The organism is Alphaproteobacteria bacterium, from assembly GCA_026400645.1.
In the GTDB taxonomy this organism is placed as follows: domain Bacteria; phylum Pseudomonadota; class Alphaproteobacteria; order Paracaedibacterales; family CAIULA01; genus JAPLOP01.
Window position 1 is genome coordinate 1 of record JAPLOP010000027.1, and the last position, 57671, is coordinate 57671.

The 57671-nt window shown below is 45.7% G+C and carries 55 protein-coding genes (1 of these 55 running past the window's edge); 28 read left to right on the top strand and 27 right to left on the bottom strand.

Going from position 1 to position 57671, the window contains the following annotated elements; translation table 11 throughout:
• The 7 genes from NTX76_04160 to putA form a co-directional block, all read left to right on the top strand.
• On the top strand, positions 1–349 hold a 349-nt coding region (locus tag NTX76_04160; protein MCX7338455.1), incomplete at its 5' end, for an ATP-binding cassette domain-containing protein.
• The gene (locus NTX76_04165; GenBank protein MCX7338456.1) at positions 276–1013 is read left to right on the top strand and encodes an ATP-binding cassette domain-containing protein; all 738 of its coding nucleotides are present in this window, start codon (positions 276–278) and stop codon (positions 1011–1013) included. The genes NTX76_04160 and NTX76_04165, both read left to right, overlap by 74 nt.
• The gene (locus NTX76_04170; GenBank protein ID MCX7338457.1) at positions 1004–1648 is read left to right on the top strand and encodes an ABC transporter permease; all 645 of its coding nucleotides are present in this window, start codon (positions 1004–1006) and stop codon (positions 1646–1648) included. The genes NTX76_04165 and NTX76_04170 overlap by 10 nt, the downstream gene beginning before the upstream one ends.
• 9 nt (positions 1649–1657) lie before the next feature.
• A complete protein-coding gene (locus NTX76_04175) occupies positions 1658–2077 on the top strand; it encodes a flagellar FliJ family protein (GenBank protein MCX7338458.1) in 420 nt (139 codons plus the stop codon).
• A gap of 92 nt (positions 2078–2169) precedes the next feature.
• Positions 2170–2589 carry a hypothetical protein gene (locus tag NTX76_04180; GenBank protein ID MCX7338459.1) on the top strand — a complete coding sequence of 140 codons (420 nt, stop codon included), beginning with the start codon at positions 2170–2172 and terminating at the stop codon, positions 2587–2589.
• Positions 2590–2699: 110 nt separating this feature from the next.
• Entirely contained in the window at positions 2700–4493 is a 1794-nt protein-coding gene (locus NTX76_04185) for a hypothetical protein (GenBank protein ID MCX7338460.1), read from the top strand.
• Positions 4494–4675: 182 nt separating this feature from the next.
• The gene (gene putA / locus NTX76_04190) at positions 4676–7741 is read left to right on the top strand and encodes a bifunctional proline dehydrogenase/L-glutamate gamma-semialdehyde dehydrogenase PutA (GenBank protein ID MCX7338461.1); all 3066 of its coding nucleotides are present in this window, start codon (positions 4676–4678) and stop codon (positions 7739–7741) included.
• 133 nt (positions 7742–7874) lie between these two features.
• On the opposite strand, the gene radC is transcribed toward putA, so the two are convergent.
• From radC to tssB, 11 genes are all read right to left on the bottom strand, one after another.
• Positions 7875–8555 carry a DNA repair protein RadC gene (gene radC, locus NTX76_04195; protein MCX7338462.1) on the bottom strand — a complete coding sequence of 227 codons (681 nt, stop codon included), beginning with the start codon at positions 8553–8555 and terminating at the stop codon, positions 7875–7877.
• Between the two features lie 3 nt (positions 8556–8558).
• Positions 8559–10256, bottom strand: a complete 1698-nt coding sequence (gene recN / locus NTX76_04200; protein ID MCX7338463.1) for a DNA repair protein RecN — start codon at positions 10254–10256, stop codon at positions 8559–8561.
• 15 nt (positions 10257–10271) lie between these two features.
• On the bottom strand, positions 10272–11066 hold the full coding sequence (locus NTX76_04205) for an outer membrane protein assembly factor BamD (protein ID MCX7338464.1): 795 nt from the start codon (positions 11064–11066) through the stop codon (positions 10272–10274).
• A gap of 80 nt (positions 11067–11146) precedes the next feature.
• Positions 11147–12526, bottom strand: a complete 1380-nt coding sequence (locus NTX76_04210; GenBank protein ID MCX7338465.1) for a glycogen/starch synthase — start codon at positions 12524–12526, stop codon at positions 11147–11149.
• Between the two features lie 24 nt (positions 12527–12550).
• Positions 12551–13753 carry a sugar phosphate nucleotidyltransferase gene (locus NTX76_04215; protein MCX7338466.1) on the bottom strand — a complete coding sequence of 401 codons (1203 nt, stop codon included), beginning with the start codon at positions 13751–13753 and terminating at the stop codon, positions 12551–12553.
• Positions 13746–15944, bottom strand: coding sequence for a 1,4-alpha-glucan branching protein GlgB (gene glgB / locus NTX76_04220; protein ID MCX7338467.1), 2199 nt, complete (start codon positions 15942–15944; stop codon positions 13746–13748). Before glgB ends, NTX76_04215 begins: the two co-directional genes overlap by 8 nt.
• A 179-nt stretch (positions 15945–16123) precedes the next feature.
• Positions 16124–18202 (bottom strand): glycogen debranching protein GlgX, encoded by a 2079-nt coding sequence (gene glgX, locus NTX76_04225; protein ID MCX7338468.1) that lies wholly within the window; start codon positions 18200–18202, stop codon positions 16124–16126.
• Positions 18196–18717 carry a type VI secretion system baseplate subunit TssE gene (gene tssE, locus NTX76_04230; GenBank protein MCX7338469.1) on the bottom strand — a complete coding sequence of 174 codons (522 nt, stop codon included), beginning with the start codon at positions 18715–18717 and terminating at the stop codon, positions 18196–18198. The genes glgX and tssE overlap by 7 nt, the downstream gene beginning before the upstream one ends.
• 9 nt (positions 18718–18726) lie before the next feature.
• Positions 18727–19275: a hypothetical protein gene (locus NTX76_04235; protein MCX7338470.1), complete on the bottom strand. Its 549-nt coding sequence runs from the start codon at positions 19273–19275 to the stop codon at positions 18727–18729.
• Between the two features lie 21 nt (positions 19276–19296).
• Positions 19297–20760, bottom strand: coding sequence for a type VI secretion system contractile sheath large subunit (gene tssC, locus NTX76_04240; GenBank protein MCX7338471.1), 1464 nt, complete (start codon positions 20758–20760; stop codon positions 19297–19299).
• 30 nt (positions 20761–20790) lie between these two features.
• On the bottom strand, positions 20791–21336 hold the full coding sequence (gene tssB / locus NTX76_04245) for a type VI secretion system contractile sheath small subunit (protein ID MCX7338472.1): 546 nt from the start codon (positions 21334–21336) through the stop codon (positions 20791–20793).
• Positions 21337–21516: 180 nt separating this feature from the next.
• On the opposite strand from tssB, the gene truA reads away from it, so the two are divergent.
• From truA to dapF, 5 genes are all read left to right on the top strand, one after another.
• Positions 21517–22305 (top strand): tRNA pseudouridine(38-40) synthase TruA, encoded by a 789-nt coding sequence (gene truA / locus NTX76_04250; protein ID MCX7338473.1) that lies wholly within the window; start codon positions 21517–21519, stop codon positions 22303–22305.
• Positions 22302–22892: a TlpA disulfide reductase family protein gene (locus NTX76_04255; protein MCX7338474.1), complete on the top strand. Its 591-nt coding sequence runs from the start codon at positions 22302–22304 to the stop codon at positions 22890–22892. The genes truA and NTX76_04255 overlap by 4 nt, the downstream gene beginning before the upstream one ends.
• A gap of 37 nt (positions 22893–22929) precedes the next feature.
• A complete protein-coding gene (locus tag NTX76_04260; protein MCX7338475.1) occupies positions 22930–23475 on the top strand; it encodes a cytochrome b in 546 nt (181 codons plus the stop codon).
• A 227-nt stretch (positions 23476–23702) separates the two neighbouring features.
• Positions 23703–24233: a DUF177 domain-containing protein gene (locus NTX76_04265; GenBank protein MCX7338476.1), complete on the top strand. Its 531-nt coding sequence runs from the start codon at positions 23703–23705 to the stop codon at positions 24231–24233.
• The gene (gene dapF / locus NTX76_04270; GenBank protein ID MCX7338477.1) at positions 24230–25042 is read left to right on the top strand and encodes a diaminopimelate epimerase; all 813 of its coding nucleotides are present in this window, start codon (positions 24230–24232) and stop codon (positions 25040–25042) included. Before NTX76_04265 ends, dapF begins: the two co-directional genes overlap by 4 nt.
• A gap of 135 nt (positions 25043–25177) precedes the next feature.
• Here the strand turns inward: dapF and murB are convergent, their stop codons facing one another.
• Together murB and NTX76_04280 are read right to left on the bottom strand one after the other, a co-directional pair.
• The gene (murB, locus tag NTX76_04275; GenBank protein ID MCX7338478.1) at positions 25178–26080 is read right to left on the bottom strand and encodes a UDP-N-acetylmuramate dehydrogenase; all 903 of its coding nucleotides are present in this window, start codon (positions 26078–26080) and stop codon (positions 25178–25180) included.
• Complete coding sequence (locus tag NTX76_04280) at positions 26077–26838, bottom strand: uracil-DNA glycosylase (protein MCX7338479.1); 762 nt, start codon at positions 26836–26838, stop codon at positions 26077–26079. Before NTX76_04280 ends, murB begins: the two co-directional genes overlap by 4 nt.
• A gap of 45 nt (positions 26839–26883) precedes the next feature.
• Here NTX76_04280 and NTX76_04285 point away from each other — a divergent pair, with 45 nt between their 5' ends.
• Both NTX76_04285 and NTX76_04290 read left to right on the top strand, forming a co-directional pair.
• Positions 26884–27102, top strand: coding sequence for a ribbon-helix-helix domain-containing protein (locus NTX76_04285; protein MCX7338480.1), 219 nt, complete (start codon positions 26884–26886; stop codon positions 27100–27102).
• Between the two features lie 247 nt (positions 27103–27349).
• Positions 27350–28555 carry an ATP-binding protein gene (locus NTX76_04290; protein MCX7338481.1) on the top strand — a complete coding sequence of 402 codons (1206 nt, stop codon included), beginning with the start codon at positions 27350–27352 and terminating at the stop codon, positions 28553–28555.
• A gap of 12 nt (positions 28556–28567) precedes the next feature.
• Here the strand turns inward: NTX76_04290 and NTX76_04295 are convergent, their stop codons facing one another.
• Positions 28568–29377, bottom strand: a complete 810-nt coding sequence (locus NTX76_04295; GenBank protein ID MCX7338482.1) for a DotU family type IV/VI secretion system protein — start codon at positions 29375–29377, stop codon at positions 28568–28570.
• Positions 29378–29382: 5 nt separating this feature from the next.
• Entirely contained in the window at positions 29383–30726 is a 1344-nt protein-coding gene (gene tssK / locus NTX76_04300; protein MCX7338483.1) for a type VI secretion system baseplate subunit TssK, read from the bottom strand.
• On the opposite strand from tssK, the gene NTX76_04305 reads away from it, so the two are divergent.
• Positions 30719–30916: a hypothetical protein gene (locus tag NTX76_04305; protein ID MCX7338484.1), complete on the top strand. Its 198-nt coding sequence runs from the start codon at positions 30719–30721 to the stop codon at positions 30914–30916. The two genes, tssK and NTX76_04305, sit on opposite strands and share 8 nt — an antisense overlap.
• Before the next feature lie 133 nt (positions 30917–31049).
• Positions 31050–31811: an enoyl-CoA hydratase-related protein gene (locus NTX76_04310; GenBank protein MCX7338485.1), complete on the top strand. Its 762-nt coding sequence runs from the start codon at positions 31050–31052 to the stop codon at positions 31809–31811.
• A 23-nt stretch (positions 31812–31834) separates the two neighbouring features.
• Here the strand turns inward: NTX76_04310 and NTX76_04315 are convergent, their stop codons facing one another.
• On the bottom strand, positions 31835–32524 hold the full coding sequence (locus NTX76_04315) for an aquaporin (protein ID MCX7338486.1): 690 nt from the start codon (positions 32522–32524) through the stop codon (positions 31835–31837).
• A gap of 154 nt (positions 32525–32678) precedes the next feature.
• Between NTX76_04315 and NTX76_04320 the strand changes: the two genes are divergently transcribed.
• The 4 genes from NTX76_04320 (at position 32679) to lpxI (ending at position 36364) form a co-directional block, all read left to right on the top strand.
• On the top strand, positions 32679–33116 hold the full coding sequence (locus NTX76_04320) for a hypothetical protein (protein MCX7338487.1): 438 nt from the start codon (positions 32679–32681) through the stop codon (positions 33114–33116).
• An 84-nt stretch (positions 33117–33200) separates the two neighbouring features.
• Positions 33201–34466 carry a histidine--tRNA ligase gene (gene hisS / locus NTX76_04325; protein ID MCX7338488.1) on the top strand — a complete coding sequence of 422 codons (1266 nt, stop codon included), beginning with the start codon at positions 33201–33203 and terminating at the stop codon, positions 34464–34466.
• A gap of 9 nt (positions 34467–34475) precedes the next feature.
• Positions 34476–35555 (top strand): peptide chain release factor 1, encoded by a 1080-nt coding sequence (prfA, locus tag NTX76_04330; GenBank protein MCX7338489.1) that lies wholly within the window; start codon positions 34476–34478, stop codon positions 35553–35555.
• 2 nt (positions 35556–35557) lie between these two features.
• Entirely contained in the window at positions 35558–36364 is an 807-nt protein-coding gene (lpxI, locus tag NTX76_04335; protein MCX7338490.1) for a UDP-2,3-diacylglucosamine diphosphatase LpxI, read from the top strand.
• Between the two features lie 152 nt (positions 36365–36516).
• Here lpxI and NTX76_04340 read toward each other — a convergent pair whose 3' ends face one another.
• Together NTX76_04340 and NTX76_04345 are read right to left on the bottom strand one after the other, a co-directional pair.
• Complete coding sequence (locus NTX76_04340) at positions 36517–37422, bottom strand: TerC/Alx family metal homeostasis membrane protein (GenBank protein ID MCX7338491.1); 906 nt, start codon at positions 37420–37422, stop codon at positions 36517–36519.
• A gap of 104 nt (positions 37423–37526) precedes the next feature.
• A complete protein-coding gene (locus tag NTX76_04345; GenBank protein ID MCX7338492.1) occupies positions 37527–38543 on the bottom strand; it encodes an SAM-dependent methyltransferase in 1017 nt (338 codons plus the stop codon).
• 146 nt (positions 38544–38689) lie between these two features.
• Between NTX76_04345 and NTX76_04350 the strand changes: the two genes are divergently transcribed.
• The 5 genes from NTX76_04350 to pnp all read left to right on the top strand — a co-directional run bounded on the left by NTX76_04350 (position 38690) and on the right by pnp (position 43054).
• On the top strand, positions 38690–39028 hold the full coding sequence (locus NTX76_04350; protein MCX7338493.1) for a ferredoxin family protein: 339 nt from the start codon (positions 38690–38692) through the stop codon (positions 39026–39028).
• Between the two features lie 139 nt (positions 39029–39167).
• Positions 39168–39662 carry a CarD family transcriptional regulator gene (locus NTX76_04355; protein ID MCX7338494.1) on the top strand — a complete coding sequence of 165 codons (495 nt, stop codon included), beginning with the start codon at positions 39168–39170 and terminating at the stop codon, positions 39660–39662.
• A gap of 8 nt (positions 39663–39670) precedes the next feature.
• Positions 39671–40561: a tRNA pseudouridine(55) synthase TruB gene (gene truB, locus NTX76_04360; GenBank protein MCX7338495.1), complete on the top strand. Its 891-nt coding sequence runs from the start codon at positions 39671–39673 to the stop codon at positions 40559–40561.
• A gap of 22 nt (positions 40562–40583) precedes the next feature.
• Entirely contained in the window at positions 40584–40853 is a 270-nt protein-coding gene (rpsO, locus tag NTX76_04365; GenBank protein MCX7338496.1) for a 30S ribosomal protein S15, read from the top strand.
• A gap of 98 nt (positions 40854–40951) precedes the next feature.
• Positions 40952–43054, top strand: a complete 2103-nt coding sequence (gene pnp, locus NTX76_04370; GenBank protein ID MCX7338497.1) for a polyribonucleotide nucleotidyltransferase — start codon at positions 40952–40954, stop codon at positions 43052–43054.
• Between the two features lie 283 nt (positions 43055–43337).
• Here pnp and hflX read toward each other — a convergent pair whose 3' ends face one another.
• Positions 43338–44672 carry a GTPase HflX gene (hflX, locus tag NTX76_04375; protein ID MCX7338498.1) on the bottom strand — a complete coding sequence of 445 codons (1335 nt, stop codon included), beginning with the start codon at positions 44670–44672 and terminating at the stop codon, positions 43338–43340.
• Between the two features lie 125 nt (positions 44673–44797).
• Positions 44798–48292 (bottom strand): transcription-repair coupling factor, encoded by a 3495-nt coding sequence (gene mfd / locus NTX76_04380; GenBank protein ID MCX7338499.1) that lies wholly within the window; start codon positions 48290–48292, stop codon positions 44798–44800.
• Between the two features lie 120 nt (positions 48293–48412).
• On the opposite strand from mfd, the gene NTX76_04385 reads away from it, so the two are divergent.
• The 3 genes from NTX76_04385 (at position 48413) to NTX76_04395 (ending at position 51873) form a co-directional block, all read left to right on the top strand.
• Positions 48413–49210, top strand: coding sequence for a glycerophosphodiester phosphodiesterase (locus NTX76_04385; GenBank protein MCX7338500.1), 798 nt, complete (start codon positions 48413–48415; stop codon positions 49208–49210).
• Between the two features lie 131 nt (positions 49211–49341).
• Positions 49342–50895 carry a DEAD/DEAH box helicase gene (locus NTX76_04390; protein MCX7338501.1) on the top strand — a complete coding sequence of 518 codons (1554 nt, stop codon included), beginning with the start codon at positions 49342–49344 and terminating at the stop codon, positions 50893–50895.
• 261 nt (positions 50896–51156) lie between these two features.
• Positions 51157–51873, top strand: a complete 717-nt coding sequence (locus tag NTX76_04395; protein ID MCX7338502.1) for a lysophospholipid acyltransferase family protein — start codon at positions 51157–51159, stop codon at positions 51871–51873.
• Here NTX76_04395 and NTX76_04400 read toward each other — a convergent pair.
• From NTX76_04400 to NTX76_04430, 7 genes are all read right to left on the bottom strand, one after another.
• Positions 51870–52601: a flagellar basal body L-ring protein FlgH gene (locus NTX76_04400; GenBank protein ID MCX7338503.1), complete on the bottom strand. Its 732-nt coding sequence runs from the start codon at positions 52599–52601 to the stop codon at positions 51870–51872. The two genes, NTX76_04395 and NTX76_04400, sit on opposite strands and share 4 nt — an antisense overlap.
• 47 nt (positions 52602–52648) lie before the next feature.
• Positions 52649–53377: a flagellar basal body P-ring formation chaperone FlgA gene (gene flgA, locus NTX76_04405; GenBank protein MCX7338504.1), complete on the bottom strand. Its 729-nt coding sequence runs from the start codon at positions 53375–53377 to the stop codon at positions 52649–52651.
• A gap of 2 nt (positions 53378–53379) precedes the next feature.
• Positions 53380–54183 carry a flagellar basal-body rod protein FlgG gene (flgG, locus tag NTX76_04410; GenBank protein MCX7338505.1) on the bottom strand — a complete coding sequence of 268 codons (804 nt, stop codon included), beginning with the start codon at positions 54181–54183 and terminating at the stop codon, positions 53380–53382.
• Between the two features lie 28 nt (positions 54184–54211).
• Complete coding sequence (locus NTX76_04415; protein MCX7338506.1) at positions 54212–54964, bottom strand: flagellar hook-basal body complex protein; 753 nt, start codon at positions 54962–54964, stop codon at positions 54212–54214.
• Positions 54965–55029: 65 nt separating this feature from the next.
• A complete protein-coding gene (locus NTX76_04420) occupies positions 55030–55482 on the bottom strand; it encodes a tetratricopeptide repeat protein (protein MCX7338507.1) in 453 nt (150 codons plus the stop codon).
• A 310-nt stretch (positions 55483–55792) separates the two neighbouring features.
• Positions 55793–56218 carry a hypothetical protein gene (locus tag NTX76_04425; protein MCX7338508.1) on the bottom strand — a complete coding sequence of 142 codons (426 nt, stop codon included), beginning with the start codon at positions 56216–56218 and terminating at the stop codon, positions 55793–55795.
• Positions 56219–56288: 70 nt separating this feature from the next.
• Positions 56289–57671: the 3' portion of a sodium/solute symporter gene (locus NTX76_04430; GenBank protein MCX7338509.1), read on the bottom strand. 150 nt of this gene lie beyond the right edge of the window; 1383 of the gene's 1533 nt are visible here — the last part of the coding sequence; its start codon lies off the right edge, out of view — the gene reads right to left on this strand; it ends in the stop codon at positions 56289–56291.

The window sequence follows — 57671 nt, forward strand, 5'->3', positions numbered from 1 at the left end:
ATCCGTCCTAAAAGATATCTCCCTGACTGTTGAAAGCGGGACAATTCTTGGAATCATCGGAAAAAGTGGCGCTGGGAAAAGCACCTTGCTCCGGTGTCTTAATGGATTGGAAACGCCCGATGATGGTCATATCTTTTTTTGTGTCAATGTTCTGACGCAGATGACTGATGATGCGTTGTGTCAGGTTCGTCAAAAGATCGGGTTTATTTTTCAATCGTTTAATTTGCTCAGCCGGCGGACAGTTTTTGAAAATGTGGCTCTTCCCCTAGAGCTCCTTGGTTTGGATCACCAAAACTCTCGATCGGGTGGGGCTGTACTCCAAGCGCGATTCATACCCAAGTCAGCTTAGTGGGGGGCAACGTCAACGCGTTGCTATTGCGCGCGCATTGGTCACGGAATCGCAGTTGCTTTTGTGTGATGAATTTGCGCGCGCATTGGTCACGGAATCGCAGTTGCTTTTGTGTGATGAATTTACGTCAGCCCTGGATCCCGAAACGACATTGGATATTCTGGCGTTGTTACGGAAACTTAACCGTGATCTTGGTATCACGATTGTTTTTGTGACGCATGACATTGGCGTGATCAAGGAACTTGCGGACGATATCTGTGTTCTGGATCATGGGAAGATTGTTGAAAATGGTCCTGTGACGCAGGTGTTAGCATCGCCACACCATCCGGTGACGCAGTCCTTGTTGGCGGAATTGTTCCATGATAATTTGCCCCAGTTTATCCAGGATCAGCTGCACGAAACCCCGATGCCACAAGACGATATCATCTTGAAATTGATTTTTGGTCCAAAAAGCTCCACTAAGCCGTTGATTTCAATGCTCTCTCAGCAATGGCAAGTGTCGATTAATATCATTGTTGGTAGCCTGAATCACATTCATACTGAAACCTTTGGGCATTTGGTGATATCGATCCCGTTCATGCCGGAGCCCATCGATCAGATGATTTCTTTTTTGAAAAATCACCAGGTCTGCGTTCAAAAAATAGGGTACATCCAATGGGCATGAATCAACTGATTGTGCAAAGCCTTTATGAAACGGTGGCGATGGTCTTTGGGTCAACCGCGATTGGTCTGGCCCTGGGGATATACCTTGGGACAACCCTGTTTAATATGTCGCAACAGGGGTTGAAACCTAATGCAGGGCTGTATGAATCGCTCAGCTTTTTGGTGAATAGCGCGCGATCGATTCCGTATATTATTCTGACGGTTTTATTGATTCCTGTGACGCGTTTTTTGATCGGGACGTCCATTGGAACGGGGGCGGCCATTATCCCCCTTAGCATTGCGGCGGTGTTGCTGATTGCGCGCTGTACCGAAGACGCCCTTCAATCCGTGCCAAAGGGGTTGATTGAGGTTGGGCATTCATTGGGCGCAAAACCACAGGATATTATCTGGAAGATTATCTTTCCAGAGGCATTGCCCCCCATTATTTCGGGCGTTACAACCGTCATGATTAATATCGTTGGATATTCGGCAATGGCCGGTACCGTCGGCGGAGGTGGATTGGGGGATCTTGCTATCCGGTACGGTTATCAGCGCTATGATACGGTTTTGATGGTTCTGATCGTGGTGATTATCTTTGCGTTGGTTCAGGCGATTCAAATGATTGGGCAATGGCTGACTAATAAATGCCGTCATTGATGGGCGTTCATGTCTCGTAATCTGATTCGGTCCCTTGTTATACTCAGCAAGCTGGAGCAACAGGCGATTGACGAACTGCGTGTAAAAATCACAATCCTTCAAAACCAGATTGATGCCATTCAGCACGCTTTGGATGCTCAACAAGAAAAACGACAAGCTGAATTCAAGATCCTGGCAACGGCTTCGCAGCCATCTCGTACTTTTTCCATTTATATTGAAAACGAAGAAAAAAAACGCCAAGACGCTGTGGAATCCCTGCGACGCTTTGAGGGGGAGTATGGTGAATTGCAGGATAAATTACGCGATCATTATGGGACCCTAAAAGGATACGAATCCCTGATTGAAAAGAAGAACCAGGCCCTGGTTCAGGAGGAAAAGAAAGCAGAGCAAACAATTTTAGATGAAATTGCCTTAAATAGAATTAAATAATTAATTTTCAATGTTAACACTATTTTAAGTACTTAATGATCTAATATGAATTAGAAATGAAAGTTAATACTAATTCTATTGGAGTCTGCCATATGATCAATTTTATTAAAATGTTGAGCTTGATGCTGATGTTGCATGAGGCTGTTTGTGCCAGCGACCCTGCTTTGTGCCCGGATAGCGACGATGATGGGGGTGCGATTATTAGCAAATATTTTTCAACGCTTTATATCCCGGCCAACATGCCGGTGGCGGAGCAGACCCCCCTGCCATCGGGTATATCGACCCCGTTATTATCAACGCCGGTCGATCACGCCGATAATAAGATTCAGATTACGCTTGAAAAAATAACTCCGTTTCATGCGGGAAAAGGATTGGCACTTGTCAGCATAGAGGATTTTCTTGCAGCCCTTAAGGGAAAAATAGAGGAGGAAGAAATCCACTTAATTCAAGCAGACCTTAATGATGCATTTGCCCAGCAAGTTCGGGACACATCTTTGTTGGATCGTAAATAAGTCTCGTTAAGCATGCGGACGATTCATAAAAGTTTTCTGAATTTAAACTAAAAATTCATCAATTTTGATTTATCCTTAATGTAGCGTGTGATTTTTTATTCGGTGTTTTTGTGATTTTTCGTTTTTTGGTTCTTGTTTGTTTTTCGGTCTTATCGCTTGGATCCGTTTCTGGTATCTATGCATCCTCGTCAGATCATGAGGCAAGCTCTATCATAGAAAGCAGTTTTGCTGGCTCAAGGCAGGAGAATATAGATGAAATTTTTTTGGGACATCCGTGTAATGTATGCTTTCCTGATTCATTGCGGCGAATACCTGAATTGCGTAATGAGGCAATCGAATGCCTTGTTCGGCTATGCAGCAATCAATTGGACAAGTTATTTCGGGGTGACCTGTCGTCAAAAATAGATATTGATATGTTAATGCGGGAAAGGCTAATGGCTGCCCTAGAGGAGGGTGCTTTTTCCCACAATGACCCATTTTCGTTTACGGCTTATTCTGTTCTGCGCGACTATATGCAAATTGGTTCGAAAACGACTGTGCTTGGTTTTCTGGAGCGTTCCAATGCGAAACATCGCAATACAGTTTCTATGGCATATTCATGGAAAACAAATCCGCTTGGTATAGAGGCCTATAAAAAACCATGGGGTGAATTATGCGCAGAGGATCAGGGGAAAATCCTGCTTTATGCAGATTGTGGATCTATGCTTTTTCAATCTATTTGTATGCGTTCTTTGATTTTGGGTTGTGATCCAAGTGGATTCGAGAAGGAATTATGGCAATGCATGAATAATCAATGGCAGACAGCATTTGATTTTTTTGTCGATTATTATGCACATCGATTGAAAAGTTCACAAACGCAGCAAGGCCAGGACCATCTGCGGGGGCGCATCCTGAACCACATTCATGAAAGCCCGCGGGCTCAGGAATGGATTGCGAAAGAACTTATCAAAGATGTACCCAATCAGTTTCTTTTGGGAATCTTTAAAGATCAATACAACTTGGATTCGAATCTTGGTCCGATAGAGTCAATGATGGCGGTCTCCTCCTCTTGTATGTACCCCGCATTCTGGGGGTGCCTTTCTGAGCTTGTCTCCTTAAAGAAAGGTTTGTGGGCCGAAAAAACAGATGGTAGCAGACTGATTACTTTGGAGGCTTGGCAAAATTATTGTCTTGTCGTGCGAAAAAACAAGGCGTGCGCCGGTGTTATTGGGGATGCATTGGCGGCAGCTGTCAGTAGCAGTGACCCCATTATGAGTATGGGATTCAGTGCAAAAATGCCAATCGAGAGGGCGGCATACCTTGAAAAACTGACGGACACCAGCAAGCTAGCTAATGAAATCATGGTACAGGCCATGATTGGCAATTATTTGGGGTATCCCTATCAGACTATTCGCGATTATTTTGGTATAGGTTCAGAGACCAGCGTCGAACAGGCGCAAAAAATACAGCTAAAAGGTGATTCTATTTTTGATAAGATTTTATCTTGCACATCTTGCTCAACAACAGAGGCAGAAAATTCGGATGATCAAGTTCAGTTCGTTGAGCAGTCAAATCGTGACATCAGGAATCGTCTGCTTTCGTCCTGTTTTACGCTGGGGATTCAAACGGCCAGTCCCTTGGCCAGGAAATTTTGGATGGGTGATCCCAATGCAGAACAAGAGAGTCAGCAAAAAGGAATGTTGGTGACCCTTGTTGATCAGTTGGAGCAAGAGGAAGCGAAAAACAGAACAGAAAATAGAAGCATGGCAAAAGTTTTTCCCGAAACACAAGATCAACATCAGGAGGCTAAGCGCCAATTAAGAGAGCTTTTTACGGTCGCATTTGATATTGCTGAGATTTTTACGATTGAAAATGCCTCCCTGCCACGGGAATGCATGGATCCCGCCACGCTTTTAGCAAGGTAGAATTTTGCAGCCAAACCGAATAAAAGATAGTGATCAACACAACAGATTCCAATGTCCATCCCATCAAACGCTATGACAAAGTTTGTTTTTGGTTTATGATCGTTGCAATATTAGGCAACAGTTATCCAGGGTAAAAGTCGTTGATGTTTTCCACTTCTTCTCGTCACTCAAAAATGATCACTATGAAACGCAATAAATGGGATGAGATTTTCGATCATTATCGCTTACCGGAACCGGTGGCTGTCCAAAAACTGCTGGAAAAAACAATTTTCTCCGAGGAGCAGTTTGAAAAAATCGAACAGCACGCAGTGGATCTTATTCAAAAGGTGCGCCAACAAAAATTAAAAGCATTTAGCATCGAAAGCTTTTTGCAAATGCATCAGCTGAGCAGCCAAGAAGGGCTTGCCATGATGTGCCTGGCGGAGGCACTTTTGCGTATTCCCGATTCAACAACGAAAACACAATTTATCCGGGATAAAATAACATCGGGGGATTGGACCAATCAAAACAATTCCGATGAAGAAGGGTTCATAGCCCGCTTAACGAACCTTGGGTTGTTGGCAACCAGTAAGGTCCTAAGTTGTGGATTTGAGTCACAAGGTATTTTCGCGACGATTGCATCCCTGACACGACGTTTTGGCGAGCCTGTCATTCGACAAATCATGGCACAGGCCGTTAAAATCATGGGCCAGCAATTTGTGACGGCGGAAACCATTGAAAAAGCTATTGCCCGGGCTCCTGCCCTTGAGGATCTTGGGTACCGATATTCCTATGACATGCTGGGCGAGGGGGCCCGCACCAAAAAAGATGCGCAACGATACCTCGAATCTTATTTGCATGCGGCAACTATTATTGGTCACTCTGTTACCGACAAGGCAGTCGATGTTTTTTCGGTGCCCAGTTTATCGGTTAAATTGTCGGCGCTGCATCCCCGTTACGAACTGGCAAAGCACGAAAGAGTCATGGCAGAGCTTTTGCCGAATGTTCTGCAGATTGCCCAAAAATGTAAAGAATTGGGGATTGGATTAACAATCGACGCCGAGGAAACCGAACGGTTGACGCTGTCCCTAAAAATGTTCGACGCCTTGTTTTCGCATCCTGATTTGGCAGGGTGGGATGGATTGGGTTTGGCAGTTCAAGCCTATCAAAAACGGGCGCCTGTTGTGATTGATTGGCTGATCGAATTGGCCGAACGGAATCAAAAGCGCATGGGCATTCGTTTGGTCAAGGGTGCGTATTGGGATTCAGAAATCAAAAAATCCCAAGAACGTGGTTTGTCCGATTATCCTGTTTATACCCAAAAAATCCATACGGATTTATCTTATTTAACCTGTGCCAATAAAATGTTGGATGGGGCTGCATGGATTTATCCACAATTCGCTACGCATAATGCCTATACGGTGGCTGCGATTCAGGAGCTTGCCCGCAGCAAAGATGTGCAGGCCTATGAATTTCAAAAGTTGCACGGTATGGGCGAATCCCTTTATCAGCAAATTACTGACAAAACCACTGAACCAACAGGCTATCCGTCGACCCCCTGTCGTATTTATGCGCCCGTTGGGGAATATCGTGATTTGTTGGCCTATCTGGTTCGGCGTCTGCTTGAAAATGGCGCGAACAGTTCGTTTGTGAATCAAATTCATGATCCAAAATTCCCGATCAGCCGGCTGATTACCAATCCAATTTACGAGGCTGAGGCTTTAAAAGGTGCTTCGCATCCAGCGATTCCGTTGCCAAAGGATATGCTACTTCCCCATCGGGACAATTCAATTGGGTTGGATTTGTGGAACGAAATCAGTATTAAAGACATTGAAAAATCCCTGGCGTCCCTTCCGGCAGAATTGGATCCCGTGCTGCCCACGCCGGAAAATGTGGTACATCAGGCGGTTGATATCGGCTGCCTTCATTATGAAAAATGGAGCCGCACCTCGGTTGAAAATCGTGCCCTTATTATCGAACGGTTTGGGTTGATGCTCCAACAGAACTGCCAACAGCTGATGAATCTTTTGGTCAAGGAAGCTGGAAAAACCGTTCCGGATGCTGTTTCTGAAATCAGAGAGGCGATAGATTTTTGTTATTATTATGCGAATCAAGCGCGGTCTTATCAAACGCGGCCGCATCCTTTGCCCGGGCCAACGGGCGAAGTCAATCAGCTGAGCTATCATAGCCGTGGTGTTTTTGTGTGCATCAGCCCCTGGAATTTCCCCCTGGCAATTTTTGTGGGACAGGTCGTCGCAGCGCTTGTGACCGGAAATTGCGTGATTGCAAAAACGGCTGAACAAACACCACGGGTTGCGCAACTGGCTATCGATTTGGCGTATCAAGCCGGAATCCCTCAGGGTGTGTTGCAGTTTATTAAGGTTCCTGGCGTTCGTCTGTCGGAGGTTATTTTACAAGATCCCCGCATTGCTGGCGTTGCTTTTACGGGATCAACAGATGCTGCGCGTCATATTAACATGACAATCGCCCAAAGGAATGGACCTATCATCCCTCTTATTGCAGAAACGGGTGGCATTAATGTCATGATTGTGGATTCGTCGGCCTTGTCAGAGCAGGTCGTTGTGGATATCATGACATCCGCCTTTCAAAGTGCGGGTCAGCGGTGTTCATCGTTGCGTCTTTTGTTGGTTCAAAATGACATTGCTGATTATGTTCTTGAGATGTTAAAGGGCGCGATGGCTGAACTTGAGCTGGGTGATCCTGTTTTGATGTGCACAGACGTTGGCCCCGTGATCGACGCCAGGGCTAAAGACGATTTATTGCAGTATGTGGCAGAGCTTGAGCAAAACCCAGATCACGCACGCTTATTGTATCGGTGTGAATTGCCAGAATCGTTGGAAAGCGGTAATTTCGTGGCGCCGCAATTGTGGCAACTATCATCGGTCAGGGACCTCACCAAAGAAATTTTTGGTCCCATCCTGCATTTGGTTAGCTACAAGGGGGAATACCTGGACCAAGTTTTGCAAGATATTAATTCGACCGGATATGGGTTGACGTTGGGTCTTCACAGCCGTTTGGAATCCACCATTCAGCAAGTTTATTCCAAGGCGCGCGTTGGAAACATCTATGTTAACCGCAATATGATTGGTGCCGTTGTTGGGGTTCAACCCTTTGGCGGGGAGGGGTTATCCGGAACGGGGCCAAAGGCCGGTGGGCCGAATTATTTGCTTCGGTTCATGGCGGAAAAAACATTCACCCAGGACACAACCGCCGCGGGTGGAAATGCATCATTGTTGGCGGTTTCTTGAGGTATCGCACACAAAAGCTATTTTCACAAATGATCAAGTTTCCTGGAGGGTGAAGCAAGCGTAGCTATCCAGGATTCGTACGATTGGATTATGAAAATGGTATTTTTGTACCCGTCAAGCACCCAAAACCAAACTACAGAATCCCCAGCGCCTTTAACGAAACATGACAATCCTTGCCAATAATAATATGGTCATGCAAAATTACACCCAATGCCTGCGCTGCTGCATTGGTTTGCCGCGTTATGTCGATGTCACTTTGCGATGGTGTCGGATCGCCGCTTGGGTGATTGTGCACCATAATCAGCGCGGATGCCCCAAGGTCCAGCGCACGCTTGATGATTTCCCTGGGGTACGATGGTGTGTGATCAACGGTACCGGTTTGCTGAACCTCTGCCGCAATCAGCTGATTTCGTTTATTCAGAAACAAAAGCCGAAGCTGTTCACGCATGTTGTACGTCATGTGGGCATGGCAATAGTCCAATACCTTTTCCCAGTTAGAGAAAATCGGTTTCTTGATGACTTGTTGTTTTAATTGACGCTGTGCCAATGCTTGATGGACTTTAAACGCATGACTGATTGCGGGGCCAACGCCGTCGATCTCCTGAATCAAGTGCGCATCAGCCTCTATCAGGGCGCCGATAGTCCCAAATCTATCCAACAAAGCTTTTGCAATCGGCTTTGTATCGCCACGGGGAATGATCAGATACAAAAACATTTCCAAAACTTCGTAATCCGCCAATGATTCAGATCCGGTTTTGCCAAACCGTTCCTTTAGGCGCTGTCGGTGGCCATGGTAATGGGGGGATGATGGCATATATTACCGTATCCCCGACGCATCAAGCAGCTTTATCGCTGCTGCCCGTGCTTCGTCAGTCACAACGGCCCCGGCTAACATTCGGGCGATTTCTTCTGTTCGTTCCTGGGCGTTTAAATTTCTGATAATGGTCATGGTATGGGTGTCTTGTTCCTGTTTTGAAACCTGAAAATGATGGCTGGCATGGGCCGCCACCTGGGGGGAATGGGTAACGGCGATTACCTGAACATGCCCGGATAATTTCGCCAGACGGCCCCCAATTGCGGCCGCCACAGATCCCCCAACGCCCGTGTCAATTTCATCAAAAATAATTGCCGACAAGTCGCTTTTTTTGGTTAGTGATTCCGCCAAAACAACCTTTAGGGCCAGCATAATCCGCGCTAACTCTCCACCAGAGGCGGCCTTATTCAGGGGCGCCAGTTTTTGCCCTTTATTGGCTGCAATTTGAAATTCAATTCCATCTAGACCAAATGAAGTCGGGTCTTCCAGCGCCGTTAGATTAATACTGAAACGAGCCTCTGGCAGCTTAAGGTCAGCCAATTCCGGCCCCAGGCGATCCTCCAGAATGGACGCGGCCTGATGACGGTGCTGGGTGATTTTTTCAGCCAAACTTTTATAGGCGATTTGGCATTCTTGATGCCGTTCCTCGCACTGTTTTAATTCTGTGTCACCCTCTAGGCGATTGATGCTGTCCTGGGCTTTCATGTAAAATTCATACAACTCAAACGGCTGCAAAGCATATTTTCTGGCCACCGCACGCAGGGCATAAAGCCTTTCCTCGATACGATTCAGTTCCTCTGCGGTGCTTTGATTGAGGGTGTATAACTTTCGCAGGCTTTCCAGAGTATCGGCCACCTCTAGTCGCGCACGATCCAGCGATTGGCAAATTTCCCCCAGGGCCGCCAGCTGAATTGTATTGGCCCGTTCAAGGTTTTTTTGGATGGTATATAGCGCCGTGCTCAGATCAACGGGTGTATTCAAGTTTTGCAAGGCGGCCTGAATGGCGTCAGCAATCTTGCCGTACTGCCCGATATCCTGCCGCTTTTGAAGAAGGTCTTGTTCCTCATTTTCCTTTGGGGCCAGCTTTCCAAAATCAGTCAGAACCTGCTGATAATGGGAACGTTGTCTGACTGCATCCGCTTGAAGGGTTCGCTGTTCTTCCAGTTCCTTTTTTGTGCGACACAAATCCTGATATGCTTGGAAAATATCCTTTAGGTGCGATTCGAATTCTGCGCAGTGTTTGACAGTAAACTCATCCAAAACTTGTCGATGAAGCCCAGGATTGAGTAAATTATCAAATTGGCCATGAATTTCAACTAGGGAATCGCCGACCTCCCTTAAAAGGGAAATGCTTACGGGTTGATCATTAATGAATGCTCTCCCCCGGCTGCTTTGATGGATGGTGCGCCTCAACACAAGAACGTTATCCTGTGGCAGGATGTCTTTTTCAACAAGAAGAGCCTTCAGGGATTCAGGAAAATCGGATGATGAAAAAGAAAATTCCGCGGTGACTGTCGCTTGCTCTGTCCCTTGGCGAATCAGGGACAAATCCCCCCGCATCCCAAGGGCCAAACTGAGCGAATCAAGAACGATCGATTTGCCAGCCCCCGTTTCCCCCGTTAAGGCGGTAAAACCATCCCCGAAGGATAAATCCAAACTTTCGATCAGGACGACATCTCGGATAGACAGGGAGGCTAGCATCGTTTCCTATTGTGTTTATTGAAGCGTTTGGGGAGCATGCTGTTTGATAAGCTCGTAAGCATCCTTATACCAATCGCTGTTGGGATAATTGTGCCCAAGTATTGCTGCGGTGGATTTTGCCTCACTGGGCAAATTCAACACAAGGTAACATTCAACCAATCGATAAAGCGCTTCTGGTGCATGAGAGGTCGTTTGATAGGTGTCAATCACACCTTTAAATCGGTTGACAGCCGCTAGATATGATGCCCGTTTTTGGTAATAGCGCCCAGTCTCCATTTCCTTGCCAGCCAAATGATCCTTGATAAGTTCGAGCTTGAATTTAGCATCCTTGGCATACGAACTTGTGGGGAATCGGGCAACGATTTCTTCGAACGCCTTTAGCGCTTGCTCGCTTGCCTTTTGATCACGCTCAACAATGGCGATTTGTTCGTAATGACAAAGGCCCAGCATGTAATAGGCATAAGGAACCTCGGCATGACCAGGGTGCAGCTGGATAAATGTATTAAACCCTTCAATTGCTTCGTCATATTTTTTTGCTTCGTAATAGCAATAGGCCGACATAATCTGGGCCTTTAAAGACCAATTGGAATAGGGGTGTTGGCGCTCAACCTCGGCAAATGCTTTGGCAGCTTTGGTATAGTTTTCGCCATCCAATTGAGTTTGTGCCGATGTATATAGGTCTTCAACACTACGGTCCGCATAGGTATCATCCTTGTCAGAGCATCCACTAACCATTAACGCAAAAACTAAAAAGAAAACCAACTTCGGAGAAACCCGTCGTGGGGCCACTTTAAACCAAGCAATCATCATCAAAATCCGTCCAAAAGACTCATTATTTTATATCTACTGTAGCATTTCTAACATACATAGGCGTGTAGAGCCAGTATTGTTTAAAGTTGATAAACATGCTGATATTTCAAGGCAGCCTCTTCCCAGCTGTAATCTGCCATCATCCCATTTTTCTGAATGGCATTCCATTTCTTTGGGCTGTCCTGCCACAAGTGAAATGCGCTCCATACAACATCAACAAAATAATGATCGTCCCAAAGATAAAATCCATTACCAAGTCCGATGTCTTCTTGTGGTGAGTCGGACAAAAAGGAACATGGCACAATCGTATCCTTAAGGCCACCAACGGGTCGAACCAAAGGAACCGCCCCATACTTCATGGCATAAAGTTGGGTTAGTCCACAGGGTTCCGAATAAGATGGCATCAAAAATAAAACAGCACTACTGAACAGACGTCTTGCCAATCTCTCGTTTAGGCCACGATAGATTTTCACAGTATCCGGAAGTTCCGTTGGAATAAAAATACTAGAATCCGCCGATGCATCATTCAGCAATAATATGCCTTGCCCAGGAAGGCGCGACAAAGAATTTAAAATAAGCCTGATGCCCTTTTCGTGTGATACACGACTAACAACACACCATAAAAACGCATCCTCATCACAAGGTAAGCCAAGTTCCTTTTGAAGACTGACCTTGTTTTTCTTACGATTTTTTATTGTTTCTGCCGTATAGGTATGTTCGATCTGTGGATCTGTTTCGGGGCTCCAAAGACTAGAATCCACCCCATTCAGAATACCAAAAAGAGATTCTTTTTTGGTTTCCAAAAGCCCCTCCATACCAAAACCATTTTTTTGAATTTCCTGGGCATAGGTCGGGCTGACGGTTGTAATTGCATCGGCGAAATAAATACCCCCCTTTAAAAAGGAGAGATTTCCATAATATTCCAACCCATTCATCGACCAAAAATGATCCGGCAACCCAAGGCTTTTGAAAGAATCTGCTGGATAAAGGCCTTGATAAATAAGATTGTGAATTGTTAGAACAGAACGTGGCTTACAGGGATCGTCAATCGCCGCCAGATAGGCGGCAGCAAGGGCAGTTTGCCAATCATGACAGTGGACAACATCAGGTGTCCATGATGGATCAATTTTATACAAATGCGCCGCAACCCAACATAAAGTCGCGATCGTTTCCTGGGACATTTCGTATGGATTATCGGGCAAACACCGCCCATCTTTCCAATCAAAAAGATAGGTCGTATAGTCGCCTAGTTTCGCTTTTTCCAGTGATAACCAGGGCAGATCATGCTGCACTTCTGTGACATCCTGCGCGATTTCCCTTAGTTTCGGATATGCAGGAATTAAAAGACGCGTCTCTATGCCGATTTTTGGAAGATATTCCAACAGGGATGGAATAACATCCGCCAACCCCCCAACTTTAACAAAGGGGGCAAATTCACAAGCAACCTGAATAACTTTCATCTGAATAACCTTTATAAGGGGCTTTTATAAAAATTTAAGTATGTTCTTTTTTGTAACGATCGTTATTCCGTTATCTGTATAGTGAAAGTTTTTCTTATCATTAATGGGATCAAGGCCGATCGTCATGTTGTTGGGGATTTTAACATTTTTTTCCACAATGACACGATGTAAATTACAATTCTCGCCAACATGGGCCCCTGGCAAGATGAGAGATTCCCGAATATTTGTTTTGCTTCCAATCTCGCTGTGGCTAAAAAGAACCGAATGCTCCATCGAACTTTTATGTCCGACCGTGCACCCATCGCCCAGCACCGTGTTATGCAGCGCCCCAGAAATTCGGGTGATATTGTGCCCCTTGCTAACGGTTGTCATGATTGGCCAATGGTGTTTTTCTAGTTGGATTTTTCCAGATGTTAAATCCATGTTGGCCCTCCAGTAATCATCTGGCGTGGCTATGTCATACCAAAAACTTTTTTCAACAGAATCAAAATCGTACGTATACCCCTTTCCAATTGCCAAAGAGGCCGGAATAATATCATGACCAAAATCATCCCCATAGGACGGATCTGCTTCTAAAATAGAATATAAAAAAGAGGCCGTATAAATATAGATCCCCATGCTGGCATAACAATGATCTGGATTGTGCGGGATCGTTGGCGGATTAGATGGCTTTTCAATAAAAGCATTAATCTGATAATCGTCATCGACCCCTATGATGCCAAATCCCCGTGACATTTCTAACGGTACAGATTTCGCAAGGATTGTCAGGTCCGCCCCTTTTTGTATGTGATAATCTATGCTTTCGCGAAAATCTACGGTGTAGACATGATCGGCCGCCGCAATGACGATATATTCTGGGTTATAGCCCTTGATCGTATCAAGATTTTGCCTGACCGAATCCGCGGTACCTTTGTACCAATCCTGCTGATCATTTTTTTGTTGAGCGGGCAATAAATCAATCGTTGCCTTTTTCATCGGGGATGAAAGCGGGCTGTTGATATGTTTCAATAAGCTGGTTGAATTGTATTGTGTGATCAGCCCAATGTGATCAATATCGGAATGATAAAAATTCGACAAAACGAAATCAACAAGTCGATAGCATCCCCCAAAATGCAAGGCTGCCTTTGCTCTTTTCTCTGTCAACGGAAGCAAGCGATTTCCGGCGCCCCCTGCCATAATAATTCCCATGACGGACGGTTTCTTTTTTGAAATTATTCTGTTACGCATATTCTGGGCTTCCCTCGTAAATCAAAAAAAGTGTAGATAAGGGTGGAATATCAATTTTGAGAGATCCATCAACCATTTCGATCTGCTGCATTGAAAACAATCCCGTCCCCCCATATATCGCATCATCTGTGTTGAGAATAATTTTATAGCAACCAGGTAAAGAAACCGTTAACAAATAAGAATATCTTGGGACTGGTGTCAAATTACAGATGACCAGCACGCTCTGTTTTTTTGTCAGATCACATGTGGCGGAATGTCGATAAAAACTGATCACGCTGTTTTGGCGATCGTGATAATCGACCCATTCAAACCCACTGGATTCATGATCCATCTCAAACAAAGCCCTTTGTGTCTGATAAAGACTATTCAGATCCTGCACCAACTTTTGCGTGCCTCGATGAAAGACATGATGAAACATTTCCTCCTGCAACAAGTGCCAATCTAAACTTTCCTGGTGATTCCATTCTTTCCATTGGGCAAGTTCTGACCCCATGAATAATAATTTCTTACCAGGGTGCCCATACATAAATCCGTACAAAGCCCGCAGATTAGCAAACTTTTGCCAAGCATCCCCTGGCATTTTGCTTAAAAGGGACTGCTTTCCATGAACAACCTCATCATGGCTTAATGATAGAATGAAATTTTCTGAATACGCATAAATCATTCCAAATGTCAGATGGTGATGTTCATAGTGCCGATAAATGGGATCTTTTTCGAAATAGCGTAAAACATCATTCATCCACCCCATGTTCCATTTGAACCCAAACCCAAGGCCGCCAGCATACGTTGGTCTGGATACATTGTGAAAAGCCGTCGATTCCTCCGCAATCATCAGGATGCCCGGATACCGTTCATACATCAGTGTATTCAAACGCTTTAGAAAATCAACGGCTCCAAAATTAATGTTTCCGCCATACATGTTAGGAAGCCATTCGCCATCCTTTCGACTGTAATCCAGATAAATCATGGAACTGACTGCATCAACCCGAAGGCCATCAATATGGAATTCACGAAACCAGAAATCGGCATTGCTGATTAAAAAGTCAGCGACCTCGTGACGCTCCACATTATAAATAAGCGTTTCCCAATCTGAATGCCAACCCATGCGCCAGTCTTCATGTTCATATAAATAACTGCCATCAAACTGCTTGAGGCCATATTCATCGATTGGAAAATGGGCGATTACCCAATCTAAAATAACACCAATCCCATTTTGGTGGCATTGATCGATGAAATAAGCAAAATCTGCAGGGGATCCAAAACGTGATGTTGGTGCATAAAGTCCCAAGGGTTGATATCCCCATGATCCATCATAGGGATACTCCGCAATGGGCAACAGTTCGATATGGGTAAAGCCCATTTCCTTGACATAGGGAATCAGCGTACTGGTTAGCTCTCGATACGTTAAAAATCGATTGCCTTCTTCTTGAACGCGCCGCCATGATCCAAGATGGCATTCATAAATGGACATCGGCTTATGATAGGGATTGCTGACTTCTCTTTCCTTGATCCATTTTTGATCGCCCCATTGATACGCGCTCGATTCCTTGACAAGCGAAGCGGTCCTTGGGGGATGTTCGCTTTGAAAAGCAACCGGGTCAGCCTTGACATGTGTTCCGCCAAAGGAATCGGTTATGTGAAACTTGTACCAATCTCCGCTTTTGGCCTGGGGTAAAAATAGCTCCCAAACGCCGGATTGATGCCTTAGTCGCATTGGATGGCAAAGGTGATTTCCCATATTAAAGGATCCGATGACGCTGACCCTTTTCGCATTTGGGGCCCACACAGAAAAAAGAACCCCCCTTACAGACCCAACAACAATTTCATGGGCCCCCAGAATTTTGTCCAAACGCGTGTGATTTCCTTGGGAAAAAAGCGCCAAATCCTCCTCTGGTAACAAACTACCAAATTGATAAGGATCATAGAATCGATTCACGCAATCTGCATAGTGAACTTCTAGTTCATAAAGACCCGGGTCCTTTTGTACTTCGGCAACAAATCCACCTTTTTCGCCAACCTTACAAAAAGGAATAGAACCATTTTTTGTGATAAGATTGACCTGTAAAGCATGGGGCAAAAAAGCCCTTACTTCGGTGGAATTTTTTGCTATGGAATGACTTCCAAGAAAAGAAAATGGATCCAAAAATTGACCATCTGAAATAGCGTCGAAAATATCTATAAAAACAGTCATTCTATGTAATCCCATAATAAAAAAATTGAACAGAGAAAAACATTTTATGTTCGATAATCAATTTTGTACCCGGACCAACCGACTGGGTTTTTTGCTTAAAAATCGCATTTTTCTTATCCCTTGTAACTAGTATCCATTACAATTTTTGTTAAATCAATCCCTGTATTTTCCTAATTTTTTTATACTACATTGGAAATGGGAATGTTTTTATGAAAGATGGAAAAAGAACGCGATTCCACAGAAATAGGCTTACCCGACAAACAATCAATCGAACAATCGGGATTTATCGAGGTGTCTAAAATTTTTTCCCAGCCAGTAGAATTTTCCAAGGCAACAGACGAACAACGCGGAAAAATGACATCTTGGTTCCTAAAAGAACCATTGATTATAAAGAAAAATAGATCGGTCCCCTTGTTGGAATTTTTGACCCCGCAAGCCAACATAAAGCACAACAGTCCTTCTTGCTCGCCCCAATCATCGTGGGTTTTTTCAATTCCATTTTTTGTGTACCAAGAAATATCTTTTAGCTTGCTTTCTTTGTTGATGATGGCGCCCTGAAGGAATGAATCTGTGCGATATATTTGTTCTCTGATTTTATGAAGCTGGGTAATCAGGGGGAGGCACCATTCCGTATCCCCGCTATCCCAATTGACCCAGCCTATTTTATTATCCTGGCAGTAGGTATTATTGTTTCCGCCTTGGCTATTATGAAGCTCATCGCCCGACAAAATCATCGGCACACCACGAGATAGCAATAATGTTGCCAAAATATTTTTCTTTGTTTTGATGCGCTCCGCCAAAATGCGGGGATTATCCGTTTTTCCCTCAAAGCCATGATTAAAGCTAAAATTACTATCAGATCCATCGCCGTTATTCTCGAGATTTTCCCTATTATATTTGAACGTATAGGAAACAAGATCTTCAAGGGTAAATCCATCATGGGCAGTGACAAAATTAATACTTGCCGATGGTTTTCTTTTGTCTTTGTCAAAAATGGGCGCAGATCCAAGTATAACTGTCGCTAAGTCGTTCGTTAAACTTTCTTCGCCCCTCCAAAAACGACGGACTGTATCCCTGAAATAGTCATTCCACTCGGACCAACCTTGCGGAAATTTACCAAGTTTGTAACCATCGTGCCCCGTATCCCATGGTTCCGCGATCAACTTTGCTTGCTGTAAAGCGGGGTCTTGCATGATGCAATAATAAAGGTGTCCAACCGATTCGTAACCGTTGTGTGATCGAAACAATTCAACGCCCAAATCAAAACGAAATCCATCCACACCGACATGTAGAAACCAATATCGCAAAGAATCCATGACCAATTGAAGAACACAGGGGTTGGTCAGGTTTAATGAATTTCCACATCCCGTATAGTCAACATAATCAGCCTTGGAATCGCTTAAATGATAGTAAGAAAGATTATCGATTCCACGGTAACATAGCATCGGTCCCTGTTGATTTCCTTCGCCTGTATGATTAAAAACAACATCCAAAATGATCTCGAAACCCTCTTGATGGAGTTTCTGGATAATTTTTTTCATTTCACCCAGGTCATTGTTGACTAAATAATCCGAATGCGGCGCAAAGAAATTGATGGGATTGTATCCCCAGTAATTACTTAACCCCTTGTCAGTCAAATGTTTATCATGGGAAAACGACTGGATGGGCAAAAGTTCCAGCGTTGTAACGCCAAGCGCCTTGAAATGGTTAATCATTTCGTCAGAAACCAAAGCATTGAATTTACCTCTCCACGATACGGGGATACCTGGATGAGTCTGTGTTATTCCCTTTACATGAATTTCATAAATCACCGTTTTCGACCAAGGGACATTCACACACGCCGAATCCTCGTCGGAATTTTTTTCATCAACGACAATGCATTTTGGTGTAAACGGGGCACTGTCAAGCGACCATGAATCTGTATTGCAAAAATGGGATTCATGGACATAAATTGGACCCGATAAAAGACGGGCATAGGGATCAATCAATAATTTATTGGGATTAAACCACAGTCCCTTTTCTGGCAAAAAAGAACCGTGAACCCGGTATCCATATAATGTCCCTGGTCCGATGGCATCGATATAAACATGCCAGATATTATCTTCATTATTTTTTAGTGAGATTCTTTTTGTTTCAGACAGACCATCTTCTGAAAACAAACAAACTTCTATGTGTTCTGCATTGGCTGAAAAAATAGAAAAATGGGTCCCATAGCCATCAAAGTGGGAACCAAGAGATATGTTTTTATCGGCTAACATTTATGGCCAACCTTAATGGGAGATTCCTTGCAATCTATAACAACAGGAAAGCTGATTTTGCTTTTGCTGGCCTTTGTTTTGATGGCACCTCTGACAACAATGGACAAAGATTGCCTGTTTTGACTGTAGTTTGCCACCTGAACATCGACAGATGTTATTCTGGGCTCAAAGGTTCGTATAGTTTTCTCGCAGATCTTTGCAATTTTTTTTCTTTTATGACTATTTGCCGCATCAAGGGATGAAAAATCAATCAAACCAAAAAGGGACGGCAATCCGAAACTTAAGATGCCATCCTCCTTTGTCGTATAAGTTTTGCGTTTTTCCACAAAGCGTGTATTGAGTATTTTTGAGACCTCAGCCATGACGGACTGAACGACAGCCTCTCCTTCTAAAAAGAAGCTGTTCGTATTTTCCCATTCCTGCCCTGGGTCCTCGTCAACAAGTCGATCAAATAAGGGTGATTTAATCCCATATCTGTTTTTCGGTTGACTTTGGACCTGTTGAATAACGCTCATCTTTATCCCTTACTGGGCGGTCATTTCCGCATAATTCATTTCACTGACAATCTGGCCCTTATTATTACCATCAACGTCATAGACAAAAATTGTATTGGTTTTGACGGTAATCCTAAGATACAAAACAAGGGCACCAAGTTCTTGTTGATGTAGCTGAACAAAACATTTTTTAAAGTCAATCACCTGTAACTTTACTTTCATGCTTTGTATGTTTCCAAGCCTGACAATCTGAACAAGATCCAGGGGGATTCCCTTGTACATATTTGTCTCCAGGGTCGCGCCATAGCCCCCATTTGGGACCTTTAGAATCAGGTCTGAATGTTTAATCGTTGCAGAGCCCGGAGAAATATCCCCAAAAGACTGTCGACTCGATGCGCCAAACCATCCCAATAATTCACAATGATCGGTATAATCAACAACACTAGAACTCATCAAGCCATCAATTTTAACCATCCATTCTGGCGATTTGATGCTTGTATCATTTGTCGTGGGCGCAATGGTTGGAAGCTTAAATCCTTTGTTTCCAGCCAGTTCCGTATATGTAGTTTGTGATAGCATTTTCTTCCTCCTTTATTAGTTCTACTTCGCTGGCGGTGGTAATGTGGCCACTAAACGAATCGATGCGGTAAGCTCTTCCATTTGAAAATGTGGACGCAGATAAACAACAGCCCGATAGGTTCCCGGTTTTCCCGGAACTTCGAACACATCGATGCGGGCTTCCCGTAACGGATAACGCGCTTTAACGCTTTGCGGGGCATCATCATTCAGCAAAATATAATTGGCAATCCAGCTGTTTAAATGATGTTCGATATTATCTTTTGTCAGAAAGCTTCCGATCTTATCGCGCATAATCACCTTGATGTAATGGGCAAACCGCGAGGCCGCCAATACATAGGGTAAGCGTGCGGATAATGACGAATTCGCATTGGCATCATCCAGGCTATACACCTTTGGTTTTTGTGCTGTTTGCCCACCAAAGAACGCCGCATAATCGGTTCCCTTGCAATGACAAAGAGAAATAAACCCAAGGTCACTCAGTTCTTTTTCGCGACGATCCGTGATGGCCGTTTCTGTTGGACACTTAAGGGCAACATCCCCATCGGTTGTTTTGAAAGTGTAGGCCGGCAATCCTTGAACGATACCGCCGCCCTCAACACCACGAATTGCAGCAGTCCAACCAAACTGTGAAAACGCATTTGTAATACGCTGTGCCAGAACATAGGATGCATTCCCCCAACAGAAATGTGTGCTATCGGATCCAACCACATCTTCCTCAAAGCTCAATCCTTCTGCTGGCAACGTATTTGCCCCATAAGGAAGGCGCATCAAAACATGTGGCAAGACTAAAGCTACATACCGTGAATCTTCGCTTTCCCTGAACGCATTCCATTTTACCAATTCTAGGCTCTCAAAAACTTTTGAAAGATCACGGGGAACGCCAAGATGTTCAAACGTATCTAGATCGAACAATTTGGCATCGGATCCAGCAATAAAGGGCGCATGGGCGGCGGCGGCCACATTTGATAATTTCTCTAAAAGCTCTAAATCCTGGGGATGGCGACCAAATTCATAGTCCCCAACCAAGCAGGAATAAGGATGACCACCAAAGGTTCCGTATTCTTCTTCGTAAATTTTCTTAAAAAGCTGACTTTGATCAAACTCAACAGCTTTTTCTAGGTCTTGAAGAAGCTCTTGCTTGGTGATGTTCAGCAAGCGTAATTTCAAATGCGTGCTTGTTTCAGTGTTCATGACCAAATAGTGCAGACCACGCCACGCAGCCTCTAGTTTTTGAAAGGCTGGATCATGCATCAGTTCATTGAGCTGAGCGCCGATAAGTTCATCGATTTGTTGGATTCGTTGATTGAGGAAGGCCACCACATCATTGCTGACTGTGTTCCCTTGTTCCAAAAGTTGGTTAACAAATTCCTGCACAAGATCCTGCGCAAAAGATTTTTGACTATCGTCGCGTGCGAGTTTGCCTTGCACCATAATGGTATCAAGGTTAAATACTGGCTCAGCTTTGGTTGCGGTTGCATCTGCCATAATGGGGTCTCCCTTTTAATTTATTTTTTGTTAAACAGATGGCTGATCGGCGACTTCTGGAGTTGCAGCAGGCTTAGTTGCCAAACCCTCTAGCTCTTTTTGAAGCGCTTCTCTTTTTTCGGTATTGGTAATGACTTCCTGCAATAAGCCATCCAAAGTATCGTTTCCATCAAGCTTGGTCAGTAAATCCTTGAGTAAAGACCGCGCTTCGTATAGTTTTGCAAGAGCAGGGATTTGTTTAACGACATTAATCGGGGTAAAGTCATCCATTTCTTGAAAATAAAGTTCGGCACTAAGCTGATTCCCATCGTTGGTGAGCTTGTTCGGAACCCGCAATGCTAGCCGTGGCTTGATCGCAGACATAATTCCATTAAAATTATCCCGATCAATTTCAACAAATTTGCGGTCCTTCACCTTGGGGAGTGCGTCTTTCGGCATTCCAGACAGAGAAGACATAATGCCAACAACGAACGGCAATTCCTTCATTTCGACGGCATTGCCCGTTTCTACATCATAGGTGATCTGAACACGAGGAGGACGAACCCGATCGAGTTTATGTTGTGTGCTTTCAGCCATAATACGTATTCCTTTCAATATACCCCCAAGGGAGGCCTTGCTTTTTGTTTATAATAAAAGCGAAGATCTTTGTTGTCTTAGTTAAACAATACGGCCGATATTCTTAAAATTAGGTTAATTTTTTGGAGCTATTTATTTTTTTATGATGAAAAAGAGGGATTCTAAGCAGAAAAAATGAAAATATTTCGATATAAAATCTTGATAGAATATGATGGGTGCCGGTTTCATGGTTGGCAACGACAGGATGGTGTTAAAACCGTCCAGGCCAGTATTGAGGATGCGCTTTGTAAAATGGTGAAGCACGAAACCTTGGTGGAGGGGGCCGGCCGAACGGACGCAGGGGTCCATGCAACGGGCCAGGTTGGGCATTTTGATCTTTTGAAATTTTATGACTGCTGTCGGTTGCTTCAGGGGATGAATCATTACCTAAGGAATAGCGGCGTTGTTATTGTGGATGTTAAGGAGGTGCCCCTCTTTTTTCATGCCCGTTTTTCAGCAATCAACAGAACATACAATTATTGCATAGCAAACAGGCAGGCCCCATTAGCATTAGATCACGATCGGGCATGGCATGTGATGCTTCCTTTGGATGTTGCCCTCATGAGAGAGGCCGCGCAGATTTTTGTTGGGCATCATGATTTTAGCGCGTTTCGAGCCTCCGCCTGTCAAAGCAAAACCCCACACAAAACAGTGACGCGTTTTGATATTGAGACAGCGGAAGATGGCCAAAAAATTAAGGCCATTATTGAGGCACGCTCCTTTCTTCATAATCAGGTCAGGATTATGATGGGAACGCTAAAACTTGTTGGCCGGGGGAAGCTGACACCAAGCGATCTAAAAACAATTCTTGAAACGGGAGATCGGACTCTGGCTGGTCCAACGGCACCTCCTCATGGTTTATATTTGGTTGACGTCGGATACAAGACAGGATCCAATATAGACATAACCCAAGAAGGAATTCATGTATGAAGATAAAAAGTTTTTGGCTGGGGGTCATTATCGCCATCGTAATGACCATTTTGTATCAGACCCTGTCCGTTATCATCCATTCTTTTCAAGACAATGAAATGGAAGAAATGATCACATTGTTGGATATTAATTATATTCCGGCATTGCCGACCGAGGGGGTCCCGACTTTTGAATTTAACCTATATCCCCCAAATGCACGCGGGGAATCTGATCGTCAATCCAAAAAACTGTCAGATTTCAAGGGGAAACCCGTCATTCTGCATTTTTGGGCGCCATGGTGCCCCCCATGTGTTTCAGAACTTCCTGAGTATGATAATTTTGCAAAGGGCAAAAAAGTCATCGATCTTTCAGTCGTATTCGATGGATCATTGTACCAAAAGGTAAGCGCATTTTATGAAAAACATTCCATTAAGAATCTGACGACTGTGATTGACGAGAAAGGAAAGCTTGCGCGCGCAATGAAGATTGAGTCCACTCCGACAACGATATTTATCGACAAAAATGGAAAAGAGGTTGGCCGAATAGCGGATGCAATTAATTGGAAAAGCAAGGCTGTTGTTAATCTTTTGTTAGCACAAATGCTGTAGGCTTTTATACATGGGTTATTAATAAAGGATTATTACAATGGCAAATTATAAAAACACATCCCAGCGGTTTGGTTACGTCGCTCAGTTTTTTCATTGGTTTGTTTCTGTTTCAATCATTGGAATGCTGGTCGTTGGTTTTTCGATGGCTGATATGCCTGTCTCTCCGGCTAAATGGCAAATTTATACGCTCCATAAATCTTTTGGACTCGTATTGGCATTTGTTATCACAGCCCGGTTGGTTTGGCGATGGATAAACATTGTCCCAGAGGTACAAGGAAAAGGTTTGCTCAAAATACTAGCTAAGGCCAGCGTCTATGTTCTGTATGGATTGATGTTTACCATGATTATTAGCGGATTTGTTATGTCCGAAGCTGGTGGGTATCCTATTCAATTCTTTGGCATAGCGAACGTTCCCATGATTCTTGCCAAGAATGATGTTCTTTCTCATCTTGCCAAGGAAATCCATGAAATTACGGCTTCTTGTTTTGTTGTGATATTGGTAACACATGTCGCTGCTGCTTTTTATCATCATTTTATTCTAAAAGATTCGGTTCTTTTGCGAATGTTACCGGAAAAAAAATAACGCACGAACATGTGAATTTCTTTGCTGGATTGCTTCGCCCTTTCGCTTCGCTTTTAGGGGCTCGCAAAGACGTCTTTGTGATGAGGGTGAAACCCAATGAGCAATCCAAAGAATATGCTAAAACCCATGAAGATTTGTTGAAAGTAGTATAAGTTGGAATTTGAACGCTGTGACTGCAAAAAGCGACAACAATGGATGCAATGGCAACCGCAAAAGGAACCCAATAAATGACCGAAGAGATAACCGTTGAACTAAGAAGGCTGATCAATCTAGATCGAATTAGTCGGTCCGATAAACCTTATTCCATCAAAACAACAGAAGGGGAGCGTGAGGCCCTGGCCCAACGATTTGGCCTTGTTGCAATTCACACCCTCAGCGCAAGTTACACAATCAGCCCATCTTCCAACAGTCGCAAAGGATACATGGTGTTGGGCAGCCTGTCTGCGAAGGTTGTCCAAAGCTGTATTCGAACCTTGGTCGATGTTCCTGAAAAAATTGATATCAAATTTTCTATTTTGGTTGTGGATCAAAAGCATGAAACGCTTAACCCCTTTGATCCGGAACATGACGAAGATTACGAATACAGTGCCGAGGGGGAAATTGACCTGGGCGAAGTCACCGCCCAATACCTGTCCCTTAATCTGAACCCATTTCCACAGAAAACCTCATCAGAACTTAGTAAGTCAAGTGTCGAAAATGCTCCAACGCAAACCAAGAAAAATCCATTTGCTGTCTTGGAGACATTAAAATCGTCATGACGCTTCGCTTTACAAAGGCCTGTGCCTTGGGTAATGACTTTGTCATTCTGCCCCTGGATCAATTAGAAAAAGAGTGTGATTTACAAAGTCTTAGCATTTTTCTGGCAGGCCGGCGTTACGGCGTTGGATGTGATCAAGTCATTTATGCAGCACCAACAAAAATTCCGAACACGTTCCAAATTCGTTTTTTTAACGCGGACGGATCAGAGGCTGAATCCTGCGGCAATGGAACGCGGTGCGTTGCAAAACTTTTGATGGAACAAGAAGGTTCCAAAGTGATTTCTTTGCAAACTCTGGGGGGGACCATTTTCTGCAAGGCAGAAGCCGGCGGCCTAATTTCGGTTGAATTTCCAGCCCCCCAAATTGTTCTGCCCGTTTCTTTGGACAGCTATCCCGAATTATCGGCATTGCCATCTGTTTTTGTGCAGATTGGCAATCCCCACCTTGTTTGTTTTGTCACAGGGCAGCCGGATATAAAGACACTCGGGCCATTGCTAGAAACCCATCTGCACAAATTAGATAAAAAATTCCCAAAAAATGTTAACGTCGGTTTTGCCACTATTATCGATACGCTTACTATCCAATTAACCGTCTGGGAACGGGGATCCGGTCTTACTCCCGCCTGTGGTACGGGCGCATGCGCAGCCGTCATTGCCGCGTCATTTTGCAATTTGGTAACAAGGCAACAACCTGTGACCGTCATGCAGGCGGGCGGCAATCTTAGTGTAGAATGGGGCGGTGGAGCCGTCCAGCTTTGTGGGGAGGCTAACAGTATTTTCAAGGGCACAATCGGGATCCAGATCGCTTAGCCGTTGTTATGCCATTTTCAATAAACCTTCATGAGTTCGGGACGCTTTCTGGATTGCTTTGTTGAGCTGCGCCCTCCGCGCAATGACGTCGTCATGGCGAGCCGACGAAGACGGCGTGGCCATCCAGGAAACTCACTAATCTTTTTTGAAAATGGCATTGCTTCCCAATCTGATGACTTCCCATTCCAAGGAAACCCCCGTCACATCCAAAACGCGACTTCGGACGGTTTCCCCCAGGGTTTCGATATCTGCAGCGGTTGCATTCCCCAGGTTCAGCAAAAAGTTACAGTGTTTTTCGGATATCTGGGCACCCCCTAGGGTCAAACCACGACATCCTGCCTGATCAATCAATTCCCATGCTTTTTTCTGGCCGCCGTTGTGATCCCCAGGATTCTTGAATGTGCTTCCGCCTGTTCGACCGCGCGTGGGTTGGGTTTCCTCGCGTTTTTGCAGAAAATCATTAACAAGTCGCAGGATTTCATCCTTCGGTTTTCTTGCACCACGAAAGGCCGCCCGAATCACAATGGAACGATCGGGCAGATTTCCATGACGATATCCCATCGGGATTTCTGCAGCAGACACTCTGTGGATCGCCCCCTGTTCATCCATAATTTCTGCCCATTCTAAAATATCCTTAATTTCTGTACCGTAAGCCCCCGCATTCATGGCGACTGCCCCACCGATGGTTCCGGGGATGCTTACCAAGAATTCCAATCCCCCCAAGGATTTTTCCATACACTGCATCGCCAGCGTGCGGTCAAGGCATCCAGCCCCCGCGATAACGACGTCTCCATCAAACTCAATGGCAGAAAATGCACCGCCCAAACGAATGACAAAACCGCGTATGCCACCATCCCGAACCAGGATATTGGAACCTGCCCCTATACAAAAAACCGGTAAATCAGCGGGTTTGTTTTTTAAAAAACACGACAAATCATCCACGGATTGCGGTTTATAAAAAAAGTCCGCAGGGCCACCAACCTGAAACCATGTCACTTTAGCAAGTGGATAATTCAATAAATATTGATCACGTATCATAAGGGCCCCAATTCTTTCAGCGCATCCTCTATCATCAAAAAATCACGCCATACCAACGCCTTTTGCCCAGGAGAGCGCATAAGATAAGCCGGATGAAATGTGGCGATCGTTTTAATGCCGGGGCTGTCCGGTGTCGGGTGATAGGTATGCCATTCCCCACGCAGTTGGGCAATACCCTTTGTGGCAGATAACAACGTCTTTGCCGCGACCCCGCCCAGCAGGACCAAAATCTTTGGGTTGATCAGCTCGATATGTTTTTCAATAAAGGGTTGGCACAATGCGATTTCGCCCGTTGTTGGGGGGCGATTGCCCGGGGGGCGCCACGGAACAATATTGCTGATGTAAATTTTGGTGCGGTCAAGATTAATGGACGCAAAAATTTTATCTAACAATTGCCCGCATTGCCCAACAAATGGCTTGCCTTGCTTGTCCTCATCTGCGCCTGGAGCCTCGCCCACGAACATAATCTTTGCCTGTGGATTGCCATCGGAAAACACTAAATTCATCGCTGTTTCTTTTAGGCCGCAACCAGAAAAATCAGCCATGGCGCTTTTTAGCTCCTCTAAAGACTGACAAGATCGTGCCGGATGATCGGTTAAGGACGATATCCTTGGTATAATTTTCGGAACCACCGCTTGAGATGATTCGGGTTTTTTTTCTGCTTTGGCAAAACGATTCTGTGGCGTGGGAAATGTTGCGACATCCACCCCATTTTCATGGTACCACTGCAATACATTGATGAAATCCTCTTTTTCCATGGAGGACAGTATACATGAATCACCCAAAGTCATAAAAGGAGTTTTATGAAAAGATCGCTTGTTATTTCGGGGCACGCCACCAGCATTTCATTGGAGGCTGAATTTTGGGCAGCCCTAAAGGATATCGCCGAACAGAAAAACATGTCTATCGCGGCCCTGATTAAAGAAATTGACCTTGTTCATACGGCAGAAAAATCCAACGAAAAAACATCAAATTTGTCCAGCCGCATCCGCGTTTATATTTTGCAGCACTATATAACCTGAGTGCGATATAAGAATCCCTAAAAACCTTACCTTTTCCTGGGTAATCCTGGATTGCTTCGTCGCTCCGCTCCTCGCAACGACGTTTTTGCGCGGAGGGCGAAGCCCGACAAAGCAATCCAGAAATTGCCCCGAACTCATGAAGAGTTATTGAAAATGGTATAATACGAGTTTTTTGGTCCCTCAGATTTCCTGTTTTTGATTGACATATTGAACAAATTTGTTCAATATAAAATCTGAAAGAGGAAACATGTACACGCGCCCCATTTACACCAAGATCAAAAAACGTCTGCTGGAACCCAGGGGATTTATTCAGGTTTTGGCTGGTCCACGCCAAGTTGGGAAAACAACCTTGGCTCATCAATTAAAGGACGCCCTTCCTTTTGTCGCACAGTATGCGTCTGCCGATGAACCCACATTGCGGGATACAACATGGATAGAACAGCAATGGGAAATAGGAAGGTTACGTGCTCAGCACGCATCGGCGGTGGGAGCCCTCTTGATCTTGGATGAGGTTCAAAAAATTCCCCATTGGTCAGACATCGTCAAAAGTTTATGGGACCAAGATGCTGCTTTGGGCATTCCTCTAAGAGTCATGATTCTTGGCTCTTCTAATTTGCTTATTCAAAAAGGCTTAACTGAAAGTCTTGCTGGGCGTTTTGAGCTGATACCCATTTCCCATTGGAGTTTTGGGGAATGCCAGGATGCTTTTGGATGGACGCTTGATCAATATGTTTACTTTGGGGGATATCCTGGCGCAGCGTCATTGATTGATGATGAGGAAAGATGGTCGCAATACATCGTGAACTCTTTGATAGAAACAAGCATTTCACGCGACATTATGCTGATGACGCGGGTTCATAAGCCCGCATTGTTAAGACGCCTTTTCGAGCTTGGATGTCGGTATTCTGGTCAAATTCTATCGTATCAAAAAATGCTTGGTCAACTTCAGGATACAGGGAATGCAACAACACTGGCTCATTATCTAGACCTTTTGGAGGGTGCTGGTTTAATTGTTGGCCTGCAAAAGTTTGCTATGGAGCCTGTTCGTCAGAAGGCTTCCAGCCCAAAACTTCAAGCTCTGAATACCGCCCTGATCACAGCACAAGGAGCTATTTCCTTTAAAGAGGCGGTTGCCGACAGAGAAACCTGGGGGAGACTTGTAGAATGTGCTGTTGGTGCCCATCTTATCAATACAACAAAAGGAACAAAGATAGAAATTTCTTACTGGCGCGAAGGAAATAAAGAAGTCGATTTTGTTATGAGAAAGGGAGAGATTGTCGTTCCTGTTGAGGTGAAAAGCAGCCAAAAAAGAACGAGTCTTCCGGGTATAGAAGCTTTTTCTAAAAACTTCTCTCCAAACAAGAAAATCCTTGTGGGCGGGCAAGGAATCCCCATCGAAGAATTTCTCCAACGATCGCCAGACTATTGGATACAATCAGAGTTTGGTTTGTGAAATCAGTTTGCCCTACATCGATCCGGCCTGGCGGGTTTGTTCAAAAATCAGCCCCAGAACCTCGTGCATTTCGGCCGCAAGCTTGTACCACACAACATAGGTAACAAATACATACGCCGTTAAAAGCCCCAATATGCAAACCGTCCATACACGGGCATCTGGCAATCCCCGTCCGGGCGGGCTTAGAATTGTGTTGTTATAACATTGGTCAATCAGGTGGGGCTTGCCGGGATGGGACAATGTGGCTGGTCGGTGGTTGAGGGTTGTATAAATCTGGGCACGATATCCCTTTATTCGATCGCCTGCAGTGGTATCCCCCGTATTGGTGTCGCGATATTTCCCCCTAAACCCAAGGCTAAGGGCCATCATGTATAACGTCGCCAAATCATTTTGCCTTGGATCGTTCGCATCCAACAGGGTGTCCAATTTCTTGAAAAACAATTCACCGGCAATTTGTGTTTGAAAAATTTGAGCCTCCAGCAGAGAATTTTCCCATTGTTGTACTCCGGGCCATTTTAAATTCAAAAAAATTTCATCCGCCAACGCAGCCATAATGTATTGGGCATCTTTTGTCAGATTGGCTTTTTCCGATCCTTGGGGGGCATGGTGATTTGTATCCGATCCTTCTATTAGCTGCCGGAGCTTGATTTGAATCTCAGTCACCAAGGACACCTCTGGTATGGTGGATCGCTCTGTTTCCATGAAAACGGCATGATCGCTCATGCGCAGAGCCTTTTCCTTTTGGCGCAGAACTTCGTAATAAAAAGATTGAAAGTTTCGCAAAGTCGGGCTTGTATGTGCTGTATGTGTATTTTGGGTCATGATATTTATTCCCCACCCTTTCGAACATAAAGGGCAATTTCCGACGGGCGACGATCTGGATTGTCGGCTGGGTTGAATATGTTTACATTTTGATCGGGTTGAATAAAATCGGGATCATTCTTGATTTCAAAGATGATAATCCCGCGACTGGGCATAAGCTCATACAGGGTTTCACCCTCTAGCATCGTGCGGGCTGCCCCCGTGATGCGCTGCGTTCGTGCTTTTTCAACGGCAAAATCGGATGCGATAACAGCATCACGCATCCAGTCGGCTAACTCACTTTCGGTCATGCCTTTTGGTGCCCGAATCCCAACATACAGTTTGTCTGTCATGTAATTTTTATGAAGCCGCACATAAAACAGGCGTTCTTTTTGGGAAAAGGGAAAGATTGCAAACGAAAGCTCTATGCTGTTTAGGTACTGCATGATGATGTTAATCACAGGATAAAAACAGGCATTTAAATCATTGTGCTGGTAAACGGGCAAAACGGGCGGGATTTGTGACAACCGAAGGGGCGCCAAATACCCAACAACATCACATAGTTCTTGGTAAATGACATAGGGATGAACAGCGGTTCCGTGCACTATCATTTCAAATCCCGGCAATGCCATGACCAACGGGCGAAGCAACGCTGATGTTTCTTGTAACATGGGGGTGCCAATTTGATTCTGCCATTTTTCACACAGCGAGCTGGCTTTTTCCCGAATCTTTTGCGCAATATCCCCGCAAGCCTGCCACAGGGGATCTTTTTTTTCCAAGAAAAAACAGGGGGGCGTGTACGATGATTTTGCAAAGGATTCATCAACAAAAGAAACTTTTAGCAACGGAAACGCCCAACAACGCGATGGGGGGGTATTACCCACGTGCAACGATAATTTCGGCAACAAACGGGGGATTTTGATACGATTATCAATCGTATTTTCATCATCAACGTCATATCCTTCTGTGGAATGAAAACGGGGGAATTCCCCAATAATCGGCGAGGAATCGGACAATCGTTCCGGCATGGCCAAATAGATGGTCAGTTCTTCGTTTGGGGTGCTGGGCTTATAGGGCCTAAGGTCAATTTCCAGTGGCGGGATTTCCGTCATGTTTGCTGAGTAATGAATGATCAACGCATCGGGCATAACAGCCTCAAGATCTAAAATGCGGACCAATCCATCGGGCAAGACGATAGGGTCAAACTTGACCGACTTAATGCCCCAATGACAATTGGATGTCAGTTTGAATTGATGTGTTAATATTTGGTAATTCCTAAGGTCAGATTGCTGAAAATGCTGCGGGGACAGCATCATCCCTTCGTGCCATTGGATTTGTGGGGTAATGGGAAGAAGTTCTTTTATGCTCATACAATCTTTATCCTTGGACGAAAACATCATTTATCTTGGATATATACCCCTTCCCGATCATTTTCCTCACACGTCATCCCGCGACTTGATCGCGGGATCCACATGGGCCCCTTGGTCAAGCCACGGGGTGACGGGAGGGTTGTTCGGCGGGAAATTATCTGAATTAAATATACCAGAATTTTTAGGTTAATTTTAGATTAAAAATTTTGCGTAGGAGCAAAAGGCCCAAGGGGTCCATCAAAAACCCTTGCGCAAAAAATGGCTCTGGAATTACACTTAACGTAAGGAAAGCCCAGAAACCCCTATACAGCAAGGCGCATCATATGACATTAGCACCGATTGAAATTATCGAACACGCGATTGGCCTGGTTCGGTTGAGCCAGCCAGATCGTTTAAATGTTCTATCAAGGCAGTTGATTGTTGATTTGAATGTGTCCCTGGATTCGTTAGAAAAAAATCCCGATATTAAATGCATCATTTTAACCGGGGATGGAAAAGCATTTTGTGCGGGTGCCGACCTGCAAGAACTGCAATCCGAAACCGCAGATTCGCTGTTGGCGGACGATTTTATCGAACCCTGGCAACGCTTGGCGGCCTGTGAAAAACCCGTGATTGCTGCCATCAATGGGGCGGCCGTCGGGGGAGGGTGCGAATTGGCGTTAATGGCCGACATGATTGTGGCATCAGACAAGGCTTGCTTTGGGCAACCGGAAATTATGCTGGGCCTTATTCCCGGGGGCGGTGGAACACAAAGGCTGCCCCGCGTTATTGGAAAAGCCAAAAGCATGGAACTTTGCTTAACGGGCAAAATAATCAGCGCCCAAGATGCGCTATCTTATGGTTTGGTTAACTATGTTGTGGCGGGGGACGCGCTGTTACCAACGGCCATCGGAATCGCACAAAAAATTGTCTGTCACCCCTTGCCCACCATTAAATACATCAAGCAAGCCATTAAAAACAGCGAAGACATGCCCTTGCAACAGGGATTGGATTTCGAGCGAAAGCTTTTCCAGATTGATTTTTCCCTGGATGCCGCCAAGGATGGCATTGATGCTTTTTTGCACAAACGCCATCCGTCTAAATAGGGCTGAGTATTTTAATCCATCCGTTATTTCTCTGTCGTTGTCAGCTTATTGAGGGCAATCGCCAAAAACACAGCAATCAGGTGGGCGGCGGCAAATAGCCACAATTGTTGCAAAGCCCACCCCTTATGGATAATGGCAACACCAAAGCTTCTGGCAAGATTGACCGATGTGTTGGTGATGGGGATGCTGACAATATGTATAACAATTAATGTGTTACTGATAATGAGGCCGGAAAGCCGGGGGTCAAATTTGGCTTTTGCGGTTGATAAAACGGCAAACAGCAACACTGTTGTCATTAAAACTTCCGTTAGAAAGCCAGCACGAATGCTGTAACCATGCGGTGAATGTTCCCCAAGGCCCGTTAAAGCAAACCCCTTTGTTATGTCAAATCCAGTCATTCCGGATGCAATGAAATACAATATGGCCCCCGCAAGTGCAGCCCCCAGCAATTGGGAAACCATGTATCCAACAACCTGTGAACCGGGAAATTTGCGCGCCAAAAACAAACACAACGTTACGGCTGGGTTGACGTGGGCGCCAGATATTGGCCCCAACGTATAGATGACAATCATCAGGGCCAATCCAAATGAAAATGCAACACCAATGATTCCGATATAGGGTCCGGCAAGTATAGCACTCCCGCAACCAAAAAACACCAACATGCAGGTTCCAATGAATTCTGCCATGTATTTAGTAGAAACTTTATCTGACATACTGTTTTCCTTTAATGTTAAAATGATCTCATATCTCAAGAGTACGCCCCGTTTGTTAATAAAGCGTTTATTTTAAAAATTAGTTTTCTTTACGATTAATTAACGATTTTTTGCCAACAATATCAAATAAGTACAAGGTGGTGATTTTTAGATTATGCAAATGAGTGTTCTGTTTTTATTTTTTGTTTCTGTGTTGACTGGGGTCGCTATGGCTTCCGAAGAAGGCGATCATAGATATAGTCATTTTCCAAGGCAGTCAAGGGGTATCCCTGTGCCTTTGGTTCTTGATAATCATCATGCTAAAAGCGCGGAAACTATCCCCGGCGGCAATCCAATCCATCACCGAACAAAAAGCTTTCGTCAGTTGGTGCCGTTGGGAAAACCATTGCCCACAATTAAAGAAGACCAAGAGGCAGAGCGACGCAGGTCATTGAGTCTATCCAGTCAGCCGGCAACAGCCTTTGTGACGATCGATTTGAATCCTCCTGTTGCGCAAACGCAGCCACCCTTGTCCCCCGCCAGAAAACCATTTCATTTTTGGGATTTCATTACGTGCGCTCATTGTGATGATTTTGAGGATGATGATTTTTAGCGCAAACCACCAAAAGCTTCGATTCCGTTTGAACTCGTGCGGGATGTGCTGTACGATCCGATAAAAACAGGAACAGGGAATTATATGGTGTTACAGCCCGTCCGTGGCACGCGTGATCTTTTGGATCAGGAATTAGCAAACCATAAGCACATCATTAAAACAGCGGAATCCATTGCGGCGACTTATGGATACAAACCCATTGAAACGCCGATTTTTGAATACACGTCTGTTTTCCAGAGAACCCTGGGGGATACATCCGATATCGTTGGCAAGGAAATGTATACATTTAGTGATCGCGGGGGGGATTCTGTCACCCTAAGGCCCGAGGGGACTGCGCCTGTTGTGCGTGCCATGATGACCCAGGGTTTGACCCAAATATTACCGCAAAAGCGGATTTATTCCGGCCCTATGTTTCGATACGAACGCCCACAAAAGGGGCGCTATCGTCAATTTCATCAGCTGGGCGTTGAGTATTTGGGGGCATCGAACCCCTTTGCCGATGTTGAATGCATTGCTTTGGCGGACCATATTTTGAAATTCCTTGGCATCCACAGCTGCACCCTGTATGTAAATACGTTGGGCGATTTGGAAAGTCGATCTGTTTATCGTCAGGCTTTGGTTGATTATTTCGCGCCGTACCGGGATGACCTGTCGGAGGATAGCAAGATTCGCCTGGATCGTAACCCTTTGCGTATTTTGGATTCTAAAAACCCAGATGACCAAAAGATTTGCCAGGGCGCGCCACAATTCGATGACTATATGAATGCAACGTCGCGGGATTTCTTTGTCACTGTTTGCGATGGGCTGGCCGCCGTGGGTATTGAATTTACGCGTGATCCCCATCTGGTTAGGGGGTTGGATTATTATTGTCACACAGCGTTTGAATTTAAAACGACGGCTCTTGGGGCCCAAGATGCGATTCTGGCTGGTGGACGATATGATGGATTGATGGAGCAAATGGGTGGCCCCGCGATGCCCGGTATTGGTTGGGCATTGGGGATTGATCGGTTGGCCCTGTTATTGCCACAACAGGAGGACAAGCCCCCATTTAAGGTTGCCGTGATTCCGGTTGGTGATGATGATTACACTCATTCTCTTGTTCTGGCTCAAAATCTGCGTCATAATTCCGTCACAGTCGAAATCATTTTTTCTGGCGCCAATATTGGCAAACGGTTGAAACAAGCCGACAAAAATGGCTGTACGGTCGCGATCCTTTTGGGGGCGGACGAAGTAGCATCCAACACGGTTAAAGTCCGCGACCTAAGGGGGGCTACGGCACCCGAGATGAAGGAACGGACAGTCGATCGGCGTGATTTAACGCAATTTTTAAAAGCTGAACAATTATCCTGAGTATTTCATATGTCATTAGACCGAAAACTAGACCGACTTCTTGAGCATCACAACGAACTCAGTGCCGCATTGGCCGTCCACACGATGGCGGATCCGTCAGATTTTGCGCGCCTGTCAAAGGAATATTCGGATCTAACGGATATAGCGGATGCGATTCGGACGTTACGCAAACAACAGCAAGATTTACGAGAAGCCGTGGCATTAATGAATGATGCGACGCTTGATCCCGAAATGAAAGAATTGGCGCATTTGGAATGGGAATCGCTAAAGGATGGGATCCCTCAGATGGAACAAAATATCCGCATTCGATTGCTGCCAAAAGACGTAGACGATGAACGAAGCGCCATTTTGGAAGTTAGGGCCGGAACGGGTGGCGAAGAAGCGGGCTTGTTTGCTGCCAGTTTGTTACGGATGTATCAACGGTATGCAGCAATCAAGGGCTGGAAGTTCGAGCTTTTGAATTGTGCGGACACGGGGCTCGGGGCCATTCGTGAGGCCAGCGCATCAATAACCGGCAAGGGGGTCTTTGCGCGATTAAAATATGAATCCGGCGTGCATCGCGTCCAGCGTGTTCCCGAAACGGAATCCAGCGGTCGTATTCACACATCGGCTGCAACCGTAGCTGTCCTGCCAGAGGCCGAAGAAGTTGACGTTGTAATCGAAGAAAAAGATCTGCAGATCGATGTGTATCGTGCATCGGGTGCCGGCGGGCAGCACGTTAACACAACGGATAGCGCAGTCCGCATTACCCATATCCCAACAGGCACGGTTGTTTGTCAGCAGGACGAGCGGTCTCAACATAAAAACCGCGCCAAAGCGATGAAGATTTTGCGGTCCCGTATTTACGAGGCAGAGCGCATGCGCCAGGATGCCGAACGCGCCGCCAATCGTAAAAATCAGGTTGGAAGCGGTGATCGGTCAGAACGTATTCGAACCTATAACTTTCCCCAGGGGCGTGTCAGCGATCATCGGATCAATCTGACGCTGTACAAGATTGCCCAGAGCATGGAGGGGGAAGCCCTGGACGAGATGATCAATGCCCTGATTTCCGAAGATCAAGCGGCAAAATTGGCCGAGGAAGACGTATAAAAATGGGGCTGGCGCTAATTGCTGGTGGGGGTGACCTGCCCAAAGAAATTATGCGGGCGTGTTGTCAGCAAGGTATCCCCCTGTTTGTGATTGGGTTCGAGGGACAGACGGATCTTGGTATCGATAACGGTGCCACCTTTCCGCTTGGGGCAATCGGCAAAGTTGTCGAGGCCCTAAAAAATAACGCGATCGAAAAAATCGTATTCGCTGGTCATTTTAGGCGCCCATCCTGGTCAGAAATGCAGTTGGATTGGCTGGGGGCAAAATGGTTAAAAACCCTTGGGTGGCGTGCATTTAAAGGGGATGATGATCTGTTGACGGGGATTTTGGATCTTTTGCAAAAGGAGGGGTTCGCCATCGTCAAACCATCTGACATTTTGCAAAACCTGATGGCGCCAACGGGGGTTCTGACGCATATGTCGCCAACCGAATCGGATAGGCTGGATATTCAACGCGGGGTTGACGTCTTGGCAGCCCTGTCACCGGTGGATGTGGGGCAGGCGGTCATTGTGCAGCAGGGACTGGTCCTGGGTATCGAGGGGGTCGAGGGGACGGCCGAGCTGATCAAGCGGTGTGGTATCCTGAAACGTGCTGGGGGTGGCGGTGTGTTGGTGAAGCTGGCAAAAGTTCAACAAAACCAGTCCATAGATTTGCCAACCATTGGGATGCAAACTGTTCAATCAATCCAAGCCGCTGGGCTTCGGGGAATCGCGATCAGTGCCACAAGCACCCAAATTATCGATCAAGGGGCGGTGGTGGAGTGTGCAAATGCTTTAGGGGTTTTTATTGTGGGAATTTCTGAATATTAATTTCATTATATAGTGTTTTTCTACGTGATCAATAGAGAGATAGATTTCTGGATGGCCACACTCTCTTCGTTCGTTCGCCATGACGTCATGGCGAGGCCCGGCGTGGCCATCCAGAAATCTATCCTGTTGTCTATTGACTTTGCAGGAAAATACTATATAGTCTTCGTGCCTTTTATGGGCGCGAACATACTCAATAGAATTATACTAACTATTATAATAAAAGAATATAGCATTCCAATCTCTATAACGTTGGCCATTTTGCATCCAACAAAACACAATACAAGGCCCAGTCCTTTGTTTAGGTTGGGAATCTTTTCCATAGAGTTCCCTAAGAAAAAATACATCGATCGCAAGCCCAAAATAGCAAATACATTAGATGTATAAACAATGAATGGGTCTTGCGTGATCGCCAAAATAGCCCCTATAGAATCAACCGCAAAGATGAGATCGGAAAATTCCACAAGGAGCAATGATGCAAAAAGCGGTGTCATCCTTCTTTTATTGGTTTTTTTATCGTAAGCCCAAAAACGCTTACCATGAAGATGGTCCGTCATAAATGTATATTTGTGAATTAATTTCCACATTTTTGTTTTTTCAATACAATTCCCCTCTTTTGGTGATAAAAACGCTTTAATCCCAAAGAGAATAAGAACCACTCCAAAGACAAACATAAGAAAGTGAAATTTCTGCAAAAGCACAATGCCGCCCCATATCATGGCCCCGCGCATTATGAGTGCCCCTATGATGCCCCAACACAGAACATGATGTTGATAATGAGGAGGCACATTAAATGCCGAAAATATAAAACAAAAAACCATTAAATTATCGAGGCTGAGAGTTTTTTCAATGACGTAACTTGTAAAAAAAGCCAGGCCTTGTTCGTATCCTTGAAACCAAAAAATGCAAAAGCCAAATAATACCGCAAGGCATACCCAAATACCAGTCCACAATAAAGCTTGTTTTTGAGAGGGGGCAGGATTTTTCCTGCGAAAGATGCCAAGATCTAGAGCCAGAAGTAATAAAATAATGACATTGAACCCAATCCAAAAAGAAGTCATATATTTTTCTCCAATCAATCAAATTTAAGATAAGCCTTGCTATTATAAAGCATTCTTGCTCAGACTTTTTATTTTTCTATTTTTAAAAAGGATAAAGCAATTCCTTATTTAAATGATAGCTGATGATCAGGATTAATGATACTCAGGACCTTAAATAAATTCCCCATCTGACTTTGGCTGGTTAGCCGGGCTGCCGCCGTTCGCAACTGATAAGCCGTTTTTGGATCGGAGCGTTGGCATAAAAATTCTGTGCGTTGTTTCAAACCCAAGCCCCGTAAAAATTCCCCTTGTGTTGAAAATTGGTGAACCAGGGGCGGATCAATCAATTTGATAAGCGCGGCAAAATTAACATGATGGGACAGATCATTGTTTCCGATAGAGGTCAACACCTCTGCGCGACGATTCTGGTGCACTGCTTGCAGTGTATCCCCAAAGCGATCCCCTTTTGTGTAATCTCCGTAATCTATAATGAGGGCGCCCCCTTGATTTTGGGCAAGGCGTTGGGTGATTTCAGTCATTATGGGTTGATAGGCTGGGCAATTCTCCCGGATCGGATCTGACCCCATAAAGACAAGATTCCTAGTTGCCAATCCAATTCGCCGTTCCACCCAGTGTTGATCTGATAAACAAAACTGCTGAATCGGCAACGCATCGAAAAATTCGTTCGCAACAATAAAATGGGTCCCCACATTCGGAACATTGCTAAGCATCGTAAACCAATTAACCAGGGGATGGTCCGCCAAAGCTTGCTGTTGTTGTGCCTTTAAGTGGGGACTTGCCTCCACCAACGAAACCGTCAGCGCCCCATAAAACTGCGGGAATTGCTTGAACACACGCAGCATGTCCATCATCATTGTCCCGCGTCCGGGCCCAAGTTCGATCACTTGAACGGGAATAGGTTCGCCTAGCTGTTTCCACAAATCGATGCACCAAAGGGCGATCAATTCACCAAAGACCTGGGTCATTTCGGGGCTTGTGATAAAGTCGCCATCATGTCCCAATACGGGCCGTGTGCTGTAATAACCATGTTCCGGGTGATAAAGGGCCAATTCCATAAATCTGCTGACGGGCATTGGGCCCTGTTCGTGGATTTCCCGACGGATAAGGCTTTCAAGAATCATCGCGTGTGCGCGCCAATTCGATTAAACTTGAATTTGGGCATAAAATATGCTAAAAACATCAAAATGGCGTGGCTTATGTAATATTGTTTGTATTATATCAACATTAAGACGAACAGTGTTCTTTTTATCGATTTTTGCGAAATAAAATGTCTTATGTGGTAGCAGAGGCTTGTATTCGATGCAAGTATATGGATTGCGTCGCGGTATGCCCGGTCGATTGTTTTTACGCGGGCGAAAATATGCTGGTGATCAGTCCAGACGAATGTATTGATTGCGGCGTGTGCGAGGCTGAATGTCCAGCGAATGCAATTATGGCCGATACAAAGCCAGGTGCCGAAAAATGGCTGGAAATCAACAGGAAATATTCCGCAATTTGGCCCAACATGACACGCAAAGGTGATGCCCCAAAGGATGCCGACGACTGGCTGTCTGTTGACAATAAATACGAAACCGAATTTAGTCCCAATCCAGACAAATTAAAATAAAAAAATGTTGGGGCGGTATTGTATTTGTTCGATTGGTTCTTATGTATAAAGAGTAAGGAAAACCGGACCCTTTCTTTTCATGGTTGACGTGGGTCAATTTTTTTCTGGTGTTTATAACTCAAATTAGGGTGTTTAAATTATGACAGGTTATATGTTTGATGTTGGCGATTTTGTTGTTTATCCAGCGCATGGCGTTGGCAAACTAATGGGCAGCGAAAAGCACGAGGTAAGCGGTTTCGAAATCGAGCTGCTGGTCATCAGTTTTGAAAAAGAACGTATGACATTAAGGTTGCCCGTGGCCAAAGCATCGGCAGCAGGTCTTCGGCCGCTCAGCACAAAAGAAAGCATGTTGAAAGCTTTGGAATCCTTGGCCCTTAGGACAAAGCAAAAAAGAACGATGTGGAGCCGACGGGCCCAGGAATACGAAAACAAGATTAATTCTGGCGATCCCTGTTCCATCGCAGAAGTCATCCGTGATTTATATCGCAGCCAAAAGGAGGCTGATCAATCCTATAGTGAACGTCAAATCTATCAGGCGGCCATTGATCGGTTGGCTAGGGAATTTGCGGCTGTAGAACAAATCGATGAAATGGTTGCTGTGCAGAAAATGGAAGAAATTCTAAGGGCAGCGTAACAATCATCATGATTAGTGGCTGGGTCATACTGGACAAGCCCATCGGGTTATCGTCCACACAAGTAGGGACGATTGTGCGTCGGCTGATCGATCCAATCAAACCCAGCCGTGTGAAATTGGGGCATGTGGGGACGCTCGATCCGTTGGCATCGGGCGTTTTACCGTTGGCAATCGGCGAAGCGACAAAGCTGATTCCCTATTTCAAAACGGACACAAAGACGTACGAGTTCGAAATTGCATGGGGCGAAAAGAAAGACACTGGCGACCTCGAGGGGCAGACCGTCGCACTTTCTGATAAACGTCCGACTCATCCTGAAATCCTCTCGATCCTCCCCGGGTTCTTGGGGTCGATAGAACAAACTCCACCCGTTTATTCAGCCATAAAAATCCAGGGTAAGCGTGCCTATGACTATGCCCGTTCGGGGGTGGATGTTGAAATGCCCAAGCGAATCGTTTCGATATTTTCACTGGATCTGCTGGAAACGCCAGACGCTGACCATGCCCGTTTTCAGGTTGTTTGTGGCAAGGGTACCTATGTGCGTTCGCTTGCCCAGGATATCGCTGAAAAATTGGGCACGTTTGGGTATGTCAGTCAGCTGAAACGAACCCAAGATGGGAAATTTAAGCTGCCTGATGCGATTCCGCTGGAAAAAATTCAAGAAATGGCTCATAACAAAACCATAGAGCAGTGCATTTGGCCCATTGGGGCGGTTCTGGACGACATCCCGGCCGTTTCTGTATCCAACACTGATAGGGAAAAAATCCGTCAGGGAATGAAAATACCACTCGACGACCACGACGATGACCAAGTTATCAGTATCCTTTACGAAGGGCGCGTGCTTGCAATCGGATCGGTTCAGTCCGGGTACTTTCACCCAAAGCGGGTTTTACATATTTAAATTTTAAAGAAAGGGAACACCGATGTCGATTACACCCGAGAGAAAACAAGAACTCATTCATGAATACGCAATCAAAGAAGGGGACACAGGGTCACCCGAGGTTCAAGTTGCGATTCTCAGCGAAAGAATCCGTAATTTATCGGATCATATGTCTACCCACGCAAAAGATTTTCATTCCAGGCGTGGTCTTTTGATGATGGTCGGCGCGCGTCGTCGTTTGCTGGATTATGTCAAGGGCAAAGAAGAAACGCGTTATCAGACTCTGATTAAGCGTTTGAATATCAGACGATAAATTGGATTTTTCATCTACAGCATTTTTTATGGAAGGGAGGAGGACATTGTGCCGATCTCCCTTTTTTTGTTTAGAACAGATATTTTTTAAGGCTAACCATGACAGATTTTTTTAATACAGTAAGACAAGAAATTGACTGGGCAGGACGCCCACTAATTTTGGAAACCGGGAAAGTCGCCCGTCAGGCCGATGGTGCCGTGATGGCAACATACGGTGGCACGACCGTGCTTTGTACGGTTGTTGGCGCAAAAGAACCAAAGCCCGACATTGATTTTTTCCCCCTCAGCGTTCATTACCAAGAAAAAGCATTTGCCGTTGGCCGTATTCCCGGTGGTTTTTTCAAACGCGAAGGCAAGCCATCCGAAAAGGAAGTATTAACATCACGCTTGATTGATCGCCCGATTCGCCCGTTGTTCCCAGAGGGGTTCCGCAATGAAGTTCAGGTTATCTGTACGGTCCTAAGCTATGACCAAGAAAACAATGCCGACGTTGTGGCCATGATTGGTGCATCAGCCGCGCTCAGCATTTCGGGGATTCCATTCCTGGGGCCAGTTGGTATCGCGCGCATTGGATTTGTTGATGGGGAGTTGGTGCTGAATCCAAGGGCCATTGATATGTCAAAAAGCAGCCTTGATTTGGTTGTGGCCGGTACAGAACATGGCGTTTTGATGGTTGAATCAGAAGCACAAGAATTGTCCGAAGCAGCAATGCTAGAGGCTGTCGTTTTTGGACATCAATCGTTCCAACCCGTTATTGCCATGATTCAAGATTTCAAGAAAAAAGCCGGTAAAGCGGAATGGCATGTGGCAGAGGTGCAAGGCCTTCATGATGCTATGAAAAAACGTGTTTCCGAAATTGCCGAGGCTGATCTTAGGGATGCGTACGCCATGTCGTCGAAACAGCAACGGAATGCTGGTATTGATGCTGCTAAAGCCAGAGCCAAAGAAGCTTTGGTTGCTGAAATCCCCAGTGAAAAAATCCTGGAAGGGTTATTGGAGGATCTGCAATCAGATATCCTGCGCAACAATATTCTGGAGAAATCTCAACGAATCGATGGTCGGGCGCTGGATCAGATTCGCCCCATTGTTTGCGAGGTTGGCATTTTGCCCCGTGCACATGGTAGTGCGTTGTTTACGCGCGGCGAAACACAGGCGTTGGTCGTGACAACCCTTGGGACCGGGCACGATGAACAAACCATTGACTGCCTAGAGGGTGACTATAAAGAACGGTTTATGTTGCATTATAATTTCCCATCTTATTCCGTTGGTGAAATTGGGCGTATGTCCCCTCCTGGACGTCGTGAAATCGGCCATGGAAAATTGGCATGGCGCGCCATCCATCCGTTGATCCCTGGACGTGACAAGTTCCCCTATACCATGCGAACCGTTTCTGAAATTACGGAATCAAACGGATCATCATCCATGGCAACTGTGTGCGGAGCATCGTTGGCGTTGATGGATGCGGGCATCCCCTTGCAACGGCCAGTCGCTGGAATCGCGATGGGCCTGATCAAGGAAGACGATCGTTTTGCCGTTTTGTCCGATATTTTGGGTGATGAAGATCACTTGGGTGATATGGATTTCAAGGTTGCCGGAACCGACGTTGGTATTACGGCTTTGCAAATGGACATCAAAATCACCAGCATAACACCAGAAATCATGCGTGTTGCATTGGATCAGGCGCGCGCCGGGCGGTTCCATATTTTGCAACAGATGGCTATGGCGTTACAGGCGTCCAGACATCAAGTCAGTGATTATGCCCCACGGATTTCGCATATCAAGATCAATAAGGATAAAATCCGCGAAGTCATTGGTGCTGGCGGCAAAGTGATTCGCGAAATTTGCGAAACAACCGGGGCCAAGATTGATATTGATGATGATGGCAATGTGACTGTATCGGGCATGGATTCGAAATCCATCGATGCCGCCATTGCAACCATTACATCCATTGCCTGTGATCCAGAAATGGGCGGAATCTATACCGGCAAGGTTGTCAAAATCACCGATTTTGGTGCCTTTGTTAACTTTATGGGAAGCCGTGATGGTTTGGTTCACATAAGCGAACTGGCCGCAACCCGCGTTGCCAAGGTTAGCGATATCGTCAATGTCGGCGACCAAGTCCGTGTCAAAGTTGTCGGATTTGATGACCGCGGCAAGATCAAGCTGAGCATGAAGGCATTATTGGTGGGGGCAGAGGGCTAGGCTGAGGCTGCTCTGTTTTTACAATGGATTGATTTCCCATCCCCGGAGGTTAAAGCCCGGGGATGGGATTTTATTGGTTGGATAAATGATTTGAGTTTATGACTGCATTATTTTTTTGTTGCACCATTTTCAATAAATCTTCATGAGTATTTCCCTACTAAGGCCGATAATATCATTTTCAAAAAGGATTAGTGGGTTTCCTGGATGGCCACGCTCCCCTCGTTCGCTCGCCATGCCGTACGTCATTGTGCGAAGAGCGCAGCCCGATGCGGCCATCCAGACTTTAAAATACCAGAGCCGATGCAATCTCGCACAGTTGTCGATGCTCGTCAGGGCTCAGTTTTAATGTCAGATGAATCATTCCATCCTGGTCGTGGCGGCTTAAAATAACCCCATGGCGATAGCACCATGCCAGGACATCCCCTTGGTCGCTGGTGATCTCCACCTGGATAACATCCTTGTCCCGATTCAAGGTTTGCGAAATCATTCCCAGTAGATTCAAAATCCCATCGCCTGTTTTGGCAGAAATGGCGACGCTATTTTTTTGACGGGCTATGCGGTTAATTAGGGTGTCTTTATCCTCCTCCGTTAGCAGGTCAATTTTATTGTAAACATGGATGATCGGTATGGCATCGGGCGCGCCTTCTTGATGAATATCCAAAATGTCATATAACACAGATTCAACATCATGGGACTGAACATCCCGGTCCACATGGGCACTGTCATGGATATGCAGAATCAGATCGGCGGTTCGAACTTCTTCAAGTGTGGCTCTAAACGCTGCAACCAGTTGTGTTGGTAGGTTCGATATAAACCCCACCGTGTCAGAAAAAACAACCTCGCGGCCGCTGGGCAGTTTTGTTGTCCGCATGGTTGGATCCAGTGTTGCGAACAAAAGGTCCTCCGCAAAGACGCTGGATTCCGTTATCAAATTAAACAGCGTCGATTTGCCGGCATTGGTATACCCAACCAACGCAATCACCGGTGTTGAATAGCGTTGGCGTGCCGCGCGATGAAGGCCCCTGGTGCGTTTGATTGTTTCCAGATCTTTTTCCAATTTGAGGATCCGCGTGTCAATCATACGGCGGTCAAGCTCTAGCTGAGATTCCCCCGGTCCCCCGATAAAGCCAAAGCCGCCCCTCTGCCGTTCGAGGTGGGTCCAGGACCGAACCAGCCGGCTGCGCTGATGATTCAGGGCGGCCAGCTCAACCTGCAATCGCCCCTCTGCCGTGCGGGCGCGTTCCCCAAAAATTTCCAGGATCAACCCCGTACGGTCGATGACCTTGCATTGCCAGGCACGTTCCAGGTTGCGTTGTTGGATGGATGATAGATTTGCATCAACAATCACCAATTCTAGGCCCAGATTGTTGATGCTTTGTTTAATGGTGTCGACGTTCCCACGACCCATCAGGGTTGCCGCTGAAACCGCATTGAGATTGATGATTTGCTGGTATAGCACATTCAGGTTGATGGCCTGGGCCAGGCCGACGGCTTCCTCCAGGGATGCTTCCTGGGTCCGCTTGGGGATGGTTTTGTCCTCTGGCTTTCGGATATGGACATGAATCACGCCCGTTGATAAACCATTGGTTGTAGACGGCCTTGATGGTGAGTGTGTCATTGTGTTTGTGTCCAAAAACGGCAACCGAGTTAAAGAAATGCTAGTCCGTTCCAAAGGAGAAGTCAACGCAACCGTACCGTGCAGGTTCACGCAGGGCATCAGAAAAATCAAGCAGAAAAAACTGCTTAAGTTCCACCCTTCTCCGCCAACACAACCAAATTCTTGACAATTTGTTTTGTCCCCCGCAATCGCTGGTCCATACTGGTCCAGTCGCGCATAAAGACTAACTTTTGGTCGGGGCGGATTTTAGAATGCCCGGCCTTGTTGGTTTCTGGACTTTGCAAAAACAAAAGCAAACCCCGGTGATTACGGAATTGATTATTCCGAAAGGTAACCACAACCCCCTTGGGGCCAACATCTAATTTTTCGATCCCAGCACGACGGCAGAAATTTTTAAGCTCGACCACATCGAACAAATTATTAACCTCCGATGGAAGGGGGCCAAATCGATCGATCATCTCGGCGGCAAATTCATCGATTTCACGGCGTGTTTCAAGGTGGGCAATCCGCCGGTACAACGCAAGCCTCAACCCAAGATCGCTGACGTAAACTTCTGGAATTAATACTGACGTGCCAAGATTCAGCTGTGGCGTCCATTCATAATCGATTGACTTGCCGTCAGCCTGATCCGCCTGTTCCGCGCGGGCCATGATGATCGCTTCTTGTAACAAATGTTGATACAGCTCGACACCGACTTCGCGAATATGGCCGGATTGTTCTTCGCCCACGATGTTGCCTGCACCGCGGATATCCATGTCGTGACTGGCCAATTTGAATCCAGCACCCAATGTGTCCAGGCTTTGCATGACCTGCAATCGTTTTTGGGCTGTTGCCGAAATAGCTTGGTCCGCGGGCAATGTTAGGTATGCGTATCCTTGAGTTTTCGATCGCCCAACTCTGCCTCGCAATTGATATAGCTGCGCCAGACCGAATAAATCTGATCTGTGGATAATCAACGTATTCGCCGTTGGAATATCGATACCCGATTCAATGATATTGGTGCTAAGCAGCAAATCATATTCGCGATCATAAAAGGCTGTCATCACGGCCTCTAGCTCCGCCGGGGGCATTTGACCATGTGCCATGATAAAGCGAATTTCCGGAACAATGGTCACCAGTTGTTCCGACAGGGTTTTCAGATCCTCTATCCTTGGGGAAACATAAAATATCTGGCCGCCACGGTGGTATTCACGCAAAATCGCTTCTCGTTGGACAACTGCATCGAATGGCATCACAAACGTACGAACGGCCAACCGGTCAATTGGCGGGGTCGTAATCAGGCTTAGTTCTCGAACGCCGCTTAGCGCTAGCTGCAACGTGCGTGGAATTGGCGTTGCCGTCATTGTTAAAACATGCACATCCGTTTTCAAGGTTTTCAGACGTTCCTTTTGTTTGACGCCAAAGTGCTGTTCCTCGTCAACGATCAATAATCCAAGATCGGTAAATTTAGTTTTGTCCGACAAAATCGCCGATGTTGCAACGATAATATCAACTTTGCCATCGGCCATGTCCTTTCGAATCAGGGTTGCATCCTTGGGTTTGACCAATCTGGAAAGCTGTTCCACTTTGTACGGCAATCCATGGAATCGCTGGCGAAAGGTATGAAAATGCTGGCGACATAACAGCGTCGTTGGAACAATAACCGCCACCTGCTTTCCATTGGCCACACATAAATACGCCGCCCGCAACGCGACCTCTGTTTTGCCAAAACCAACATCCCCGCAAATCAAACGATCCATCGGCTTGCCGGATGCCAAATCATCCAGCGTTTCTTCGATAGCCCGCAGCTGATCCTCAGTTTCCGCATAGGGAAAGCGTGCACAAAAATCATCATATTCCTGCGTCGTTTTTTCCAATATATCAGCATGATGCAACGTTCGTTCTGCCGCCAATCGAATCAGATAATCCGCAACCTCGCGAATGCGTTTTTTGACCTTTGCTTTTCGATGCTGCCATGCGTTTGATCCCAACCGATCCAATTGCACTGACGATGAATCGTTCCCATATCGGGAAATCGCATCGATATTTTCAACGGGCAGAAAAAGTTTGTCCCCACCATCAAACGCGATGCACAGACAATCATGGGCCACACGTTCCACCTGAACTGTTTCCAGCCCCTTGTATTGCCCCACACCATGTTCACGATGGACAATATAATCATTCACGGCGATTTGGCTGGCTTCATCAAAAAACGCGTCTGACTTTCGTTTCTTTTTAAGGGTACGTGCGACCCGATCGCCCAGAATATCCTGTTCGGTTAAGACCAACCAGGCGGGCGTCAAAAAACCATGCTCAAGCGGCATGGTCAGGGAATAAATTGATTTGGTATTGGCGTTAGTCCGTGGAAACGCATTGACCGGCAGGATTCGTTGGATACCCTGATCACGCAGAATCTGTTCCAATCGCCCCCGGGATCCATCCGTATAACTCGTTAAAATAACTGTGCGGTTGGATTGTTGGTGATCCGCGATTGTATCCTTGACCGTATCAAAAAGTTTGTCCCGCTGTGATTGACGAATCGCTGTAAAATCAGGCGCCAGCCGTCCACCATAATCCGTTGCATCGGGCGAAACATAAGGTGATAAAAAAAATCCCCGGGCAGTTAGCGCGCCCCATTCGTCAGTTGTCCAATACAAAAGCTCTGGCAAGATGGGGCGATAGGATCCACCGGCGTTTTTTCCGATCGGCTGAAGACGTGCTCGGTAATAGTCGCGAATGAGGGCTTGTCGGCTTTGAAAAGCTTGCTCGATGGTGTCATCATAAACGGGGACAAAGTCTTCTAGGTAATCCAACAAGGATTCTGTTTCGGGATAAAAAAGCGGCAGCCAATGTTCCATCCCCGCATAGGATCGGCCGGCAGAAATCGCCTCGTAAAGGGGATCGGATTGTGCCTCGAATAATTCCCGATACTGATGGCGAAATTGATTCTGAGACGCTTCGGTCAAAAGAATTTCATGAACGGGTTTTAGATCGATTTTATTAATCGTTCCAATCGTTCGTTGGTCCAGGGGATCAAATTGCCGCAACGTTTCAACCGTATCGCCAAAAAAATCGATTCGCACAGGAAATTCAACCCCTGTCGGAAATAGATCCATCAGGCTGCCGCGAATCGCATAATCCCCCGGTTCATAAACGGATTCTCGGCGGTTATATCCTTTATCGGCAAGATAGGTTAACAATTGGTCACGGCTGACCTTTTGCCCAACCTGAATATCCAATGATTCACCAAGGAATGATAATCGAGGGGGCAAACGCTGAGCCAGGGCAGAAACGCTGGTGATGACGATAGCGGGTTGGTTTTGGTCCAGCAAAGCCGTCAGCGTCGCCAATCGCGCCGTCACAATATCCAGACTTGGCGAAATGCGATCATACGGCAAACAATCCCATGCAGGGAATATCAAAACAGGAATGGTTGGGTCAATGACCGACACTTGTTGTTTGAGGGTTTCCAGGCGATCGTCTGTTGCCGAAACGAAAAGAAGATTTTTTTTATTTTGCTTAAATAGGTTGGCAATAACAAAGGACTGGTATCCTTGGGGAATGCCGCCTAGTATCTGGTTTAAGCTTTCTGGCTTGCCAGCATTTGTCTTTATTTGGGATGATGATTTTAGGCCAAACACCGCTAACGGACCCCTTTCCTTATTCTGTACAAACACCTTAATGGAACGGTAAGATATCAACAAGGGAAATAGGCTGAGGCAGTTCCCTATACCCAATCTAAACAGAAATGTTGAAATTTTATGACAGATAGTCTTTTTCCACGGGTTATTGCCCATCGGGGGATTGTTTCCGGAAATTATGCCGGCAATAGCCATAGAGCAATCGAGGAGGCTTTGAATTCCCCAGTTGAGGGGATAGAGGTCGATGTTCGACTTTCCAAAGACGGCATTCCGTTTATCTTTCATGATGGGTTGCTTGAAAATTCAACCAATGGCACAGGAAGGCCAGAGGATAAAACGTGGCACCAGCTAAAGGAAATCGAATACACGCAGAATCCCGATCATCATTCGACACTTATCTTGTTGGAGGATGTTTTGAAAATGGTAGGTTCCCATAAATTCCTTTTTCTTCATGCAAAGGATAGGGGAGGGTTTGGGCGCCCCCTTGCGCACGGGATTGTTCGTTTGATTGAAAAATATCACTTACAAAAAAGCATCATTATTGAATCGTTTAATCCGTTTTTCTTGAGGGTTGTGCGGCTTAAATCCAAGGATATCACGATTCTGTATGACTTTAAAATAGACACAAAATCAGCACAGGAAGAGGCGCATCCCGATCGAATCCCCTGGGCATTTAAGCAGCCCTTTATTCAAAAACAAATCGTGCGGCTTTTGCGTCCCGATCTTTTGGGTCCCCATTGGGGTATTGGGCATGATCTTTTGGCCCATTTTGTGCGCCATAATTATCCCATGATGTGTTGGACAGTGGATGATAGTGTGGTTGCAGAACGGCTTTTTTCTGCAGGGATCATGGGTGTTAAAAGTGATTGTCCCTTGAAAATAATGGAAATCTTTATCACAAGACACGCCCCATATTAATCATCCGCACAATAAGGATTAAAAAATAGCTATCAATCAAAAGTTCTGCTAAAGATAGAATCACGGACTTTTAAAAAGATACGCTCTGGTTGTCTCGACAGAGACCGTTTGGAACAAATATTAAGGATACTATGGAATTTCAGAAATTAGGGCTGTCACCGTTATTGTGTGAATCAGTCAGGGGCTTTGGATATACGCAACCAACACCGATTCAAGAACAAGCCATTCCATATGTATTGCGTGGACAAGATGTTCTGGGGTGTGCACAAACCGGCACCGGAAAGACAGCCTCTTTTTTATTGCCCCTGATCCAATTATTGTTGGAATCACCAGGCCGGGCACGGTTGTCAAGGGCCGTGATTTTAGAACCGACCCGGGAATTAGCAACCCAAGTATTGGATAATTTTAAAAATTATTGCAAAAATATCCCCCTGTCAGCTGTGCTTTTGGTTGGCGGAGAATCTTTTTCGGATCAAGAAAAAGCCCTGCAACAAGGGGCGGATGTTTTAATTGCAACCCCTGGGCGTTTGTTGGATTTGATTAACCGGGGCAAAATCATGATGATTGGCACAAAATATGCCGTCATTGACGAAGCCGATCGCATGCTGGATATGGGATTTATTCCTGATGTGGATCGTATTTTGGCAGGGCTTTCACCACAACGGCAGACCCTTTTGTTTAGTGCCACGCTTTCCCCGGAAATCAGGAAACTTGCAAACACGTATTTGGTGAATCCACAGGAAATAACCGTGGCGCCGACCGTCCGGACAGCCATAACCATTCAACAGTTTAGCGTTTCTTTGCCCACGAAGCAAAAACCCCAAGCCGTGCAGGCATTGTTAAAAAAGTATGGAAAAGGGATTTCCAGTCTGATTTTTTGCAATCGCAAACGCGATATTTCGATTCTTGTGACCACATTAAAACGGTATGGCTTTAAGGTGGAGGCGCTTCATGGCGACCTGTCACAAAGCACACGTAACCAGGCCTTGGCTAGCCTCAAGCAAAAGGATTTGGATGTCCTGGTTGCCAGTGACGTTGCAGCCAGAGGATTAGATATCGAGGATCTGGATATCGTCATCAATTACGATGTGCCCATTAACGTCGAAGATTATGTGCATCGCATTGGTCGAACAGGGCGCGCCGGCCAACAGGGGCAGGCCTTTACATTGGTTAGCGATCCCGAGAAAAAACAATGGGCCGCGATTGAAACATTTACCCATCAAAAGATTGATGAATATGTGCTGGTTCTGGAGGACGAGGAGCCTAAAAAAGAAAAACGGGGGCCGCAGCCCAAAAAGGAAACCGCTAGAGCAAAAAGCGAAGAACCCGCACTTGTTACGGATGATTCTGCACATTTGCCATCCTCTGATTCTGTGCCTTTTCTACCCTCTAATTCTGCACATTTGTCATCCTCGGGCTCGACCCGAGGATCTCCGAAAAATCGCAAAGACCTTCGGCCGCGGGGGGATGTTGATGTGGCAGAGAAGGCCACCCAAACCGCTGCACCCACCCCCAGAGCTAGAACGCCCTATGTTCGGCACAATACACCATTCGAGGACAGATCAGTTATTGGATTTGGCGAGCATCTTCCTGATTTTATGGCACGGCCTGTCCCGCTGTTAAACTTATCACAAGGGCTGGATTTGCCCCAAGAAGATGAAGATTTATGTGCTCCTCTCGCATGATTTCCTAATACCATTTTCATGAATTATGGATTAGTGTTTCCTGGATGGCCACACTCTCTTCGTTCGTTCGCCATGACGTCATGGCGAGGAGGGCGAAGCCCGACGTGGCCATCCAGGGCCTGAACGATTGATTGATTATTCATGAAAATGGTATAAGTAAAACACACAGATCCTCGGGTCAAGCCCGAGGATGACAAACAGGGTGTTTCCCCGGAAAATCATCTAGAATATACTATATAAACACAAAGGAATTATAAAAAAATGATTTTGCTGATGCGTTCGCTTTTGTTTTATTTTTTAGTTTTTTTATTTGTGACTATTCCTTATTTTTTAATAATTCCGCTTACTTGCATTTTCCCACGTGCATTTACGTTGCGTATTAATAGTTTATGGTGCAAATCGGCCCTGTTTCTTTTGCGATTCTGTATTGGCCTTGGCTATGAAATTCGCGGGCGCGAAAACCTGGACAAGTTATTGGAAAGTGGTCGTTTTATTATTGCCAGCCAGCATCAGTCAGCGTGGGATGCCATGTTCTTCCCATCGGTTTTAAAAACTTATCGGGCCATTATCAAAAAAGCTCTTCTATTCATCCCTGTATTTGGTTGGTATTTTTACAAAGCTGATTTTATCGCAATCGACAGAAGTGCGGGCATCAAGTCCATCAAAAAACTGCTAACTGATGGGAAAAAGTCAATGAAGGAAGGGGTTCCGATTTTCATGTTCCCAGAGGGGACCCGAACTGAATTTGGCGCCGATGTTCCCTATCAGCCGGGTATTGCGGCGCTTTACAAGGGGCTTGATGTGCCGATACTGCCTGTTGCCTTGAATTCGGGGCTATTTTGGAAACGTCGGGGGATTATTAAATATCCCGGGACCGTCATCGTTCATTTCCTGGAACCCATTCAGCCAGGCCTTTCCAAGGAAGTGTTCATGACGACGTTAAAGAATCGCATTAACGAAGGGGCGGCGACGCTTTAAAACGGCATCACCTTGTTCAGGACCTGCTGCCCCCAGGGGAAAGCCTGCATGTCTGTTAGCTCTCCGCGGCCGCCATAGGATATGCGCAGTTCGGAAATTTTTTCCCCTTGGATTGTATTGGATGATGCGATGTCTTCGCGTCTGATGATACCCAGAACCTGAACCTCGCGCACTTCGTTCACCAGGCGGATTTCTTGTCGACCCTGGATCACCATGTTTCCATTGGGCAATATTTGGATAATGCTTGCGGCAACCTTAAAATTCATTTTGTCCGCAACATTGTATTTTGCTGATCCTGTAAGGGATGGGTTGCTGTTAAAATTAAGCCAGTTGGGATTTGCTACGCCTGGCGCGCCTTGTTGTTTTTTGGGAAGCATTTTTAGCGCTTGTGTTTCAAGGCCCAAAGCATTCGTCACGGTCGTGTTGCCAGATGTTGTCCGTTGAATATTCGGGGTCATTTCAATAGATTCTTTTTGATCAATATTAACCAACACAGTCACAATATCGCCGACTTTATTGGCGCGCTGATCTTTAAAAAACGCCCTGGATCCGGTTTCCCATAATGAATTTTGCCCGCGCCCTGGCAACAGTGTTGGCTGCGGCATTGGCATAGAAATCGGCTGGTATCCCGAAACTCGTGTTGGATCCTGTATTTGGCTAAGCGGCGGTGGATCGCCCACTGTGGATAATTGTTCCGCCAGGTTGCACCCGGACAGGAGGATCGTCATGAGGCATAGCGATGACAAATGCGAAAAATTATGTAAAAAAAATACACTCATCCGATCCTCCCGATTTCTGCTTGATTGGGGCCTGTAATTTTTGCTTGAATCGTTTTCTTTATGACTGGGCCTGATCCGTCCTTGGATGACGATGTTTCAAGCATTATGCTCTCGCCAAAGCTGCCGTTGGACAACGCGGTCGCTTGGGTTGTGATCACCATGGATGGGCTTTTGTAGCTAATCTGAACCCCATCACCCTTTTTTACGATCAGGGGAGATTGCAAATCCGAACGATTAACAGGCGATCCGATTTTAATGGGGGTATGTTTTGATGTTTTGCCCAATAGCTCCTCCTTTTTTGTGACGGTGCTTGGGGATAATTTGTCGGCCGGAAATTTTTGCCATCCAATGTCAGATTCAGAAATAATATCACTTTTCGCAATGGGATTTTTTAAAACAGGAATTTCAATAAGCCATTCAATCTTACCAAGAATTTTTCGTGGTGGATTGCTGCCAATTATCACGTTGGCGCTAAATTGTCGCTGGTCTGTTTGTATCGACAATTGCTGAATGACGATTGAATCGGCACCTTCCCCCTCCTTTAGGTTTCCCCATTGATCGATCCAATGATCGATATGAATTTGAAATTCCTGGGCAATGACTTCTTGGGAAATGGCGGATTTTAGATGACCAATAATCGTATCCTTGGTGATGCGTGGCATGGGCTGCGCCTCGCAATCCACAAACAAACAAAGAAAAAAGAAAAACACCCTAAAGAAAGTCATGATTAGCGTCCTATTTGATTGGCTTTTTCGAGCATGGCATCGCCGGTTTTTAAAACCTTTGTCAGCATTTCATAAATTTTTTCAATCTTGATCAGGTCGGTGATTTCCTCGACAGCGTTGACGTTGGATCCTTCGCGCCATCCTTGTTTGATCATGCCGCGGCGATTGGATCCGGGTGGCCCTTTGTCCGGTGTCCCTGATGCGGATGTTTGTTGGAACATGCTGTCGCCTATGGCCTTTAATCCTGCTGGGTTAAAGAATGTGGATAGCTCAATCTGCCCAACAAGCTGATCCGTTGTTTGCCCTTGGGTTTGAACGTAAACCTGGCCAAACTGATTGATAGAAACAGACAATGTATTGGCCGGCAATGTGATCCCCGGTGCCACAACATATCCCGTTTTTGGCATTACAAGCGTGTTCGAGGCGTTCAATTGCAGCGCCCCAACGCGCGTATAGGATGTGGTGCCATCGGGCATGTTAACCTCAAAAAAACCATCCCCTTCGATCATAAGGTCCAATGGATTGTTAGTCTGAACGGGGGTTCCCTGGTCAAAAATACGATAAATGCCGCCAGCCTGAACGCCCAAACCAACCTGGAGCCCCGTTGGGGAAATGCTGCCGTTATCTGATGTTGGTGAACCAACGCCCCCCAAATCCTGGTAAGGCAAATCATAGGCAACCAGATATTGTCGTTTATATCCGTCGGCGCCTTGTGCTGCAATGTTTTGTGCCTTGATCGACAAATTCATTTCCTGAAGTTGTAGGCCTGTGCGTGTGATATTGAACGCGTTGATAACTGAAGCCATGATTTTGTTTCCTGGTTATTTTTTATTTTTAGGCATTTTGTGGGGATGCATTGATCATCTTTTTTTGAAGCTGTTCGAACTCATCAATGACTTTTTGGGCGTTTTCAAAAAGACGTAATAATTCCAGCATCCGCATACTTTCGACCATGGGAGAAACGTTGGAGCTTTCCAATGATCCCTGCACAATATGGGGCGCATGGGATGGCTGTGCATCGGCTGAGGTTTTAAAAAGCGAAAGCCCTTCGCTGACCAACGCTTGTTCATCATCGAATTCAACAACCCCTATTTTCCCCAAAATCGTATTGTTGCTGGAAAGCGTTCCATCCTGGGCAATACTGATATTTTTAAGCGACCCTGGAAGTAATATCTCGCTTCCGCCGGCACTTAACACGGGATGGCCCGCGGTTGTGATCAATTTACCATCGGTATCAGTCAGGAATTCGCCATTACGGGTGTATCGTGTCCCTTGGGGCGTGTTTACGATGAAATATCCGTTCCCAACAAGGGCAGCATGCAGGGGTGCCCCTGTATTCATCAGGGATCCATTGGTTGTGTCCCTGACCAGGGCCGCCGTCTTGACGTAAGAAATATCTTTATTGTCTTTTGTTTTGTAGACGACTTCTTCTGTGCTGAGGCTGAATGATTGAAAGCCATTTGTCGTCGCGTTAGCCAAATTATTGGCGACGGTATTAAGCTTTAATATCTGCGCTTCCTGCATTGACAGCATTATGGCAGTCGGCTTGAACACCGCGACATTGCTTTTGTATTGAACTTCGGCCATTTTTCACAAGGATGTTTAGAATCTTTGTTCTTATGGATGCATGAATCGTGCCAAAGTATTTTTGTTTATCGGGGATGCATGATCCTGGCTTCCCTCAAATGATGATCCGCATCCAATTGAAGCACGCCCAGGTCTGGATTAAGCGATGCAAGCCGCAGGTAATGGCAAGCCTTTTTGGTATCGATTTTTGTCCCCTGGCCAGTTTTAAACATAATTCCCGCATTAAACTGGGCAGAACCGCATCCCAGCTGGGCGGATTTTATGTAAAATTCAAGGGCCAGTTGCTCATCTTTTTTCACGCCGTGTCCAACCAAATAACTGTCGGCCAGGTCTTTCCATGCCAATGCGGATCCAAATTCACCGGCTCGTTTGAAATAATAATTGGCCAGATAATAACTTTTTCCAAGGCCGCAATATCCATTAAGGTACATAATGCCCAGCATGTGGAGCCCATCAGCATTATCAAAACGTTCCAGATGGCGCAGAAAAATCACGACATCCTTGTTATCATTTTGCACGTGATGAATCACATACTGTTCGACGTTCGCAAAACAGCTCGATGTTTTAAATAGCAGAAACAGAACGACGGGAATATAGCAGTTAAGGATTATTTTAATCTGAGTTCGGCGTAAGAGTGATATCAAAACAAGACCCACCGTAGTCTTCCTCCGGCTTGACCGGAGGATCCAGCTTATAATGATCGCTTTTTTTCTCTGGATCCTATGGTCAAGCCATAGGAAGACTCGCTTTTGTCTGGGTTTTATTAGCTTTTTACGTCGAATTGGGATTATTTTAGTCACCTGATGTCCTTATGCATGGGGAATGCTTCTATTCATAAAGATCGATCACAAATTTACGCTTGACAAGGACGCTTGCATTTGGAACCCGGTTAGCTGCAACAGAAGCGCCACTATTTTCAGTCACCACTGGTACGGCATGTTGAAAATCTGCCTCTTGGCTTGATAATAAGCTGGATACAGATTCTTGGGGGATCTCTGGGACAATCTCGTTTACAGATACATTCAATGAAGAGCTGTTTGCAATGGCATCATTATTGCTGGTGGCATTTTCCGCATCATAGTCCAAAATGGGCGTACTTGCAGACTCCCTCTCGTGTGTTTGATTTGGACTTGTGCTCGGATTATTGTTGATAGAATCTAATTCATAGTCTGCAACAGGTGTGTTGGCTGCAAATCCGATTCCATATAGAATAAGCTGAAAGCCTAGCGCGCGCACTAAAGAAGAAAACAACATATCGATACTCTTTTACTGTCTAAAAAACTGATATCTATATGATAGAATCGTTTTTTTAATAAAACAATCGTTAAGAATGTCCGACAACCATTTTTGATTGAACCTGCGCATAGGCATCCAATGCTTTTTTATCTTTTGTCAGTAATGATACGATAATCCCAATAATAAATGATGCAGGTATTGTCAAGATTGCTGGGCTTTTGAGTGGGAAAATCGCAGTAGAGCAATGAAACACATCAACCATAACAGTTGGTGACAGAACAATCAGCAGTACGCTGCCAAGTGTTCCGAATACCATGCTGGCAACGGCCCCCTGGGTTGTGTGACGGCGCCAATACAGGCACAAAATCAATGCGGGGAATGTGGCGCTGCCTGCAATCGCAAAGGCAAGCCCAACCAACACAGTGACGTTTTGTCCCTGAAAAGCGATGCCCAATATGACGGACAGGATTCCAAGGCCAACCGTTGTTATGCGGGCAACCAGCAATTGTTCCTTTGATGAAACGGGGCCCTTTCTGATAACGCCAACCCACAGATCATGTGATATTGCAGCTGCACCCGACAACGTTAATCCCGCAACAACGGCCAGGATTGTCGAAAACGTCACGGCGGCGATAAAGCCCAATAGGGGGGTTCCGCCAGTGACCTCTGCCAACAAAAGCGCCGAAACATTGCCGCCCTTATCCAGGGATCGGATTGTTTCTTGCCCCACAAGGACAAGTGCCCCAAATCCCATAATAATAACGAACAGGTAAAAAATGCCAATCACTGTGGTGGCGTAAAAAACGGACATTCTGGCAGCCTTTGGATTGGCAACCGTATAAAAGCGCATCAATAAATGGGGCAGGCCAACAGTCCCGAACATAAAGGCGATTCCAACGGAAACAGCCTCCCACGGATTTAAATAAAGATTACCGGGTCTTAACAGGGAATCCCCATAAATGACGCCGACCTCTTTAAACAATAAAAGCGGATTAAAATCAAATTCGGACAACACCAGGACAACAAGTATCGCGGACCCTATGAGCAACAAAACGGCTTTTATGATTTGGACCCAGGTTGTGGCCAGCATGCCGCCAAACAAAACGTATCCAATCATGACTGTCCCAACCAAGATTTCAGCCAGCAGATAATCAATGCCAAAAATAAGCTTGATCAAGGTTCCGGCCCCAACCATTTGTGTAATCATGTAAAAAATAATAATGACAAGGCTACTGATCGAGGAGGCCGTCCGAATCGGTTTTTCCGAAAAGCGTGTAATCAGGGCATCTGTAAATGTATATTTCCCAAGGTTCCGAAGGGGTTCAGCAACCAAGAAAAGCAACAATGGCCAGCCCATCAACCCGCCAACGATGTAAATAAAGGAATCAAATCCACAAAGGACGATCAGTCCCGTGAATCCCAAAAAGCTGGACGCGCTGATAAAATCACCCGCCAAAGCCAGTCCATTTTG

Excerpts from the sequence above, each read along its gene's own strand:
- lpxI (MCX7338490.1), top strand. The coding sequence starts at position 35,558 with ATGGGGCTGGCGCTAATTGCTGGTGGGGGTGACCTGCCCAAAGAAATT.
- NTX76_04290 (MCX7338481.1), top strand. The coding sequence starts at position 27,350 with ATGTACACGCGCCCCATTTACACCAAGATCAAAAAACGTCTGCTGGAA.
- tssK (MCX7338483.1), bottom strand. The coding sequence starts at position 30,726 with ATGAGCATAAAAGAACTTCTTCCCATTACCCCACAAATCCAATGGCAC.
- NTX76_04350 (MCX7338493.1), top strand. The coding sequence starts at position 38,690 with ATGTCTTATGTGGTAGCAGAGGCTTGTATTCGATGCAAGTATATGGAT.
- NTX76_04295 (MCX7338482.1), bottom strand. The coding sequence starts at position 29,377 with ATGACCCAAAATACACATACAGCACATACAAGCCCGACTTTGCGAAAC.
- murB (MCX7338478.1), bottom strand. The coding sequence starts at position 26,080 with ATGATACGTGATCAATATTTATTGAATTATCCACTTGCTAAAGTGACA.
- NTX76_04235 (MCX7338470.1), bottom strand. The coding sequence starts at position 19,275 with ATGCTATCACAAACTACATATACGGAACTGGCTGGAAACAAAGGATTT.
- NTX76_04210 (MCX7338465.1), bottom strand. The coding sequence starts at position 12,526 with ATGAAAGTTATTCAGGTTGCTTGTGAATTTGCCCCCTTTGTTAAAGTT.
- tssE (MCX7338469.1), bottom strand. The coding sequence starts at position 18,717 with ATGAGCGTTATTCAACAGGTCCAAAGTCAACCGAAAAACAGATATGGG.
- NTX76_04305 (MCX7338484.1), top strand. The coding sequence starts at position 30,719 with ATGCTCATACAATCTTTATCCTTGGACGAAAACATCATTTATCTTGGA.
- NTX76_04205 (MCX7338464.1), bottom strand. The coding sequence starts at position 11,066 with ATGATGATTGCTTGGTTTAAAGTGGCCCCACGACGGGTTTCTCCGAAG.
- NTX76_04425 (MCX7338508.1), bottom strand. The coding sequence starts at position 56,218 with ATGTTGTTTTCTTCTTTAGTGCGCGCGCTAGGCTTTCAGCTTATTCTA.
- NTX76_04395 (MCX7338502.1), top strand. The coding sequence starts at position 51,157 with ATGATTTTGCTGATGCGTTCGCTTTTGTTTTATTTTTTAGTTTTTTTA.
- NTX76_04345 (MCX7338492.1), bottom strand. The coding sequence starts at position 38,543 with ATGATTCTTGAAAGCCTTATCCGTCGGGAAATCCACGAACAGGGCCCA.
- pnp (MCX7338497.1), top strand. The coding sequence starts at position 40,952 with ATGACAGATTTTTTTAATACAGTAAGACAAGAAATTGACTGGGCAGGA.
- NTX76_04415 (MCX7338506.1), bottom strand. The coding sequence starts at position 54,964 with ATGGCCGAAGTTCAATACAAAAGCAATGTCGCGGTGTTCAAGCCGACT.
- hflX (MCX7338498.1), bottom strand. The coding sequence starts at position 44,672 with ATGACACACTCACCATCAAGGCCGTCTACAACCAATGGTTTATCAACG.
- NTX76_04385 (MCX7338500.1), top strand. The coding sequence starts at position 48,413 with ATGACAGATAGTCTTTTTCCACGGGTTATTGCCCATCGGGGGATTGTT.
- NTX76_04180 (MCX7338459.1), top strand. The coding sequence starts at position 2,170 with ATGATCAATTTTATTAAAATGTTGAGCTTGATGCTGATGTTGCATGAG.
- NTX76_04260 (MCX7338475.1), top strand. The coding sequence starts at position 22,930 with ATGGCAAATTATAAAAACACATCCCAGCGGTTTGGTTACGTCGCTCAG.
- NTX76_04265 (MCX7338476.1), top strand. The coding sequence starts at position 23,703 with ATGACCGAAGAGATAACCGTTGAACTAAGAAGGCTGATCAATCTAGAT.
- NTX76_04320 (MCX7338487.1), top strand. The coding sequence starts at position 32,679 with ATGCAAATGAGTGTTCTGTTTTTATTTTTTGTTTCTGTGTTGACTGGG.
- dapF (MCX7338477.1), top strand. The coding sequence starts at position 24,230 with ATGACGCTTCGCTTTACAAAGGCCTGTGCCTTGGGTAATGACTTTGTC.
- NTX76_04280 (MCX7338479.1), bottom strand. The coding sequence starts at position 26,838 with ATGGAAAAAGAGGATTTCATCAATGTATTGCAGTGGTACCATGAAAAT.
- NTX76_04215 (MCX7338466.1), bottom strand. The coding sequence starts at position 13,753 with ATGCGTAACAGAATAATTTCAAAAAAGAAACCGTCCGTCATGGGAATT.
- truB (MCX7338495.1), top strand. The coding sequence starts at position 39,671 with ATGATTAGTGGCTGGGTCATACTGGACAAGCCCATCGGGTTATCGTCC.
- flgG (MCX7338505.1), bottom strand. The coding sequence starts at position 54,183 with ATGGCTTCAGTTATCAACGCGTTCAATATCACACGCACAGGCCTACAA.
- NTX76_04310 (MCX7338485.1), top strand. The coding sequence starts at position 31,050 with ATGACATTAGCACCGATTGAAATTATCGAACACGCGATTGGCCTGGTT.
- hisS (MCX7338488.1), top strand. The coding sequence starts at position 33,201 with ATGGTGTTACAGCCCGTCCGTGGCACGCGTGATCTTTTGGATCAGGAA.
- flgA (MCX7338504.1), bottom strand. The coding sequence starts at position 53,377 with ATGACTTTCTTTAGGGTGTTTTTCTTTTTTCTTTGTTTGTTTGTGGAT.
- radC (MCX7338462.1), bottom strand. The coding sequence starts at position 8,555 with ATGCCATCATCCCCCCATTACCATGGCCACCGACAGCGCCTAAAGGAA.
- NTX76_04340 (MCX7338491.1), bottom strand. The coding sequence starts at position 37,422 with ATGACTTCTTTTTGGATTGGGTTCAATGTCATTATTTTATTACTTCTG.
- NTX76_04390 (MCX7338501.1), top strand. The coding sequence starts at position 49,342 with ATGGAATTTCAGAAATTAGGGCTGTCACCGTTATTGTGTGAATCAGTC.
- NTX76_04170 (MCX7338457.1), top strand. The coding sequence starts at position 1,004 with ATGGGCATGAATCAACTGATTGTGCAAAGCCTTTATGAAACGGTGGCG.
- rpsO (MCX7338496.1), top strand. The coding sequence starts at position 40,584 with ATGTCGATTACACCCGAGAGAAAACAAGAACTCATTCATGAATACGCA.
- prfA (MCX7338489.1), top strand. The coding sequence starts at position 34,476 with ATGTCATTAGACCGAAAACTAGACCGACTTCTTGAGCATCACAACGAA.
- NTX76_04400 (MCX7338503.1), bottom strand. The coding sequence starts at position 52,601 with ATGACGATCCTCCTGTCCGGGTGCAACCTGGCGGAACAATTATCCACA.
- NTX76_04355 (MCX7338494.1), top strand. The coding sequence starts at position 39,168 with ATGACAGGTTATATGTTTGATGTTGGCGATTTTGTTGTTTATCCAGCG.
- recN (MCX7338463.1), bottom strand. The coding sequence starts at position 10,256 with ATGCTAGCCTCCCTGTCTATCCGAGATGTCGTCCTGATCGAAAGTTTG.
- NTX76_04175 (MCX7338458.1), top strand. The coding sequence starts at position 1,658 with ATGTCTCGTAATCTGATTCGGTCCCTTGTTATACTCAGCAAGCTGGAG.
- glgX (MCX7338468.1), bottom strand. The coding sequence starts at position 18,202 with ATGTTAGCCGATAAAAACATATCTCTTGGTTCCCACTTTGATGGCTAT.
- tssB (MCX7338472.1), bottom strand. The coding sequence starts at position 21,336 with ATGGCTGAAAGCACACAACATAAACTCGATCGGGTTCGTCCTCCTCGT.
- NTX76_04255 (MCX7338474.1), top strand. The coding sequence starts at position 22,302 with ATGAAGATAAAAAGTTTTTGGCTGGGGGTCATTATCGCCATCGTAATG.
- glgB (MCX7338467.1), bottom strand. The coding sequence starts at position 15,944 with ATGACTGTTTTTATAGATATTTTCGACGCTATTTCAGATGGTCAATTT.
- tssC (MCX7338471.1), bottom strand. The coding sequence starts at position 20,760 with ATGGCAGATGCAACCGCAACCAAAGCTGAGCCAGTATTTAACCTTGAT.
- NTX76_04315 (MCX7338486.1), bottom strand. The coding sequence starts at position 32,524 with ATGTCAGATAAAGTTTCTACTAAATACATGGCAGAATTCATTGGAACC.
- putA (MCX7338461.1), top strand. The coding sequence starts at position 4,676 with ATGAAACGCAATAAATGGGATGAGATTTTCGATCATTATCGCTTACCG.
- NTX76_04285 (MCX7338480.1), top strand. The coding sequence starts at position 26,884 with ATGAAAAGATCGCTTGTTATTTCGGGGCACGCCACCAGCATTTCATTG.